The organism is Mycolicibacter icosiumassiliensis (genome assembly GCF_900078685.2).
Classification (GTDB): domain Bacteria; phylum Actinomycetota; class Actinomycetes; order Mycobacteriales; family Mycobacteriaceae; genus Mycobacterium; species Mycobacterium icosiumassiliensis.
Genome location: NZ_LT546166.1, coordinates 549,399 through 605,519 on the forward strand (window position 1 = coordinate 549,399; position 56,121 = coordinate 605,519).

The following is a 56,121-nucleotide window of genomic DNA, read 5'->3' on the forward strand; positions in this document are numbered from 1 at the left end:
CCTGCCAGATCAGTACCGACAGCCCGAAGGCCGCGGAGATCGACGTGGCGGCGGTGGCCGTGATCACGGCGGCGGCGACCAGGCTTCGGGTCAGAATCAGCATGATCGTGAAGATCAGCGCCATCGCGGACAGCACCGCGATCATGAGATCGTATTTGGCGCCGTCGGCCATATCCTTGTAGGTCGCCGCCGTCCCGCCCAGGTAGACCTTGGCGTCGGCCAACGACGACGACTTCAAGGCTTCATGTGCGGCGGTTTGTTCCGGCGCGACACGGGTGATTCCTTGCGCGGTTGCGGGATCGCCCTGCGGGGTGATGAAAAAGCGGGCGGCGGTGCCGTCCGGCGACAAGAACATCTTCAAACCGCGCTGAAACTCTGGGTTGTCGAACGCCTCCGGCGGAAGGTAGAACTGCTCATCGTTCTGGGAGGCATCGAAACTTTGCCCCATGACGATGGCGTTGTTGCTCATGGCTTCCATTTGGGTGATCAGCCCCGAGAACGTGCTCTGGGTGGTCAGCGTCAAGGCCCGGGTGACCGACATGCTCATGATCATCGGCCGGATCTGCGCCACCATGAGGGGCAGAATTGAGTCCAGAGTTTTCATATCCGTCAACGATGCCTGCAACTGTTCGGCCATCTTGTCGACGCTGTCGGTGGCATCCAGAAGTGACCTCAACGACCAACAGATCGGGATATCGAAGCAGTGCGGTTCCCAGTAGACGTAGTTGCGCATGGGCCGCCAGAAGTCATCGAAATCTGCTATCTTGTCCCGCAATTCGTCGGTTGTATCGTTGAGTTCTTGCATATCGCCGACCATCGCATGCGTGGTGTCTGATGCCTGTTGCATCAGAGATTCCATGCGCTCCATGATCCCGATCATGCTGGTCATCTCGTCAGCCATCTTGAGCATGTCCGACATACGATCTTTGAGATACGTCATGTTTTGCAGTGGCACTTGACTTTGCATGCTGGACATAAACGGTACCGAGCTGTGCTGGATCGGGCGACCCAACGGTCGGGTGATGTCCTGGATCATCGCAATACCCACGACCCGGATAATGTTTTTGGCGACTTTATCCAGCACTAGCATGTCAGCCGGATTACGCATATCGTGGTCCGCTTCGACCATGAGGATGTCGGGGTTCATTCTGCCTGCGGTGAAATGCCGGTCCGATGCTTCGTAGCCTTGGACCGAGCCGGCGCGCCCAGGCAGGTAGTAACGGTCGTTGTATAACGGCGTGAAGCCCGGCAGGGCCAGTATGCCGATCATGGCGACAGCGAAGCTCGCCACCAGAACCGCTGCGGGCCACCGCACGACCGCGGTGCCGATGCGGTGGTACAGCAGATGCCGGCTCTTTTTCTTGGCCTCGAATAGGCCGAACCGGCTGCCCACGGCCAGCACGGCCGGGCCCAGGGTGAGTGCCGAGGCGACGACGACCAGCATGCCGATGGCGACCGGTTCGCCCATCGTTTGGAAATAGGGCAGCCGGGTGAATTTCAGGCAGTAGGTCGCGCCGGCTATGGTCAGTCCCGAGCCCAGGATAACGTGGGCAATTCCCCCAAATGCTGTGTAGTAAGCGGCTTCCCGGTCTTCGCCGGCTTGCCGTGCCTCACGGTAGCGGCCGAAGAGAAAGATGCCGTAATCCGTTCCGGCTGCGATCGCCAGCATCGTCAAGATCGTGCCGGCGAAAGTGGTAAGCCCGAACGCGCCGTGTGACGCGACCACCGCGACCACCCCGCGGGCGGTGAGCAACTCGCCCATGGTGATGAATAGCTGCACCACGGTCGTCACCACGGAGCGGTAGACCAGGTAAAGCATGACCGCGATCGCCACGATCGTGTACAGCGTGATCTTCCCGATGCTCGCGTTTCCGATGACGTGAGTGTCATCGGTCAGCGCGGCGGGACCGGTGACATAGGCCTTCACCCCTTCCGGTGCCGGGGTACGGTCCACGACGTCGCGGACCGCTTCGACCGATTCGTTGGCCAGTGTCGTGCCCTGATTTCCGGCGAGGTTCAACAAGACGTAGGAAGCCTTGGCGTCGCTGCTCTGCACTCCCGCTGCCGTCAGTGGGTCTCCCCAGAAATTCTGGATGTGCTGAACATGCTCGGTATCGTGGGCCAGTTGGTTGACCATGTCGTCGTAGTACTTGTGCGCGGCAGCGCCCAGCGGTTTCTCACCCTCGAGCAGGATCATGACCGTGCTATTGGCGTCGTATTCCCGGAACACCCCGCCGAGTCGCATCATCGCCTTCACCGACTGGGCATCCTCGGGAGTCATCGGTGCCGCATGCTCTTCACCGACCACTTCCAACGATGGCGCAACGGTGTTCACCACGACCGCGAGGGCGACCCAGAAGATGATGATCGGTAGCGCTAGCCAGCGCAATAAGTGCGGAATGAACGGGCGATCCCCGCGGGTGTGACGAATGCTCATGCGGATTTCACCAAGCAGTAGACCTGGGTGTTCAGACCATCCGTACTCTGTTCTTCTCGAATCTCACCATCTACGGTGATCCGGCAGTTCAGGTGATCCGCGTCGCCCTGGGCGACAATGCTGGCCCCTACCGACGGCAGCGTTGTCGTCAACGTCAACGACCACGGCAGCACCGCTCTGCTGACCTCATGCGTGTTCGCCTCGTCGTCCCAATAGTTGATATCCACCACCGCACCGGGTGGGCCGGTGATGTCGTAGACCACGATCTTTGGGTTGAACTCCACAATCTTGATCGCCCCGCCGTAATCCGCGTTCGGGTCGTGGGAGCCGAAAATTCCGTGCAGATGATTCACACCCATTCCCGCGGCCACGCCCACGACTGCCAGAACCAGGGGTATCCAAGCTTGTTTAAGAATTCCGGTTACTGGCATCGCTGAATTTCCTTACCCAAGATTGCGTCGTCAAGTGCGCACACTTCGCTGAAATGCGCTTGAAATCGCCGTCGTTTCACAGAAGCTCACGGCGGAAGCTTTGTCGGTCCGGTTGGGTTGGCAGCTATGGAGGTGCCGGGTGAGGTGAATGCTGTTCTAGCTCAGGGTGTGGGCTCGGACGCTGGGTAATGTTTTCGCTGGACCAGGAGGCAAGGAAACGCAGCGCTTGGTGCGCGGGCGTCCCGGGTTCCGCGGTCAGCACCAGCAGGGACAGGTCCGGGTCGTCGGGAAACGTGAGAAACTGCCAATCCAGGCTTAGTTCGCCGACAATGGGATGACGAAATCGTTTCGTGCCGAACGTTTTATGGGCCACGCGGTGGGAAGCCCACCAGCGTCGAAAATCTTCATCGCAGACCGACAGCTCTCCCACCAGGCTTCGCAGACGCTGATTGTGGGGAGCCTGAGCCGCATCCATGCGCAGGAAGGACACGCAGTTGCTGGCATCATCTTCCCAGTCCACGTTCATGGTGCGGACCTTGGGCTCGAGAAAGGTCAGCCGCAGCAGGTTGCGTTCGGCTGGCGGGATCGCATCGAAGTCGGTGTAGACCGCCGCGGCCAGGGGGTTCCACTCCAGCACGTCCATAACGCGGTCCACGACGAGCGCGGCCGTGTCGGTCAGATTGTCCAGCAGGCGATGGATCTGGGGGCGGACCCGCTGCGGCGCGTGTTTGCCTGTCCGGACGGTCGTCTTGTGCGCCAGTTGATACAGGTAGCTGATTTGGTCGGAGCTCAGTCGTAGAGCTCGGGCGATGGCATCCAGGGCTGATGTAGACGCACCGGCGATGCGGCCCTGTTCGAGGCGGGTGTAGTAGTCGGTGCTGATCGAGGCCAGCTGGGCGACCTCCTCACGGCGCAGTCCCGGCACTCGACGGTGATGTCCAGTCGTGGCGAAGGAAACATCCTGGGGTGAAAGTTCAGCCCGGCGAGCCCGTAGGAACTCGCCCAGCTGGTTGCCTTTTCCCCTGGATGTGTTCATCGATTCAATTGTGTCGTGTTCGAAGGCACTTGTGACAGGGAAAAATCTTTCCTAGGAATACCCGCTCCCCGATACTGCCCAGGGTTGTGCCGCCGACGTGACCTATTGTCAGCTGCGACGTTTGCGGTTCTTGCGGCGAATGCCGACCCCGCCCCATAGCGAGAAACCGCGCACCTTGATCGTCGGTGCACCCGGGGTGCCGGCGCCCTCGACCTGTTGGTCGAAGCCGCCCATCACGCCATAACCGTGGATGTCGACGTTGACCTCGGGCGGCAGCAGAATGGTCTGCCCGCCCATGATCGAGTAAGCGTTGATCTCGACGTCCGGTGAGGTGAAGTCGGCGTAGCGCAGGTCGATGACGCCGCCGCCCCACAGTGAGAAGGTGGTCAGTCGCTTGGGCACGTTCCACCGACCGCGCCGCTCGAAGGAACTCATGATCGCCAGCAGCAACGTGGAGGGCGCGGGTTTGCAGTCACCACCGCGGTGCGGGCACACCGAGGAGCCCGGCAGGTCGGCACGCAGGCCGTCGAGCTCGTCGTAGGTCTGCGCCGCGTAGGCCTTCGCCAGCCGGTCCTCGTACTCGTTCATCGGCAGTTGGCCCTGCGCGACGGCATCGCCGAGCAGCTGCGCCAACTGGATCCGGTCGGTGTCAGCGGCACGCGACTGGGTGCCGCTGGTGTCTTGGCTACGCCGGGTTGAGTTTCTCATCGGATATGTAGCCTACGACTAACCGCGTTTGCCGCAAGCTGGGTTGCCCAAACTGGGGCCGTGGTCAGGCCTGCGTGGCCCAGCTAGGCGGGCGCTTCTGCAGGAAGGCCAGCATCCCTTCCCGTGCCTCGTCGGAGACAAACATCCGCGCTGAGGCGACGCTGAGCGGTTCGGCGTCCCGGTCGAAACCGGCCAGCACCGCCGCGGTGGTCAGAGCTTTGGAGGCCGCCAACCCCTGCGGGGACCCGAGTCGCAGGTTGGCAACCAGGTCCGCGACGGAGGTTTGGACATCCGCTGTGTTTTCCACCGCCAGCGTGATCAGCCCGATCGCCGCGGCTTCGGCTGCGCCGAATTTCTCCCCGGTCAGGTAGTAGCGGGCCGCGGCCCTCGGCGACAGCTTGGGCAGCAGGGTCAGCGAGATGATCGACGGCGCCACCCCGATCCGGGCCTCGGTGAGGGCGAAGGTGCTGGCCGGGCCGGCGACCGCGAGGTCGCAGGCACCGACCAGCCCCATGCCGCCGGCCCGCACGTGCCCGTCCACCGCCGCGATCACCGGTCGCGGACACTCGACGATCGCGCGCATCAGCGCCGCCATTTCGCGGGCCCGGTCGGCGGCCAAGTCGGTCGGGTCGCCGCCGGTGGCCTCACTCAGATCCGCTCCGGCACAGAACGTGTTGCCGGTGTGGCCCAGCACCACCACCCGTACGTTCGGGTCGGCCGCCGCGTCGCGCAGCCCGGCGTGCAGCTGGGCCACCAGCTTCGACGACAGCGCGTTGCGGTTGTGCGGTGAGTCCAGGGTCAGCCGGGCCGAACCGTCGCCGGTGTCTTCCGGCCCGGCGTAGCAGACCAGCGTGTCCATCAGCACGACCTCAGTAGCTTCGGGGCAGGCCCAGTGAGGTCTGCGCGACGAAGTTGAGGATCATCTCCCGGCTCACCGGTGCGATCCGCGCCAGTCGGGACGAGGTGACCGCCGCGGCGATGCCGTACTCCTTGGTCAGGCCGTTGCCGCCGAGGGACTGCACGGCCTGGTCGACCGCCCGGGTCGATGCCTCGCCGGCGGCGTACTTGGCCATATTGGCCGCCTCGGCAGCGCCGAAGTCATCGCCGGCGTCATAGAGCGTCGCCGCCTTCTGCATCATCAGCTTGGCCAGCTGGATCTCGATGTGGTTCTGAGCCAGCGGGTGCGACAGGCCCTGGTGCGCGCCGATCGGGGTCTTCCACACCTGGCGGGTGGTGACGTAGTCGACGGCCTTGCCGATCGCGAAGCGGCCCATGCCGACCGCGCTGGCCGCGCCCATGATGCGCTCCGGGTTCAGACCCGCGAACAGCTGCGCGATGGCGGCGTCCTCGGAGCCCACCAGCGCGTCGGCGGGCAGCCGGACGTCGTCGAGGAACACCTGGAACTGGCGCTCGGGGCTGACCAGCTCCATCTCGATCGGCGTCCAGCTCAAACCAGGGGTGTCGGTGGGCACCACGAACAGCGCGGGCCGCAGGTTGCCGGTCTTGGCGTCCTCGCTGCGGCCGACCACCAACACGGCCTGTGCCTGGTCGACGCCGGAGATGAAGGTCTTCTGGCCCTTGAGGATCCAGTCCGACCCGTCGCGGCGTGCGGTGGTGGTGATCTTGTGTGAGTTCGACCCGGCGTCGGGCTCGGTGATGGCGAACGCCATGGTCAGTGATCCGTCGGCGATGCCGGGGATCCACCGCTTCTTCTGCTCGTCGGTGCCGAACTTGGAGATGATGGTGCCGTTGATGGCCGGCGAGACGACCATCATCAACAGCGCGCAGCCGTTCGCCGACATCTCTTCCATGACCAGCGACAGCTCGTACATGCCGGCGCCGCCACCGCCGTACTCCTCGGGCAGGTTGACCCCGATGAAGCCGAGTTTGCCTGCCTCGTTCCACAGTTCGTCGGTGTGCTCGCCGGCGCGGGCCTTCTCTAGGTAGTAGTCCTGGCCGTAGTTCTTGGCCATCGCGGCGACCGACTCGCGCAGGGCGCGCCGTTCGTCGCTCTCGATGAAGCTGGTGTCGCTCGTGGAATCGGTCACAGTGGTTCTCCTTCTGCTTGCGTTGCTTCTGGTTCTTCGACGCGGGCCAGCACGGCGCCGACCTCCACTTGGTCGCCCGGCTTGACGTCGAGTTCAGTGAGCACACCGTCGGACGGTGCGCTGACGGTGTGTTCCATCTTCATGGCTTCCAGCCAGATCAGTGGCTGGCCGGCGCTCACCGGGTCGCCTACGGCGGCACCCAGCCGGATCACGTTGCCGGGCATCGGCGCCAGCAGCGATCCCCGCGCGACCGCCGACTCCGGATCGGGGAAGCGGGGCAACGCCACCAGGTGGACTCCGCCGGCGGGGGAGTCGACGTAGACGTCTTGGAAAGCGGGGCCGTAGCGCGCGACGGTGAACGTGCGGGCGACGCCAGCCGGGTCGGCCAGCACCACTTCATCCGGAGTCGACGAAATCAGCGTGACCTCGCCGCCGTTGACAATCAATGCCGTTCGGGTGAAACGGTATTCGATCCGATGCTCGGTACCCGCGTCGTCGAGGTAGCCCTTGGACTGGAACCCCGAGGCCAGGTTGCGCCAACCGCCGGGAATGGAGCCGAACGCCTGCGCGGTGGCCCGATTGTGTGCGGCGTCGGCCAGGGCGGCCGCGATCGCACTGGCCTGCACGGTGGCGGCGTCGGCCAGTGGCGCCGACAGTTCCGCCAGGCCGTGGGTGTCGAAGAACGCCGTGTCCGTCGCGCCGTCCAGGAAGGCCGGGTGACGCAGCACATTGACCAGCAGGTCGCGGTTGGTGCGCAGGCCGTGCAGCCGGGTTCGGGCCAGCGCGCCGGCGAGCACGGTCGCGGCCTGCCGGCGGGTCGGTGCGTAGCTGATCACCTTGGCCAGCATCGGGTCGTAGTGGATGGACACCGTCGACCCGCTGACGATGCCGGAGTCCAACCGGACGCCGGTGCGCCGGGACAGGGTCTCGAACGCAGTCGCCACTGCGGGAACGTCGAGGGTGTGCACCGGCCCAGCCTGCGGCTGCCAGCCGTGGGCCGGGTCTTCGGCGTAAAGGCGCACCTCGATCGAATGGCCGCGGGCAGCCGGCGGTTCGGGGTCCAGCCGGGCCCCGTCGGCCACCGCGATCTGCAATTCGACCAGATCGACACCGGTGGTCTCCTCGGTGACCGGGTGCTCGACCTGCAGTCGGGTGTTCATCTCCAGGAAGTAGAACTCGCCGCGGGAGTCGGCCAGGAACTCCACGGTGCCCGCGCCGGTGTAGCCGATCGCGCTCGCGGCCAGCCGGGCGGCCTCGAACAGCTTGGCGCGCATCCCCGGGGTGCGTTCCACCAACGGCGACGGCGCCTCTTCGATGACCTTCTGGTGGCGGCGCTGAATCGAGCATTCCCGCTCGCCGACCGCCCACACCGTGCCGTGCTGATCGGCCATCACCTGCACCTCGATGTGATGCCCGGTCGGCAGGTAGCGCTCGCAGAACACCGTCGGGTCACCGAACGCCGAAGCGGCCTCGCGCTGGGCGGCCTCCACTTCGCCGGCCAGGGCAGACAATTCGTTAACCACTCGCATGCCGCGGCCGCCGCCGCCCGCGGAGGCCTTCACCAGCACCGGCAGTTGAGCGGCGGTGACGGTTGCCGGGTCGAGTTCTTCGAGAACTGGCACACCCGCGGCGGCCATCATCTTCTTCGACTCGATCTTGGAGCCCATCGAGGTCACCGCGGCCACCGGCGGCCCGATCCAGGTCAGACCGGCGGCCTGCACGGCAGCAGCGAAGTCGGCGTTCTCGGAAAGGAATCCGTAGCCGGGGTGGATGGCGTCGGCGCCGGCGGCGCGAGCCGCGGCGATGATCGCTTCGGCGGACAGGTAGCTGGTGGTCTCCGGCAGACGCACCTTGGCGTCGGCTTCGGCGACATGCGGCATGCCGGCATCGGGGTCGGTGTAGACCGCGACCGTGCCCAGGCCCAGTCGACGGCAGGTGGCGAAGACCCGTCGGGCGATCTCGCCGCGATTGGCCACCAGAACAGTGCTGATCATGGCAGTCCTCACATCCGGAAGACGCCGAAGTTCGACGTCCCCTCGACCGGGCCACTGGCAATGGCGGACAAACACATTCCCAATACGGTGCGGGTGTCGCGCGGGTCGATCACCCCGTCGTCATAGAGCATCCCCGACAGCACGAGCGGCAGCGACTCGGCTTCGATCTGCCCTTCGACCATGGCGCGCATGGCGGCATCGGCCTGCTCGTCGACCTGCTGCCCGCGGGCCTCGGTGGCTGCCCGGTTCACGATCGACAGCACGCCCGCGAGCTGCGCCCCGCCCATCACCGAGGACTTGGCCGATGGCCAGGCGAACAGAAAGCGGGGATCGTAGGCGCGTCCACACATGCCGTAGTGCCCGGCGCCATAGGAGGCGCCCAGCAGCAGCGAGATGTGCGGCACCGTCGAATTGGACACGGCGTTGATCATCATCGAGCCGTGCTTGATCATCCCGCCCTCTTCGTAGTCCTTGCCCACCATGTAGCCGGTGGTGTTGTGCAGGAACAACAGTGGGGTGTTGGAGCGGTTGGCCAGTTGGATGAACTGGGTGGCCTTCTGAGATTCCTCGCTGAACAGCACACCCCGCGCATTGGCCAAGATGCCGATCGGATATCCGTGTAGTCGTGCCCAACCCGTCACCAACGATGACCCGTAGAGCGGCTTGAACTCATCGAAGTCGGAGCCGTCGACGATCCGGGCGATCACCTCGCGCGGGTCGAACGGGATGCGCAGGTCCGCGGGCACGATGCCGATCAGTTCTTCGGAGTCGAAGAGCGGCTCGGTCACCGGTTTTGGCTTCGGGCCCTGCTTGACCCAGTTCAGCCGGGCCACGATCCGCCGACCGATCCGCACCGCGTCAAGCTCGTCGTTGGCGAGGTAATCGCCCAGCCCTGACGTGCGCGAGTGCATCTCGGCGCCACCGAGCGACTCGTCGTCGGACTCCTCGCCGGTGGCCATCTTCACCAGCGGCGGCCCGGCCAGGAATACCTTGGACCGTTCCTTGATCATCACCACGTGATCGGACATGCCGGGCACATAAGCCCCGCCGGCGGTGGAGTTGCCGAATACCAGCGCGATGGTCGGAATGCCGGCGGCCGACAGCCGAGTCAGGTCGCGGAACATCTGGCCGCCGGGGATGAAGACTTCCTTCTGGGTGGGCAGGTCCGCTCCGCCGGACTCCACCAGGGAGATCACCGGAAGCCGGTTCTCCAACGCGATCTTGTTGGCCCGCAGGATCTTGCGCAGCGTCCACGGGTTGGACGTGCCGCCCTTCACCGTCGGGTCATTGGCGACGATCATGCACTCCACGCCTTCGACCGCGCCAATCCCGGTCACCAGGCTGGCCCCGACCTGGAAGGCGCTGCCCCAGGCAGCCAGCGGGCACAGCTCCAGGAATGGTGAGTCGGCGTCGATCAGCGCTTCGATGCGCTCCCGGGCGGTGAGCTTGCCGCGGGAATGGTGGCGGTCCACGTACTTGGGTCCGCCGCCGGCGAGTGCCTTGGCGTGCTCGGCATCGATCTCGGCGAGCTTGTCGTTCAGCGCCTCCGCCGCGTCGGTGTAGGCGGGAGACGACGGGTCGAGCGTGGACTTAAGGGTGGTCATAGCCACCCCTGACGATGCAGAACGGAGCTTGCGGAGTGATGAGGAGGCAGGGGAGAAATCATGATTGGTATCCCAGGGTCTTGGCGGCCAATGAGGTCAGGATCTCGGTGGTTCCACCGCCGATGCCGATGATGCGCATGTCCCGATACTGACGCTCCACCTCGGACTCGGCCATATAGCCCATGCCGCCGAACAGTTGCACCGCCTGGTTGGCCACCCACTCACCGGCCTCCACCGCGGTGTTCTTGGCGAAACACACCTCCGGAATGAGGAAGGCCTCACCGGCCAGCTGCCGCTCGACGACGTGGCGGGTGTAGACCCGGGCCACATCGATGCGGCGGGCCATCTCGGCCAGCGTGTTTTGCACCGCCTGCCGCGAGATCAGCGGACGGCCGAAGGTCTCCCGGTCCCGGCACCAGGCCAGGGTCAGCTCCAGGCAGCGTTGCGCGCTGGCGTAGGCCTGCGCGGCCAGCCCGACCCGCTCGGAGACGAAGGCCGCGGCGATCTGGGCGAAGCCGGTGTTCTCGGCGCCGACCAGGTTCGCGGCCGGCACTCGGGCATTGACGTAGGACAGTTCGGCGGTGTCCGAGGAGCGCCAGCCCATCTTGTCCAGCTTGCGGCTCACCTCAAACCCGGGCGTGCCCTTCTCCACCACCAGCAGCGAGACTCCGGCCGCCCCCGGCCCGCCGGTGCGCACCGCGCTCACCACATAGTCGGCGCGCACCGCCGAGGTGATGAAGGTCTTGGAGCCGTTGACCACGTAGTGGTCGCCATCCAGTCGCGCCGTGGTGCGCAGGTGCCCGACATCCGAGCCGCCGCCGGGCTCGGTGATGGCTAGCGAACCGATCTTCTCGCCGGCCAGCGTCGGGCGGACGAACTCGTCGATCAACCGCGCATCGCCCGAGGCGATCATGTGCGGCACCGCGATACCGCAGGTGAACAGGGAGGCGAACACCCCGCCCGGCGCCCCGGCCTGGTGCATCTCCTCGCAAACGATCACCGCGTCGGCGCCGTCGCCGCCACTGCCGCCGACCTCCTCGGGGAAGCCCGCACCCAACAAGCCGACCTCGGCGGCCTTGCGGTGCAGCTCGCGGGGCAGCTCGCCGGAGCGTTCCCACTCGTCGACGTGCGGCGCAATCTCGCGCTCGACGAAACCCCGCACGGTTTTGCGCAGCGCTTGGCGCTCGGTGGTAGTCCAGATACTCACAGTTCCCCTTCTGACAGCAGCTGCTCGGGTATCTCGAGATGACGACTGCGCAGCCATTCGCCCAGCCCCTTGGCCTGCGGGTCGAATCGGGCCTGGTAGGCCACGCCTTGGCCGAGGATGCCCTCGATGACGAAGTTCACCGCCCGCAATTTCGGCAGCAGGTGGCGGGTGACCGGCAGCTCGGCGGTCTCGGGCAGCAGCTCGCGTAGCTTCGCAGGAGTCAACGTGTGGGCCAGCCAGCGCCACTGCTCATCGGTGCGCACCCACACCCCGACGTTGGCCGAGCCGCCCTTGTCGCCGCTGCGGGCGCCGGCGATCGCCCCCAGTGGCGCCCGACGGCTGGGGCCGGCCGGTAGCGGCTCGGGCAGCCGCGGCTCGGGGGCCGGAGCGAGTTCCAGAGTCTGCGCGGCAGACGGAATGTCCACCCGGGTGCCGTCGGCGTGGACGGCGACATGCGGCACCTGCGTGGCATCGACATAGCCGGCGGTGAAGACCCCGTAGACCTGGCCGTCACTGGGCGGGGCGGTGACGCAGAAGCCGGGATAGCTGGCCAGTGCGAGCTCGATGCCGGCTGCGGAGAACTTGCGGCCCACGTTGGCCGGGTCCGGGTCGCGGACCACACAGTGCAGCAGGGCGCTGGCGGTTTCCTCGGTGTCGGCGTCGGGGTGGTCGGTGCGCGACAGCGTCCAGTCCAGCTCGGCCGGCCGGACGGTCATGGCCGCCTCGAGCTGCGTGCGCAGCAGTGCGGCCTTGGCCTCGATGTCCAGACCGGTCAACACGAAGGTGGTGGAGTTGCGGACCCCGCCGATGCTGTTCAGCGACACCTTGTAGGTGGGAGGCGGCGCCTCGCCGGTCACTCCGGAGATCCGCACCCGGTCCGGGCCGCCGGCCTGGTCCAGGGCCAGTTCGATGCTGTCCATGCGCGCGGTGACGTCGGGGTTGGCGTAGCGCGCGCCGGTCACCTCATAGAGCAGCTGCGCGGTCACGGTGTCGACACTGACCAGCCCGCCGGTGCCGGGGTGCTTGGTGATCACCGACGACCCGTCGGCGTGGATCTCGGCGAGCGGGAAGCCGGGGTGCAGCAATTTCTCGGTGGGAATCTCGGTAAAGAAGGAGTAATTGCCGCCGCTGGCCTGGATGCCGCACTCGATGACGTGGCCGGCGACCACAGCCCCGGCGAGCTGGTCGTAGTCGGTGCGGCTCCAACCGAAGTGCGCGGCGGCCGGCCCCACGATCACCGACGCGTCGGTGACCCGGCCGGTGATCACCACGTCGGCGCCACCGGCCAGACACTCGACGATGCCCCAGGCGCCCAGGTAGGCGTTCGCCGTCAGCGGGCTGCCCAGTCCCAGTTCGGCGGCGCGGGGGAGCAGGTCATCACCTTCGACGTGGGCCACCTTGGCCGGCACACCCAGGCGTTGCGCCAGCTCGCGTACCGCGTCGGCCAGACCGGCCGGATTGAGCCCACCGGCGTTGGCCACGATGCGAACTCCCTGGTCGAGAGCCAGGCCGAGGCACTGTTCGAGCTGGGTCAGGAAGGTCTTGGCGTACCCGCGCTCTGGGTTCTTCATCCGGTCGCGGCCCAGGATCAGCATGGTGAGTTCGGCCAGGTAGTCGCCGGTCAGGTAGTCCAGTTCGCCACCGGTGAGCATCTCGTGCATGGCGGCATGGCGGTCGCCGTAGAACCCCGAGCAGTTACCGATCCGAACGGCTGCCGTCATCCCCACATCCCATCACTCAACCAACCGGTAGGTTAGCCGGTACCGCCGGTGCCGCGTCAAGGCGCATCGAGTCTCTCCTTCGTCGAGCCTCGCTGAACCGCCGTGCCGATGCGGCGGTCCCAGCTTCGCCTCTCCTTCGTCGAGCCTCGCTGAACCGCCGTATCCGTTATTTTGGAGCCGACGCTGGTCACCGGCTATCCTTTCGGATAGTCCCGCCGCTGGATATCGAGCGGCACTATGCCAACAACAGGAGAGGCTCGACCATGGCCGTGCCGAAACGCAGGATGTCGCGTGCGAACACTCGTAGTCGCCGCGCGCAGTGGAAGGCTGAGGCAACCGGCCTGGTCAACGTGGTGGTCGCTGGTCGCGCCCACAAGGTGCCGCGTCGCCTGCTCAAAGCCGCACGCTTGGGCCTGATCGACCTCGATCGCCGCTAAATAGGTTCCGACACGACCGGCTCCTGACCCTCCAGATCGCCTTTCGGATGATTGGATAGCACCCATGGCTACCCGGGTACTGGTTGTTGATGACGATCGCGCTGTGCGCGAGTCGTTGCGCAGGTCTTTATCGTTCAATGGTTACTCGGTCTCGCTGGCCACCGACGGCGTCGAGGCGCTCGAGGCGATCACCAGCGACCGTCCGGACGCGATGATCCTGGACGTCATGATGCCGCGGCTGGATGGACTGGAAGTCTGTCGTCAGCTGCGTAGCACCGGTGACGACCTGCCGATCTTGGTCCTGACGGCCCGGGATTCGGTGTCCGAGCGGGTCGCCGGCCTCGATGCCGGCGCCGACGACTACCTGCCCAAGCCGTTCGCGCTGGAGGAACTGCTGGCGCGGATGCGGGCACTGCTGCGCCGCACCACCGCCGAGGACCTGTCCGAATCGGTGGCGATGTCGTTCGAGGACCTGACGCTGGACCCGGTCACTCGCGAGGTCACCCGCGGCGACCGGCAGATCAGCCTGACCCGCACCGAGTTCGCCCTGTTGGAGATGCTGATCGCCAACCCGCGCCGGGTGCTGACCCGCAGCCGGATTCTCGAGGAGGTGTGGGGCTTCGACTTCCCCACCTCGGGCAACGCGCTGGAGGTCTACATCGGGTACCTGCGTCGCAAGACTGAAGCCGAAGGCGAGCCGCGGCTGATCTACACCGTGCGCGGAGTGGGTTACGTGCTCCGCGAGACTCCTCCCTGATGCAGTCCTTCCGCCGTCGACAGGATGAAGAGGCCAAGAGGACATCCCTGTCGCTGCGCTGGCGGGTGATGCTGCTGGCGATGTCGATGGTGGCGCTGGTAGTGGTGTTGATGGCGGTGGCGGTCTATGCCGTCATTTCGGCTGCGCTCTACAACGACATCGACAATCAGTTGCAGAGCCGCGCGGAGATGCTGATCGCCAGTGGTTCACTGGCCGCCGATCCCCGCAAGGCGATCGAGGGCACCGCCTATTCCGACGTCAACGCCATGCTGGTCAACCCGGGACGGTCGATCTACACGGCCAATCAGCCCGGTCAGCGGCTTCCGGTGGGCCAGCAGGAGAAGGCCGTCATCCGCGGCGAGCTGTTCCTGTCGCGCCGCACCGCGTCCGGCCAGCGGGTGCTGGCGGTGCACCTGCCCAATGGCAGCACGCTGTTGATCTCCAAGAGCTTGGCACCCACCCGGGCGGTGACCATGAAGCTGCGGTGGGTGCTGCTGGTCGTCGGCGGGGTGGGTGTCGTCGTGGCCGCGGTGGCCGGTGGCATGGTCACCAGAACCGGGCTGAGACCGGTGGGCCGCCTGACCGAGGCAGCCGAGCGCGTGGCGCGTACCGATGACCTGAGACCGATCCCGGTCTACGGCAGCGACGAACTTGCGCGCCTCACCGAGGCGTTCAACGCCATGTTGCGGGCCCTGGCCGAGTCGCGCGAGCGGCAGGCGCGACTCGTCGCCGACGCCGGGCATGAGCTGAAGACCCCGTTGACATCGCTGCGCACCAACGTCGAGCTGTTGATGGCGTCCGCGGCGCCGGGCGCCCCGCAGTTGCCGGAGGAGGAGATGGCCGAACTGCGTGCCGACGCAATCGGTCAGATCGAGGAATTGTCCACGCTGGTGGGCGATTTGGTGGACCTCACCCGCGACGATCAGCGTGAGGTGGCCTACGAGCAGGTCGATATCACCGAGGTCGTCGACCGCAGCATGGAGCGGGTCCGGCGGCGCCGCAACGACATCGAGTTCGACATCCAGGTCGTTCCCTGGCACGTGTACGGCGACGCCGCGGGGCTGTCCCGTGCGGTGCTCAACCTGCTCGACAACGCGGCCAAGTGGAGCCCGTCGGGCGGCGTCGTGGGCTTGCGGATGCGCCAGCTCGACCCGACGCACATGGAGATGATCGTGTCGGATGAGGGACCGGGAATCCCGGAGAACCAACGGGAATTGGTCTTCGAGCGTTTCTACCGGTCGGACTCGGCGCGCGCCATGCCTGGATCCGGGCTGGGGCTGGCGATCGTCAAACAGGTGGTGCTCAAACACGGTGGGGCGATCACCATCGGCGAGACCATCCCCGGCGGGCATCCGCCCGGGACCTCATTCCGGATGGTGCTGCCCGGCGGGCCCACGTCGGCGGAAGAAATACTGGTCGGAGCAGTCACAGGCGCTTCTCAGTCCACATAGGCATGGTGGTGAGGCAACGTCGCCGCAGTCGTGTCCCTAGGAGTAGGCAACAAACATGACGAATTACCCCGGGTACCTCCCGCCGCCTCAGCAACCGGAACGGTCCAACCCGACCGGTGCACCGGTGGCGGACCAACGCGGACAAGCCGGTTATCCGGGCCGGGCCGCGCAGGGGTCGTACCCGCCGCCCTACGACTGGCGTTACGCCCCGCACCAGGGGCAGCAGCAACCCGCCTATCGCTCCGCCTATGACGCCTCCTACGGCCGCCCCGGTGTACCGAGCGGGCCGGGCGGGCCCAAGCGTTCCCGCACCGGGGGTCTGGTGCTGGGGGCGGTAGCGATCGCGGCGATGTCCGGTGTGATGGGCGGTGTGGTGGGTTCGACACTGCACTCCGACCACAAGCCGGCCGCCACCGGAAGTCACACGCCGAGCATTCAAGCCCCGGGTGTGCCGGCCGCGGTGAATCTGCCGGACGGTTCGGTGGAGAAGGTCGCGGCCAAGGTGGTGCCCAGCGTCGTCATGCTGGAGACCGACCTGGGCCGTCAGTCCGAGGAGGGCTCGGGCATCATCTTGTCGGCCGATGGGCTGATCCTGACTAACAACCACGTGGTGGCCGCCGCGGCCGCCAAGCTCGACCCGGGCACCAAACTGGACCCGGGCGCCAAGCTGGACCCGGGCGGCAAGCCCGACGGAGCTCCCAAAGGAGCGCCGAGGACCACGGTGACCTTCGCCGATGGCAGTACCGCGCCGTTCACCGTGGTGGGGACCGACCCGGCCAGCGACATTGCCGTGGTGCGCGCCCAGGGCGTCTCGGACCTGACCCCGATCACGATCGGGTCTTCAGCGGACCTGCGGGTGGGCCAGAACGTGGTGGCGGTCGGGTCGCCGCTCGGCCTGGAGGGCACGGTGACGACCGGGATCGTCAGTGCCCTCAACCGGCCCGTCTCCACCAGCGGCGAGGCGGGTAATCAGAACACAGTGCTCGACGCGATCCAGACCGATGCCGCCATCAACCCCGGCAATTCGGGTGGTGCGCTGGTCAACATGAACGGCGACCTGGTCGGGATCAACTCTGCGATCGCCACCATGGGCGGCGACTCCGCCGAAGCGCAGAGCGGTTCGATCGGCCTCGGGTTCGCGATACCGGTGGATCAGGCCAAGCGGATCGCCGACGAACTCATCAACTCGCCGGACCACACGGCATCGCACGCCTCGCTGGGGGTACGCGTCACCAGCGAGCGCAGCCTGCACGGTGCCAAAGTCGTCGAGGTGGTGCCCGGGGAGGCGGCCGCGAAGGCCGGTCTGCCCGAGGGTGCGACGGTGACGGCGTTCGACAAGCGCCCCATCGGCAGTGCTGACGCGTTGGTGGCCGCGGTGCGCTCCAAGGCACCCGGCGACCAGGTGACGCTGACCTACCTGGATGCCGGCGGCGCGTCCAAAACTGCGCAGGTCACGCTGGGTAAAGCGCAGCAGTGACGGGTCGGTGAGTCCGCTCGGTTCGTGCGGCGGTTCCAGCTTCGGCTCTCCTTCGTCGAGCCTCGCTGAACGGCTCGGTTCGTGCGGCGGTTCCAGCTTCGGCTCTCCTTCGTCGAGCCTCGCTGAACGGCCGGCGGCGACCGGATATACGGTTGCACCCATGGAGCAGTCCCGAGAACTCGCCGGCCGCGCCCTCGTCGTCGTTGTTGACGACCGCACCGCTCACGGCGATGAGGACCATAGTGGCCCGTTGGTCACCGAATTGTTGGCTGAAGGCGGATTCATGGTCGACGGTGTTGTCGCCGTCGCCGCCGACGAGGTGGAGATCCGCAACGCGCTGAACACCGCGGTGATCGGCGGGGTCGACCTGGTCGTTTCGGTGGGCGGTACCGGGGTCACCCCGCGCGACGTCACCCCAGAGGCCACCCGCGAGCTACTGGACCGCGAGATCCTCGGTATCGCCGAGGCGCTGCGGGCCTCCGGGTTGTCCGCCGGGATCGCCGACGCCGGGCTCTCGCGTGGTCTGGCCGGAGTCTCGGGCAGCACGCTGGTGGTCAACCTGGCAGGGTCCCGGGCGGCGGTGCGCGACGGGATGGCGACACTGAACCCGCTGGCCGCGGCGATTATCGGCCAACTGTCCAGCCTGGAGATCTAGGCAGCCATGCCCGGACTCGAAGAGCATCAGTCGTCGTCGGACGAACGCGACCCCGACGACGCCCGAGAGGCCGAGGAACGCGAGCGCTGGTTGCGGGACAACATCCCGCCGCATCACGGTTGAGGTTCGACTTCTCGAAATCCCCCGTACGGACTCCGCAGCGGCTACTACGGTTCGCCGTAGGCGGCGTGGCGCCGCTTCGCAGTGCATCCGTACGGAAGGGGAGTTGCGGTGCTCAAGGGGTTCAAAAATTTCCTGATGCGCGATGACGTCATCACCGTGGCCATTGGTCTGGTGGTGGCGCTGGCGTTTTCCAACCTGGTCAAGGCCTTCACCGACAGCGTGATCAACCCACTGGTGTCGGCCGCGCAGCCCGACACTGCCGGGCTGGGGCTGGGTTACCAACTGGGGGCGGAGGGCAACGAGGCGACGTTCATCGACCTCGGCGCGTTCATCTCGGCGATCATCTACTTCGTCGTGTTCATGGCCACGATCTACTTCCTGATCGTGTTGCCCTACAAGCACATCCAGAAGCGTCGCGGCAACACCGTGTTCGGCGACCCGGCACCGACCAAGACTTGCCCGGAGTGCAAGTCCGAAATCGCCGCCGACGCCAACAAGTGCAAGTTCTGCGCCAGCGTCCAGCCCGCCGCCGCATAGCGGCGTTCAGCGCAGGGTGAGCGTCACAGCTTGACCGAGCGTGGCGCCGGCCACCGCCACCGCAGCGGTGGCCGGCAACGCCACCAGCACCACTCGGTCATCGTGGTTGTGCTTGTCGGACACCAGCACCACGATCCCGCCGCTGGCCAGCACCCGGGCGGCGCCCGGCGGGCCGGCGGCATCGTCGGGGGCGGCAGTCACCACGTCGACCACGTCGCCCGGGCGCACCAGATCGATTAACGCGGCGTCGGCCGGGTGTACGCCCACGATACGGGCGTCGGGTCCGGCGGCGGCCTCGGTGAGCCGGCTGCCCAGCACACGGACATCGGTGAGTATCTCGCCGCGACGGGCCGGACCCGCCAGCGTGGCCTGCACCACCGCGGCCATATCAGTAGCGGCGCCGTCGGGGACCGTTTGAGCTGACCGGCTTTCGAGGGAGACGTCGGCGAGGGTCAGGGGTGCGCCGGGCGCGATGTCGCGGCTTGCCACCACCACGTCGAGCTGGTCGCCGGCGGGGTTGGAGCGCAGCGCCGCGATGCCGGCCAACACCACCAGGGCCCCTGCGGTCACTCGCCGGGCACGCACGGTGCGAGTCCAGTCCGGGCGCAGTGCCAGCGATATCCGGCTGATCAGTGTGGGGTTGAGCGAGTCGCCCATGGCGGCACGCTAACCGGTCGGTGCACCGGGCGTCGTCGGCTCGGGCGCCGGACTGTGGATAACGGCCTAGCTGGCGGTGGTCGCCGGCTTGGGCGCCGACGTGGTGGTGCTGGCCTTGGCGCTGTCGCTGGACTTGGCGGCGCTGTCGGACGATTTGGTGCCGCTGTCGCCCGAGCTGCTGCCCGAGTCACTGGAGGTCGTCGAGCTGGCGGAGCTGCTGCCGTTGCTGGAACCGTTGGACGACTTGCCCGCTTCCCGGCTGTCGGTGCGGTAGAAGCCGCTGCCCTTGAAGACCACGCCGACCTTGCCGAAGATCTTGCGCAGCCGGCCGTTGCAGTCCTCGCAGGTGGTCAGCGCATCGTCGGTGAAGGCCTGGACCACGTCGAAGCGGTTGCTGCACTCGGTGCAGGCATAGCTGTAGGTGGGCACGTGAACCTCCGTGGATCGAACAATTGCGTTAGCACTCTACCGTGCTAAGTGCTAGAACCACTATGTGGCCTTCCTCATTCCAGGGCCGGCCCGTCCGACCCGGCCCCGAACCAGGCCAGGCGTTATGTCTGGGGCGGGTCGGCGGCCGTTACACGGACCCGGAAGGCTTCGAGCATCTCGATGATCGGCGCAGATAGGCCGATCGACGGTTCGAGGACGTCAGCCGCCTGGAGCGTGGACACCAACGTTGCGCAGGCCAGCTCGACCAGTGCCTCGCGGTCGACCTCGCCGTGATTGATGCGGTCAATCATCATTTCGTCGAGGTAGCCGACCCATCCGCGCATCGCAGTGCGAAGCAGCGGGTGCACCGGTTCGGTGATGCCCAGGGCGAGCAGGATGCGTTGGGCTCCCAGCCATCGCAACGCGTCGACGGTGTCTTGCTGGTCGGGGTCAGAGCCCAGTTGACCGCGTACCAGCGCCACAAAGCTGGAGGCATAGCTGTCTATGTAGGCGATGTGACCGCGCAACGCGTGGCGCAGCTGATCGATCAGTGAGGCGTCCTCCGGGGCAGGGGAGAGCTGCACGGCGGCCATCTCCACGGCGATTTCGTTCATGACCGCCAGATAGAGGCCGCGCTTATTGTGGAAATGGTGAGCGATCAGGCCATAGGCGACGCCGGCGCTGCTGGCGATCTCTGTCGTGGTGACCTGGTCGTAAGGCCGCTGGGCGAATAACTTACGCGCCGAATCGATCAGTAGTTGCCGCCGATCGGTGGTCTTGGACCGAGCTTGGGCGCACATTCGGTCACATTATCCGACGCGCCTCTGGGGATCGGCGGTCTGGCCTTGCTGTGCCGTCACAAGAACCGGTAATTGCTCAGCGGGCGCGGCCGTCCAACTCGACCAGGCCGAGCCCGGGCGTCAGGGCATGGGTCATCGGCACGTCGTGGGGTTCGGCGGGCAGCACCACGTCGTCGAGCAGCAACTCGACGTCGCGCACCACCGCCACCAGCGGGACCCCCGGGCGGCGAAACCGCAGCGAGCGATCGTAGAAACCGGCGCCGCGCCCCAGTCGCGTCCCTCGGCGGTCGACCGCCACCGCCGGCACCACGATCAGGTCCGCCTGCGCCAGCGCGTCGGCGGCCAGCCACGGCTGAGGTGGTTCGAGCAGGCCGAACCGCGCGGTGGTGAGGGTGTCGGGCCGGTACTCGCCCCACAGCAGCGCCATCGGGGTGCCGTCGACGGAGGTGCGCACCACCGGTAGCAGCACCCGGGCGCCGCCATACGCCAGGCGGGCGAGCATCGCGGTCGAGCCCGGCTCGCTGCCCACCGGCACATAGGCGCAGACCGTGGTGACGTCGCGAGCGAGCCGTTCCAGGTGCTCGGCCAACGCCGCGGCCTCGGCATCGTGCACATCGGGGGGTACCGCGCGTCGGTCGGCGAGCAGCCGCGCCCGCAACGCGGACTTGGCGGCCACCACCGCGTCGTCGGTCACGGCCCCCAGACTGTCAGCAACGGCTCGCCCACCGCCAGCCGAAGAGGTGAAGTGGATTGCGGTTATCGTGTGAGCAATGCCCACGCCAAAGGTTCCGATTCCGCGCACCGCCATTGTGCCTGCGGCAGGTTTGGGCACACGCTTCCTGCCCGCGACCAAGACAGTGCCCAAAGAGCTGCTGCCGGTCGTCGACACCCCCGGCATCGAGCTGGTTGCGGCCGAGGCGGCCGAGGCCGGTGCCGAACGGCTGGTGATCATCACCTCCGAGGGCAAGGACGGCGTGGTCGCGCACTTCGTCGAAGACCTGGTGCTGGAAGGCACGCTGGAGGCTCGCGGTAAGAAGGCGATGCTGGCCAAGGTGCGCCGGGCCCCGCAATTGATCAAGGTCGAATCGGTGGTGCAGGCCGAGCCGCTGGGCCTGGGGCATGCCATCAGCTGCGTCGAGCCCACCTTGTCCGACGACGAAGATGCCGTCGCGGTGCTGCTGCCCGACGATCTGGTGCTGCCCACCGGCGTGCTGGAGACCATGTCGAAGGTGCGTGCCCGCCGCGGCGGCACCGTGCTGTGCGCGATCGAGGTCAGCCCGGAGGAGGTCAGCGCCTACGGAGTCTTCGACGTCGAGCCGCTGCCCGACGGTGACAACCCGGACGTGCTGCGGGTCAGGGGGATGGTCGAGAAACCCAAGGCACAAGAGGCACCGTCGATGTTTGCCGCGGCGGGACGCTACGTGCTGGACCGGGCCGTGTTCGACGCGCTGCGCCGCATCGACCGCGGTGCCGGCGGCGAGGTGCAGCTCACCGACGCCATCGCGCTGATGATCGCCGAGGGGCATCCCGTGCACGTCGTGGTGCACCGCGGCTCGCGACACGATCTGGGAAATCCGGGCGGCTACCTCAAAGCTGCGGTTGACTTTGCCTTGGACCGCGACGACTACGGTCCGGATCTGCGTCGGTGGTTGGTGGCGCGGCTGGGCTTGGCGGAGAACTGAGCCGACGTCTGCGGAGAATCGGACCGAGGCCGCCAAGGAGAAAGGCACACCGTGCGTTCGGTTGAGGAGCAGCAGGCCCGGGTATCGGCTGCCGCGGTGGCGCCCCGCCCGGTCCGGGTAGCGATCGCCGAGGCGCAAGGATTGATGTGCGCTGAAGAAGTGGTCGCCGAGCGGCCAATGCCCGCCTTCGACCAGGCCGCCATCGACGGTTATGCGGTGCGCAGCGTCGATGTCCTGGGCGCCGACGCGATCGGCGACAGCTCCGATGGGGCCGGACGCGATGATGCGGTGGTCACCTTGCCGGTGTTGGGTGTCATCGAAGCCGGCGCCCGCACCCCCACCCGGCTGCAACCCAAGCTGGCCACCCGGATCCAGACCGGGGCGCCGATGCCCACCCTGGCCGACGCGGTGCTTCCGCTGCGCTGGACCGACGGCGGGAACTCTCGGGTGCGGGTGCTGCGGGGCGTCCGCCCGGGGGACTATGTGCGCCGGGTCGGCGACGACGTGCAGCCCGGTGATGTCGCGGTGCGCGCCGGCACGGTGGTCGGGGCGGCCCAGGTGGGGCTGTTGGCCGCCGTCGGCCGCGATCGTGTGCTGGTGCACCCGCGCCCCCGACTGTCGGTCATGGCGGTCGGCGGCGAACTGGTGGACGTCAATCGCACTCCCGGCAATGGGCAGGTCTACGACGTCGACTCCTACGCGCTGGCCGCCGCCGGCCGGGACGCGGGCGCGGAGGTCAACCGGGTCGGCATCGTCAGCCATGACCCCAAGAAACTGCGCGAGGTGGTCGAGGGACAGCTCAACCGCGCCGAGGTGGTGGTGATCGCCGGTGGGGTCGGGGGTGCCGCGGCCGATGAGGTGCGCGCGGTACTGGCCGATCTCGGTGACATGGAGGTCGCCCGGATCGCGATGCACCCCGGTTCGGTCCAGGGCTTCGGCCAGCTCGGCCCCGAAGGCGTGCCGACGTTCCTGTTGCCCACCAACCCGGTGAGCGCGCTGGTGGTGTTCGAGGTGATGATCCGCCCCTTGATCCGGCTGTCGCTGGGCAAGCGCGAGCCGATGCGCCGGATGGTGCAGGCCCGCACCCTCGGGCCGATCGCTTCGATGCCCGGCCGCAAGGGGTTCTTGCGTGGCCAGCTGATGCGCGACGAGGACACCGGCGAGTACTTGGTGCAGGTGCTCGGAGTTTCCGGCGGCACATCGTCGCACTTGCTGGCCACATTGGCCGAGGCGAACTGTCTGGTGGTGGTTCCCGAGGAGGTCGAGCAGATCGCCGCCGGCGAGTTGGTGGACGTCGCCTTCCTGGCTCAGCGGGGTTGAACCCGAGTCCATGTTGGTCAATTTGTGGCCGTTCAAAGCCGTTGAGCACCCCGGCTGGCCGAGTGTGCTCGGGCCTCTGCGGGTGCCGGCAGGGGTGATCCGGCTGCGGCCGGTGCGGATGCGTGACGGCGTGACGTGGAGCCGGATCCGGCTGGCCGACCGCGCCTACCTGGAGCAGTGGGAACCCAGCGTGGAGCTGGACTGGGTGACCCGGCACGGCAGCGCCTCGTGGCCGCCGCTGTGTTCGAGTCTGCGCACCGAGGCCCGCTATGGGCGGATGCTGCCGTACGTGATCGAGCTCGACGGCCGATTCTGCGGCCAGCTGACGGTCGGCAACATCGCCCACGGGGCACTGCGCTCGGCCTGGATCGGCTATTGGGTGTCCAGTGCGGTGGCCGGCGGGGGAGTGGCGACCGGGGCGGTGGCACTCGGGCTGGACCACTGCTTCGGGCCGGTGCGGCTGCACCGGGTGGAGGCCACCGTCCGGCCGGAGAACGTCGCCAGCCGGGCGGTGTTGGCCAAGGTCGGCTTTCGTCAGGAAGGGCTGCTGCAGCGCTACCTGGACGTTGACGGGGCGTGGCGCGACCACCTGCTGGTCGCGATGACGATGGAGGAGGTCGCCGGGTCGGTGACCTCGACGCTGATCCAATCCGGCCGGGCCTCCCGGGCCTGACGCATTTCGGGCCCGCTGTTACGCGTGTGATAGTTGTGACTAACGAGGTCAGCGAGTAAATTACAACTGTGTAATTGGTTCGGCGCGTCGTGTTAGGTCGTGTGGCTCACACACCTAGCCTTGGCTCGGAAAGGAGCAGGCCAACCATGCCCAGCATCCCGCAATCTTTGCTCTGGATCTCACTGGTCGTCCTCTGGCTGTTCGTACTGGTGCCGATGCTGGTCAGCAAGCGTGACGCAGTGCGTCGTACCAGTGACGTGGCCTTGGCGACCCGGGTACTGACCAGTGGGTCCAGTGCCCGGCTGCTCAAGCGCGGCGGCCCGGCCACCGGCCACCGCAGCGACCCCGACTGGCAGCACAGCGCTGAGAACATCGACGACGTCGACGACATCGATGATGTCGACGAGGTCGAAGGCGAGCCCGCCGGTTCGCGGGTGTTCGTCGCCGCGGCGGCGGTTTTCGTCGCCTCGGAGCCGCAGGTCGGCGAGCAGACCCAACTGGACTACCTGGACGTCGATGTCGTCGCCGATGACTCCGACGAGCTGCCGCTGTCGGACGCGGGGCTAGCCGCCGAAGTTGAGGCCGAGGCGCGCGCCCAGGCCGAAGCGCAGGCCGCCGCCGAGGCGGAAGCTCGCGCTGCGGAGGAGGCCGCCCTGGCGGCTGAGGCGTTGGCGGCCAAGGCGGAAACGCAGGTCGACGAGGGCGCCTACGAGGAGCCGGCTGCCGAGGGCGAGGGCTACGAATACGAATACGTCGAGGACAGCTCCGGGCTGGAGCCCGAGGCGGAGACCACGAGGGCGGGCATGGCCGGTCTGTCGGCCCGCGGTCGTCGGCCCCGTGCCGACACCGCTGCGGTCGTCAGCGCGCGCAAGTACGAGTTTCGCAAGCGGGTGCTGATGTCGCTGGCCGTCATCCTGGTGCTCTCGGCGCTCACCGCCTTCACCGTGGCGCCCACTGCGTGGTGGATCTGTGCTGGCGCGGCCGGCGCAACGGTGCTCTATCTGGCCTACCTGCGGCGCCAGACCCGCATCGAGCAGCAGGTGCGGTCCCGCCGCGCACGGCGTGCCGAGCGACCGCGTATGCAGCGCGAGAGTGTGCATACCGACGCGTTCGAGGTGGTGCCGTCACGGCTGCGCCGACCGGGCGTGGCGGTGCTGGAGATCGACGACGAGGACCCGGTGTTCGAGCACCTGGAGTACACGTCGAGCGCCGACCGGTACGGCTGGCGTGGCGACCTGGCGCGCGCGTCCGGTCAGTAGGTCTCGGTTTCAGGGCACCGGCTAGGGGCTGGTAATCTCCTAGCGGTCAGGGGCTATAGCGCAGTTGGTAGCGCGTCTCGTTCGCATCGAGAAGGTCAGGGGTTCGATTCCCCTTAGCTCCACAGTGTGATCTCTCGGGAGATCCCGGACAGACCGAACCCTTATGGGTCGGTCTGTTTTTGGTTTTGGCACCAGTGTGCGTGGCGGTCTCTGCCTGTTGGTTGGTAGTCGCGGGTGGGGTCGATGGTGAGTTCTCGCAGTGGTTCGCCGGTGGCGTCGACGATGTGGACGTCGACGTTGAGCGACACGTCCACCGATTAGCGTCGATCTGCCGAACACGAATCTCTTCCAGTGCCACCCAAGCGTTGGCGCGGTTGGCATCCTCGGGGGCTGCCCGCCGACGGCGCGACTCGCATCCGAATACCCACGAGAACCCGCCCCGCTAAACTACCTACTATAGGTACAAGCGAGGGAGGTTTGATGGGCCTCACGATTACCAGTCGCGAGTTCAACCGTGATGTCTCGGCTGCCAAACGGGCGGCTGAAAAGGGGCCGGTGACGATCACTGATCACGGGCGGCGCTCGCATGTGCTGTTGACCGCGGCAGAGTTCGATCGACTTTCCGGCGAGCGGCAGGTCGTGGGTGACCGCCTGTGGGCGAGGGGCACCGAAGAAATCGAGCTTGAGCTGCCGGAGCGGCGGGTGGAAGAACTTCGCGAGCTTGACCTGTGAAGTATCTGCTCGACACCAATGTCATCAGCGATGCGCGTTTGAAGCGATCGTCGGCGTTGATGGGCTGGCTGAGGGGGCAAGAGGTCGGGAGTCTGGCTCTCAGCGTCGTCTCGCTACTGGAGCTTGAGCGGGGGGTTCGGCGAAAGGAACGTGTCGATCCCGCTGGCGCAGGCCGGCTCCGTCTTTGGCTTGACGAGGATGTCCGACCGATGTTCGGCGGTCGACTCCTGCCCGTCGATGAGCGGACCGCGGTCACGGCTGCGGCTCTGCACATCCCGGACCCGATGCCCGAGATGGATGCGCTTATCGCGGCGACCGCGACCGTACGCGATTGCGACTTTCAGCGGACGGGCGTGCCTTTACTCAATCCCTGGGAGCCGCTATGACGGATTCGGCTGGTCCGCGGCGTCGGAAACAGCGATTCAAGGCTGTCGAAAACAGCGAGTCAAAGTTGTCGGAAACAGCGAGTTCATTCGTTCGAAAACGTTGACTTCCCCCAAGCTGACCGGCGATCGGGGCGCTATCGATACGGCGGCCAAGGGCCTCCTCGATTTCGCAGCCGCCGTGGACTCCTCAAAGCACGGCGCCCCCGCCGCCCTTGTCGTTGTGACAGCTACCGGCGGCGGTGGAAAACGAGCCGATGGCGTTCACGTAGTGCCGATCTCGGCCCTCGGACCGTAGCTCACGCTACGGAAACTCGAGAATCAGATCAGCTTGGCGTCGCGCAGAAGCGGGCCGGCCTCGGTCTCGTCGAGCTTGCCCACGATCCAGCTCTTGAGCATTTTGGGTCCGTGCAGTTCCACCTTCTCGCCGTCGCGCAGGTAGGCAGTAGCCCGGAGCAGTTCCCGGATGTCATAGGTCGAGTTGTAGACCTCGGGCACACCGCGCTCGATGTCGAGCAGGGTGTAGACGGCCTCCATCGGGGTACGAACCGAGTACTCCGTGGTGAAGATGCAGTCCCGCTGTGCCGACTCCGCGAACTGGCCGATGAAGGCGAAGTTCACCGAACCCTCGGGCACCACGTCGGGCCGGTCACCGTGCTTGCGCGGCATGAAGAATGCCGTGACGTAGGGCATCATGCAGGGCACGGCCTTCGCCGCATTCGCCGCTAGTTCGTCGATGTCCTCGACCGGAACGCCCATGTGGTAGAGCCACTCTTGGGTGATCTCCTCTCCGGTGCACTCCTGGATGGACTTCTTGACGTAGTCGCCTGCGACATCGGTGAACAGCGCATACACCCAGACCACGATCTGGTCTGCGGGTTGCTGTTTGAAGTGTGGCTGCCGATTCACCGTCCACGACATCAGCCAGGACGAGTCATGGGCCGTGACGATGCCGCCGGTAACCACCTTGCCGCTGAACGGATCACGTTTGCAGATCCGTTGGATGTACTCGGGAATCCGCTTGTCCAGGGTGGTGACCGTGCACGATTCCCACTTGGTGGCCGCGATGTCGCCGGCGAAGACGTCGGGACGGCCGAAGGCCGGGTCTTTGGTGGCGATCCGTCGCCACAGATCCCATGCCGGGGCCGGTCCGGTGTTCAGCTTCGCCGGTGTGTGGTGGTCGCCCTCGTCGGAGTTCTCGGTGAGCGAGCCGATCGTGATGAACAGCAGATCGTCTTCGGTTAGTGGTGTTCCGCCCTGGGTTCCCTCGGAGGTCCAGTGCACGTAGGTGGCCTGTTTGCGGCCGTCGCGCAGGTCGAAATCCACGTCGGTGACGACGGTGTCGAACTTGAACACCACGCCCTGCTCGGTCAGCCACTTGTACAGCGGCAGCACCAGCGACTCGTACTGGTTGTACTTGGTGAACTTCAGGGCCGACAAGTCCGGCAGGCCCTTGAGGTGGTGAATGAACCGGTGCAGGTAGAGCTTGAACTCCAGGGCCGAATGCCAGTTCTCGAAGGCGAACATCGTGCGCCAGTAGGTCCAGAACTGGGATTCCAGGAACTCCTTGGAGACCACCTCGTCGATCTTCTTGTTCTCCATCTCCTGGCGGGTGGCGGCGAAGATCTTCGTGATGTCGGCTTGGGCGGTGTTGGAGAGTCGGAAGAGACCGTCGAAATGGGCGTCTTGGCCCCGTTTCTCGGTGACACGTTGCAGCGAAGAGTTCGGGTCGTCGAGGTTGAGCCAGTAGAACTCGTCCAGGACGCTGGCGTCCTCGATCTCCAGCGAGGGAATCGATCGGAACAGGTCCCAGAGGCACTCGAAGTGGTTCTCCATTTCGCGCCCGCCGCGGATGACGAAACCCTTCTTCGGTTCCTTGATGCCGTCCAGGGCGCCGCCGGGCAGCGGGAGTTCCTCGAAAATGGTGATGTCCGAACCGGCCATCCGGCCGTCTCGGATCAAGAAGGCGGCACCGGACAGTGATGCCAGCCCGGCTCCGACGAACCAGGCTCGCTTCCCGTCTACCTTGGCCGGCTTGCGGGGTCGGGCGAAAGCTTCGTAGTTTCCTGCCGTGTAGCGCATTTGCTCCCTACCCCTGTTTCTGGTTGTAGTCGTAGAACCCTGCGCCTGCCGCCGCGCCGGTGCGGCCTTTGTCGATGTAGTTCTCCTTGAGCCACGCGGCCAGCTGCTGATCGTGCTCGTCGCCGTGCGACAGCATGTTGTATGGGGTGTTCAGGCCAATGACGTCGTATATCTGAAACGGTCCCATCGGTGCACCGGTGTCGATGCGCCACACGTCGTCGACGACCTTCGGCTCCGCAAAGCCGCCCGCGACCAGCGATAGTGCTGCGTTCAAAAACGGGATCAGCAGCGAGTTGAGCAGATAACCCGGCACTTCTTTTTTGATCGGGATCGGGACCATCCCCATCGCTCCGGCGAACGCCACCACCCGGTCGAAGACTTCCGGCGACGTCTCTTTGGTGCCCATGATCTCCGCAGTGTTGAACTGCCACACCATGTTTGCGAAATGCATCGCGAGAAACCGGTCCGGCCGTCCGGTCGCATCGGAGATAGCGCTGGGCAATAGCGATGACGAGTTGGTGGCGAAGATGGTGCGCTCCGGGGCGGCCTGGTTGAGCTTGGCGAAGGTATCGCGTTTGAGCTGCAGGATCTCCGGGATCGCCTCGATCACGATGTCCGCTTCCGCTACTGCGTCGGCCAGATCGCAGGAGTAGCCGATACGAGTCAGGGCTGCTTCGGCAGCGCCGTCCTCGCCGAATGCCGCCCGGTAGGTGTCCACAAGCCCGGCGAACTTGGACTTCGCTGCAGTTAGAGCCTCCTCGTTGATGTCGTACGCGGTGACCGAGAAGCCCTTGTAGGCCGCCTGGAAGGCGATCTGCGCGCCGAGAACGCCAGTGCCCAGGACCAGAACCTTGCTGATGTCGCTCACGCTTACCGAACCCCGCTTCTTTCAGTGTCTGACAGATTCAGGCCTCGGGATTGATTCTGCCTGTTCTGTGGGTGCCCCGTCGGTTGTTGGCCGCTCCGGCGCGCGAAACTCTTGGCCAGCCGATTCGCAAAGCAGATCTGTACGACCTGCAACAGCAAACCCGGGATGTCTGCTGCCGACGATCTCGCGGGCGCCAGTCGATGGCGATCGTCAGCGAACCAATTCGGGGCGTCGGCGGCGGATGCGTCATCCTTGGACTGGGCGATGTCGACCGAGAAGGCGGTGGCGCAGTGTTCTCCATCCAGGAAGTGGCTCGCGACGCGCAAACTGGCGGCCCCTGTGTCTAGCGCTCGGGATGCCTGGCGGCTGCTGGAGCCACTGCATGCGGTGGTCTACTTCTCGCCCGAACCCTTAGCCGCGCTCGATGCCGCCGGCTATCGCGGCTTCTGGATGGGCTACTTCGCGGGCCGTGCCGCGCCGCTGGGTGCGGTCGGCGCCGACGTGGTGCATGCGGCGTTCTACAACTTCTCCTACGAACGAGTCGCCAAGGCGCTGGCCGCCGCATGGGGTTTCGCGCCGCCCGAAGCCGCACTGCAAGCACGGGAAGAGGGCGCCGTCGCCGCATTGCGGCGCCACCTCGCGGACTTGGCGGACGGACCGGAGGTAGCCCGCGCGGCCGAACTCGCCGCCCGTGCGGCGGACGCGGTGCCGCGGTGCTGGGTGCCGCGAATCATGCGCTGCCGCTGCCCGAACAGCCGTTGGCGAGGCTGTGGCACGCGGCCACGGTGCTGCGTGAGCATCGCGGTGACGGCCATATCGCGGCCCTTCTGGCAGCCGGCATCGAAGGCCGTGAATCGCATGTGTTCCACGCCCTGGCCTCGGGAACCCCGCGCCACACCTACACCGTCGCCCGCGAATTCACCGATGACGAGTGGAACCGGCTGACGAACGCACTGCGCGACAAGGGGCTTGCCGGATCCGAGGGGCTCACCCCCGAAGGCGTCCGGCTCAAGGCGCAGATCGAAGAACAAACCGACCGGCTCGCCGCTCCGGCATACGAGGCGCTGACCGATGCCGAGCGGCATGACCTGATCCGGGTGCTGCACCCGCTGACCCGCGCCGTCGTGGCGGCCGGTGAAATCCCGCTCGATTCGCCGATGGGCCTTGATCTTCGCCAGTTCCTCGACCGGCAGTGAGCGGTAGGATTTCCACGTGGCTCAGTCTGATCGGCCGGGCATGTCCTGCTACGAGCGCAAGGAATGGGACACGCTGCTGGACGCGGCCACCGCCCCCGAATCGCCCGGCTGGTTCGAAGGCCTCAGCCAAGGCATCACCGATCGCGCCAAAGATGTCGTTTCCCAAGTCCGCTCCGGGGTCGAACAAGTTCCCGGCGCTGCGGCGGCCATCGGCAAGGTAGACGAGCTCACCACCAAGGCCCTGGAAACCCTGCACTCGGTCCTGGTCGAGCGAGGGCTCAATTCGGTCAAGCCGGCCAACGTTTTTGCGATGTTCGCCGATGAAGGCGTCGCGGTGCAGTCCTACGGCGAGGTCAAATGCCTCGACCTGAAGCTCTGCGATCGCTCGGTGCCGCGCCGCAAGGATCGCTATGTCGCCTTGGCCCTGGCCGAAGGGGCGGCGTCGTCGTTGGCGGTGACGGGTTCGGCGGTGTCCAGCGCGGTCACCGGCGGCACGACATTGCCGGTCGCCGCCTCGGCCGTCGTGGCCGATGTGACCGCGGTGCTGGTCGGGATGGGCCGCATCGTGGCTTTGGTTGCGGCGCATTACGGTTACGACGTTCGCGAGCCGGACGAGCAGGCGTTCGCCTCGGGGGTGATCGCCTATTCCGCCGCCGGCAACTCCGCGGAGAAGGCTGCCGCCTTGGCGGCGCTGTCGCGACTGACCCAGCAGATGATGCGTCAGGCATCGTGGCACCAACTGCAGCCGCAGCAAGCGGATAACGTGCTTCAGCAGGTGTCCATGGCGCTGGGATTCCGGCTGGCCAAACGCAAGCTGGCGCAGGCGGTCCCGATCTTAGGTGCGGTGGTGAACGGCGGACTCAACGCCCGCATCGCGCAGCGAACGTTCGAACGCTCCCGACAGGCCTATCGGCTGCGCTTCCTCACCGAAAAGTACGACCTGGATGCCGGCCAGTGGGCGCCGGTGGTGGCTTCCGGCGGTGACGTCGACATCCCGCTGGTTGACGAGATCGTTGACTCGTCAGCTCGTGGACAGCAGCCCGGCGATGAAGACCTCCAGCAGTCGTAGAACGGTCGACTCGAAGTCGGTGACCAACGGCTGGATCGAGCCCGGGTTCGTCCAGGCCCACGCGGTGCCGGTGAACGCATGCACCGCCGCGGTCAGCGTGCTGAGCTGATCGGCGGTGAGCGGCAGCGAGGGCCGCAGGGCCGCGCCGAGGCGCCGTTGCGCATCGTTCGCCTGGGCTGTCAGGGCGCGCATCTCCTCACCGCTGAGCTTGGCGATCAGCGCGGGTGATGCCGCGATGAGGTCGCACAGGACGGGGCGCGCGGCGAGGGTGTGAGCCAGCGCTGGTGCCGGGGCGGTGCTGGGCAGTTCGCCGGCCAGCGCGTCGATCCAGGCCAGATGCTCGGCATGCATCACCCGCAGCAGCAGCGCCTCACGCGACCCGGCGTAGCGCAGGATGCCTGACTTCGCCAGACCGGCCGCCGCCGCGACGTCGCCCAGGGTCAGTGCGGTGGCCCGGGTGTGGGTCAGCAGCTCGCGGGTGGCGGTGGTGAGTTGCGCCAACCGGTCCTGGCGCTGCGTCTCGTTGCGGGCGCGCGTGAACGGCAGGGGAGGGGTTACGGACACGATCGCTATAATAGAACGACGTTCTGTTAACGTGTCGCCATGGTTCACCGCTACGAATGCGTCATCTCGAGTCGCACCACGGCCTCGCCGCAGACCCTGTTCGCGCTCGTCGCCGACGGTGCGCGGTGGTCGAAGTGGGCCGCGCCGTTGATCCCGTACTCGACATGGGAGTCGTTGAGTCCGGCCGGCGATGTCGGAGTGGGCGCGATCCGCGCCGTCGGGCGGCGCAAACGGCCGACCCGCGAGATGGTCACTATCCACGAGCCGCCGGGCCGGCACGGCTACACCATGCTCACCGACGGTCCGATCCGCGACTATCAAGCTGAGGTGACGTTTGTCGAGGACGTCGACGGGACTCAGGTGACGTGGCGCGGCCGGTACGAGACACGTTGGCGCGCAGTGGGTATGGCCTACTGGCTAGTCCTGCGCGTGGTGCTCGGGACGCTGACTGGCAAGCTCCTCGCCGCCGCCGAACGCCAGGCCGTCTAGGCCGACGAATCAGTGCAGGGTGTCAGGGCACAGTTCGTGCTGCGCGATGTCGATCACCGGGCGCAGGTTGACGGTCAGATCGTCGACCATGGACGGCCCACCGAATGACGGTCGACGCACGTAATCGTCGACGACCTGGTCGACCGAGGAGCCGCTGCGCAATTGGCTGCAGAACCGGTGCCCGGCCGACAGGCGCGCGTTGGGCGGACCGGACTTAAAGACGCCGTTGGCGTCCAGGGCGGCGAGGTAGCTGGCGTCGTCGGCGTAGGCCGGTGCGCTGCCGAGCAGGGCGATGGCGGCGCTCCCGACGAACACGGCTGCACCCAGAATCCGATTCATACCGGCGATGCTAAGCGATAACACGTTCACTCTGCGGCTACCGGGCAAAAGTGCGAGAGCACCGCCTGGTAGCCGCAGAGTGAACAGGTGTTAGATCAGGCCCAGCGCGGTCATCGCGTCGGCGACCTGGATGAAGCCGGCGATGTTGGCGCCCAGCACGTAGTTGCCGGGCGCGCCGTACTCGTCGGCGGTGACCAGGCAGCGGTGGTGGATGCTCTGCATGATCGCGGCCAGACGCTGCTCGGTGTACTCGAAGCTCCACGAGTCCCGCGAAGCGTTCTGCTGCATCTCCAGGGCGCTGGTGGCCACACCACCGGCGTTGGCCGCCTTGCCCGGGGCAACGGTCACCCCGGCCTCACCGAACAGCTTGACGGCCTCCGGGGTGCACGGCATGTTGGCACCTTCGGCGACGATCTTGCAGCCGTTGCGGGCCAGCGTGGCGGCGTGGTTGCCGTCCAGCTCGTTCTGGGTGGCCGAGGGCACCGCGATCTGGCAGGCCACGTCCCAGATGGAGCCGTCGCTGACGAACTGCGTCGCCCCGCCGCGGGCCTTGGCGTAGGCCTCGATCCGGTCGCGCTTGACCTCTTTGATCTCCTTGAGCAGCTCCAGGTCGATGCCCTTCTCGTCGACGATGTAGCCACTGGAGTCTGAAGCCGCCACCACGGTGCCGCCGAGCTGGTGGATCTTCTCGATGGCGTAGATCGCCACGTTGCCCGAACCGGACACCACGGCCCGCTTGCCCTCGAAGGAGTCCTTGGAGGTCTTGAGGATCTCGTCGGCGAAGAACACCGCGCCGTAACCGGTCGCCTCGGTGCGGACCTGCGACCCGCCCCAGCTCAGGCCCTTGCCGGTCAGCACGCCCGACTCGTAGCGGTTGGTGATGCGCTTGTACTGGCCGAACAGGTAGCCGATCTCGCGACCGCCCACGCCGATGTCACCGGCCGGGACGTCGGTGTACTCGCCCAGGTGGCGGTAGAGCTCGGTCATGAAGGACTGGCAGAACCGCATGATCTCGTTGTCGGAGCGGCCCTTGGGGTCGAAGTCCGATCCGCCCTTGCCGCCGCCGATAGGCAGGCCGGTCAGGGAGTTCTTGAAGATCTGCTCGAAGCCGAGGAACTTGATGATGCCCAGGTACACCGACGGGTGGAACCGCAGGCCGCCCTTGTAGGGGCCCAGGGCCGAGTTGAATTCCACCCGGAAACCACGGTTGATCTGCACGTCGCCGTTGTCGTCCAGCCACGGCACCCGGAAAATGATCTGGCGCTCGGGCTCGCACATCCGCCGGATGACGGCGCTGTCTACGTACTCGGGGTGCTTGGTCACCACCGGGCCGAGGCTGCTGAGCACCTCGAAGACTGCCTGATGGAACTCGGCCTCACCGGGGTTACGCCGCAGCACCTCGTCGTAGATGTCGTGCAGCTTCGGATTCAGTTCTGTCATAGTGTGTGATCTCTTCCTCGCGTGTCGCTGTCGCGGGCACAGGCTAGCGGCCTTAATCGCTAACGCCGAATCCTGGCCGTTACGTCATTGTTAAATCATTAACATTCGCGGGGCACCGGTTAACCTTGATTGGCGGACAAGGGGCGGAGCACTTCGATGGCGATGTCGCGGCGGGACCCGATTACCGCAGCATCCGAGGGAGCGCAACTCGCCGCTGACCTCGCGGAAATGGAGATCTTCGCCGGATGCTCCGCGGCCGATTTGGCGCCGCTGGCCACCGGGTTGCGGCCGCTGCAAGCTCCAGCGGGTGCCGAACTGATGCGGCAAGGCGAGCAGGCACTGTCTTTCCTGCTGATTTCGTCGGGATCAGCCCAGGTGAAGCATGTCGGCGACGACGGCGCCGTGGCTGTCAACGAGGTGACAGCCGGCATGGTGGTCGGGGAGATCGCGCTGCTGCGTAAGGGTCGGCGAACCGCCACGGTCACCACCGCGACGCCGTTGACCGGCTGGATCGGTGACGAGCAGGCCTTCCACGAGATGGTGCGCATCCCCGAGGTCATGGGGCGGCTGGTGCGCATCGCCCGCCAGCGCCTGGCCGCCTACCTCACCGCCGTGCCGATCCAGGCCCGCGACGGCACCGAACTGTTGCTGCGGCCGGTGCTGCCCGGCGACAGCGCGCGAACCGTCACGGGCCACGTCGAATTCTCCGGCGAGACGCTCTACCGGCGGTTCCAGACCACCCGGACCCCGAGCCCGGCGCTGATGCACTACCTGTTCGAGGTCGACTACGTCGACCACTTCGTGTGGGTGATCACCGAGCTCGACGGCTCCTTCGTCGCCGACGGGCGATTCGTCCGCGACCCCGAAAATCCGACCTTCGCCGAGATCGCCTTCATCGTCGGCGACAGCTACCAGGGCCGCGGCATCGGCACCTACCTGATGGGGGCGGTGGCCGTGATCGCCCGGCTCGAGGGCATCGAGAAGTTCACCGCGCGGGTGCTCTCGGAGAACGCGCCCATGCGCGCCATCCTCGATCATCTGGGCGCCTACTGGGAGCGCGACGACCCGGGCGTGGTCACCACCGTCCTCGACGTGCCCGGCGACGACCAGCTGCCGTTCGACCGGGCGACCGCCGATCAGATCAAAGAGGTTGGCCGCCAAGCGATCCAAGCCGTGGGGTAACCGCCGCCAACGGCGCAGGTCGCGTTGGGTAAATTGGCTGCGATGTTGACCCTTCGCGCGGTACTGGCCATCGGCTGCGTCTGCCTGCTCGCCGCTTGCAGCTCCAGCCCCGCCGAGGTGTCCGCCGACATCAACAAGGTGGTCGAGCTCAAGTCGTCCTTCGGCCCGGAATACGAGGTCAAAGACATCACGCGCACCGGGATCGACCCGAAACTCCTGGCGGGCACCGCGCTGCCCCCGGGTCTGACCTTCGATCCGCCCGACTGCTCGAAGTTCGCCATCAGCCAGCAGCTGCCTCAGGGTGTGCAGGGCAACATGGCCGCCGTCGCCGCCGAAGGCCAGGGCAACCGGTTCATCACCATCGCCCTGGAGACCTCCGAGCCGGTTCCGGTCAATGAGCCGGGCCGCACCTGCCGGCGGATCGGCTTCTCCGGGGGCGCGATGCGCGGCTTGATCGAAACCGTCGACGTGCCGCACATCGACGGGGTGAAGACGATGGGCGTGCACCGGGTGATCGAGGCCGTCGCCGGCGGCAAGTCCCGCGTGGGTGAGCTGTACAACTACTCGGCCTACTTCGGGCCCTACCAGGTGCTGGTCACCGCCAACCCCCTGGTGCGGCCGGGCGAGCCCATCGCCCCGGTCGACACCGCCCGGGCCCGCGAGCTGTTGGTGGCCGCGGTCGAAGCGATCCGGAACTAGCGAATCTGTCCGTTTCGGCTATCGCACGCCGCGCGGGCGGAACTGAATGCTGATCCGCGGGCCGGTGGGCGTGGCCGTCTTGGGAATCGAGTGCTCCCACGTCCGCTGACACGAGCCCCCCATCACCACCAGATCGCCGTGGTGCTGTGCCAATCGCAGGGCCTGCCCGCCGCCGCGCGGCCGCAGGGCCAGCGTGCGGGTGGCGCCGACGCTGACGATCGCGACCATGGTGTCCTGGCTGGCGCCGCGGCCGATGGTGTCGCCGTGCCAGGCCACGCTGTCGCCCCCGTGGCGGTACAGGCACAGCCCGGCCGTGGTGAACGGCTCGCCGAGTTCCCCGGCGTAGATGTCATTGAGCCGGCGGCGCAGCTTGGCGATCACCGGGTGCGGCGCATCTCCGGTCGCCAGGTCGTGGAAGCTGACCAGTCGCGGGACATCAAGCACCCGGTCATACATCCGGCGGCGCTCAGCACGCCAGGGAATGACCGACTGCAGCTCGCTCACCAGTTCGCTGCTTTCCTCGGCCAGCCAGCCCGGACGAACGTCGAGCCAGGCGCCGTCACCGAGCTGTCGGCGTTCGCTGAGGTCGAACAGCGACTCCTGTACCGGTATCGCCACGCACCCAGCTTATCGCACATCCGTTCGATTGGTTGAGATTGCTGCTGTGGCGCCGGCTAGGACCAGCTGGGCAGCCAGATCTCCATGTTCCAGGTGGCCGGCGAGATCGGCACCCCGGTCAGAATCGGATACAGCCAGGCGAAATTGGTCAGCACTAAAGCCACGTAGCAAGACACCGCGAGCAGCCCGAGCGCCCAGCGCTCCTCGGTACGGGTTCTCCCGTCGTTGACGATGTCGACGCAGATCAGGGCCAGCAGCATCGCCAGGAACGGCGCCATCGGCACCGCGTAGAAGAAGTACATCTGCCGCCCGATGTCGGCGAACCACGGCAGCCAGCCCGCGCAGTAGCCCACCAGGGCCGCGGCGTAGCGCCAATCGTGGCGCACCAGGGAGCGCCACACCGCGTAGCCCAGCACCGGGACGGCCAGCCACCACATCGCCGGCGTGCCCACCAGCATCACCGCCTTGACGCAGGACTGCGCGCCGCAGCCGGGAACGTCGTGCTGGTCGATCGCATAGAGCACCGGGCGCAGCGACATCGGCCACGTCCACGGCTTGGACTCCCAGGGGTGGTGGTTGCCGGCGGCATTCGTCAGTCCGGCATGGAAGTGATACGCCTGGTAGGTGTAGTGCCACAGCGAGCGCAGTGCATCGGGCATCGGGAACCGACTCTGAAACCCGATCGACTGGCCGGCCTCATGCCGGTCCACGCCGGTCTCGGAGGCGAACCACGGCGCATACGACGCCAGGTACACCCCGAACGGGATGAGGACCATCGCGTAGACGGTGGGGCCGACGTCGCGGCGCAGCGTCCCCAGCCACGGCCGCCGCACTCGGTACTGCCGGCGGGCGGCCACGTCGAACGCCAGCGACATCGCGCCGAAGGACACCACGAAGTACAGGCCGGACCATTTGGTGGCGCAGGCCAATCCGAGCAGCACCCCGGCGCCGAAGCGCCACCAGCGCACCCCCAGTCGCGGGCCCCAGGGCGTCGCGCCGCAGCGGCCGTCGGTCAGTACGGTGTGCATTCGCATTCGCACCTGGTCGCGGTCGACGATCAGCGCGCCGAACGCGGCCACCACGAAGAACGTCAGGAAGCCGTCCAACAACGCCGTGCGCGCCGCGACGAAGCTGACCCCGTCGCCCACCAGCAGCAGCCCGGCGATCCCGCCGGCCAGCGTCGAGCGGGTCATCCGACGCACGATCCGCACCAGCAGCGCTATCGCCAGCACCCCGAGAAGGGCGCTGGTGAACCGCCAGCCCAGCCCGTTGTAGCCGAACAGCGCCTCACCGATCGCGATCAGCTGCTTGCCCACCGGCGGGTGCACCACCAGGCCGTAGCCGGGATTGTCTTCGACGCCGTGGTTGTGCAGCATCTGCCAGGCCTGCGGCGCGTAGTGCTTCTCGTCGAAGATCGGGGTGCCGGCGTCGGTCGGCGTGTAGAGGTTCGAGAACCGGGTCACCGCGGCCAACAGCGTCACCGCCGCGGTGACCGCCCAGCCTCGGGCCCGGTCGGTCGGCCCGAAATCGGCGACCGGCACCAGCAGCCCAGGGCTGATCACCGGAGCAGTGCACTCCGGCGCGGCCGCGGGCCTGGTAGCGGTCGGAGCGCTCATTCCGACGATCGTAGGCTGTGCGCCATGCCCGATGGTCGATTGCTGCTGGGTGCCACCCCGCTGGGTCAGCCCGCCGACGCGTCGTCGCGCCTGGTCGAAGCGCTGAGCACCGCCGACGTCGTGGCCGCCGAGGACACCCGGCGGGTCCGGACGCTGGCCAAGTCCCTCGACGTGCAGATCGCCGGCCGAGTGGTCAGTCTGTTCGACGCCAACGAGGCAACGCGAGTGCCGACACTGCTTGCCGACATCGAGGCCGGGGCCACCGTGCTGGTGGTCAGCGACGCCGGGATGCCGCTGATCAGCGACCCGGGCTACCGCCTGGTGTCCGCCTGCGCCGAGGCCGGGCTGCCGGTGACCTGCCTGCCCGGCCCGTCGGCGGTGACGACCGCACTGGCGCTGTCCGGGCTGGCCTCGGAGCGGTTCTGCTTCGAGGGCTTTGCGCCCCGCAAGCAGGCGGCGCGACGGGCGTGGCTGGCCGCCCTGGCCGACGAACGGCGTACCTGTGTGTTCTTCGAGTCGCCGCGGCGGTTGGCCGACTGCCTACGCGACGCGGTCGACGAACTCGGCGGCCAGCGCCGCGCAGTGGTCTGTCGGGAGCTGACCAAGACTCACGAAGAGGTGCTGCGCGGGACGCTGGCCGAGCTGGCCGACTGGGCCGTCGACGGTGTGCTGGGGGAGATCACCGTGGTGCTGGCCGGGGCGACCCCGCGCGCCGACTTGGCGACGTTGGTGGACGAGGTGAACCGGCTGGCGGGCGAGGGCATGCGAGTCAAGGACGCCTGTGCGCAGGTGATTGCCGACGTGCCGGCCGCGGTGTCGCGACGCGAGCTTTATGACGCGGTGCTGCGCTCGCGGCAGTAGGGGATATCGGATTCGGTCCGGCGACGTGCCGGCGTTGGTGATCGTGGCGCTGGTGCTGGCACTGTTGATGCCGCGCCGCGGCGTCACCGCGTAACGGACCTACGACGCGGTGCTGCGAACCTGGGACTGGCCGTCGGCGACGATCGGGGCAGCCTTGTGCAGGCACTCCTGCCACTCGGCGTCGACGTCGGAGTCCGCGGTGATACCGCCGCCGACCCCCAACACCGCGCCACCGGTGGCGTCGAACTCCACGGTGCGGATCGCGACGTTGAGTTCACAGCCGGCCACCGGCGAGGCCAACCCCACCGTGCCGCAGTAAGCGCCGCGGCGCGACAGCTCCCACTCCGAAAGCAACTGGCGAGCACGGTGTTTGGGGGTTCCGGTCACCGACGCGGGCGGGAACGTCGCATCCAGCAACTCCGCCATGGCCAGCTGCTCGGGCACCCGGGCCGACACCGTCGACACCAGATGCCACACCCCCGGGGCGGGCCGCACCGCCAACAGTTCGGGCACGGTGACCGTGCCGGTGATCGCCACTCGGCCCAGGTCGTTGCGGACCAGGTCCACGATCATGATGTTCTCCGCGACGTCCTTGGTCGAAGCACGCAGCGCCGACGGGCGGGCGTACAGCGGCAGGGTGCCCTTGATCGGGCTGGAGGCCACGACCTGGCCGCGGCGGCGCAGGAACAGCTCCGGCGACAGCGAGGCCACCGCGCCCCAGTCGCCCGCGACATAGGCCGCACGCGCGGGCCCGGTGCGCGCCGCCGCGTCGGCGAAGAAGTCCAGCGGGGCGCCGGTGACGGTCCCGGTGAAGCGGGTGCACACGCAGGCCTGATACACCTCACCGGACCGGATGGCCTCCAGGCAGGCCAGCACCCCGGCGCGGTGCGCCTGCCGGTCCGGGGTCTGCCAGTAGATGCGCCAGCCCCGAGCCGGGGCGGGAGTCGTCAGCGCCTCGGCCAGCCAGCCCGGCATTGCCGCGCCGGACAAGCTTTCGAACCACCACTGCCCGTCGGTGTTGTCCTGACGCAGCACGCAGTCGGTCCAGCCGCCGGCAGCCTCCGGAATGCGGGGACCCAGGCCGTCGGCGCCGGCGTCGGGATAGGACAGATACCCGATCCAGCCGCCACCCACCGCGCCGGATTGCGCACCATCGGCGGGGACATACGGCGGTCCCAGCTTCGCCTCTCCTCCGTCGAGCCTCGCTGAACCGCCGGGGACATCAAACACCTCGCTGGGGCTCACCGGCTCAACGGCCACGCTGGGCGCGATCACCGCTCGGGATCCGAACCACTCGCCGGTCAGTGCGGCCGGCGACGGCAGCCCATGCCGGTCGGTGGCATCGCCGACCGCGCGCAGCACCTGTGGGGCTGCCCCCAAGTCGCCGAGCCGCTCGATCCGCACGGCACTAGCTTGTCAGACGTCTGCGCCTCGGGTGATCTCGCGGGCGGCGGCCACCGCCGCCAGCTTGTCCGGGTTGCGCATCGCGTAGAAGTTCGTGATCAGCCCGTCGACGATCTCGACGGTGAACACGCCCTCCAGGCGGTCGGCGCTGTAGATCAGCACCGCGGGCGCCCAGTTGCAGATCCCCATGTCTACCCGGACGTCGGGCAGCTGTGCACCCTGCCGCAGCAGTCCGATGACCGTGCGGGCGACCTTGTCGGCGCCGACGACCGGCCGCCGGGCCGCGCTGGCCTTGCCGCCGCTGTCGGCGGTCCACACCACGTCGGGTGCCAGCATCGACAACACGGTGGTGAGGTCGCCGCCCGCCGCCGCGGTCATGAACTCGGCGGTGACCCGCGCGCTCTCCTGCGGATCGATCGGGGTGTACCGCGGCCGCCGAGCCTGGACGTGGTTGCGAGCCCGGTGCGCGACCTGACGGGCCGCGGCCGCCGATTTGCCGACCGCGGCCGCGATCTCGTCGTAGTCGAAGCCGAACACTTCTCGCAGCACGAACACGGCCCGCTCCTCGGGGCGCAGGGTCTCGAGCACCACCAGCATCGCCATCGAGACCGATTCGGCCAGTACGACATCGGCCGAGGGATCGTGCTCGGTGAGCAGCAGCGGCTCGGGCAGCCATGGCCCGACGTACTCCTCGCGGCGCCGCGCGCCGGCCCGCAGCGCGTTGAGTGCCTGACGGGTGACCAGGCTGGCCAAGTACGCCTTGACGTCCCGGACTTCAGCCAGATCCACTTCGGCCCAACGCAGGTAGCTGTCCTGCAGGACGTCATCGGATTCGGTTGCCGAGCCCAGGATCTCGTAGGCGATGGTGAACAGCAGCGGCCGGAGTTCGGTGAACCGTTCGGCGTGTCCCCCGCAAGCGGGAGGTGTCCCCACACTTCTCACACCGCCGCCTCCTGCTCGGTTGCCGCGGCTCGCGCGCCGCCCTTGAGCCAACGGTACGAGCCGGGCTTGGTCCCCTCGCGGCGAATGCCCCAGACAGTGGCCCGGCAGATCGCCTCCTTGACCTTCGCGGCCAGCCGTCCGCCGACGAACGCCTTGACCGGGGTGTCGTCGCGGCGGGCCAGCTGGATGGTGGCCGCTTTTCGGCCCACGCTGATGCACTGGCCGGTGAACGCCTGGTCCAGCGCCACCGGTGAGGTGCCGGCGATGCGGGCCAACACGGTGTCGGCGGCCTGCGCGCCCAGCGGGATCGCGGCCTGGCAGCTCATCCGCAGCGGCCGGCCCGACGGCGCCACCGCGTCGCCGGCCGCCATGATCCACGGATTGTCGATGCTGGTCAGGGTCTCGTCGGTGAGCAGCCGGCCCAACGGGTCGGTGGCCAGTCCACTGGCGGCGGCCAGGTCCGGGACGCCGAAGCCCGCCGTCCAGACCGTCACCGCGCTGGGCAGCACGGTGCCGTCGCGCAACACCAGAGTGTCGGCGCGCACCTCGGCGACGACCGCGGCCTCGCGCACGTCGACACCCAGCTTGCCCAGCGCCTTGGCCACCGAGCGCCGGCCCGCCGCATGCAGTGACGGTCCCAGCATCTCGCCGCAGACCAGGGTCACCGGCCGACCCTGCCCGGCCAGTTCAGCGGCCGCTTCGATCCCGGTCAGGCCACCGCCTACCACCGTCACCGGGGCGTCCGCTGCCACCTCGCCGAGCCGAGCCAGCAGCCGGGACGCGGACTCGAATTCACAGATGGAATAGGCGAATTCGGCGGCACCGGGAACCGCTGGACTGATCGCGCCGGTACTGCCCACCGCGTAGATGAGGTAGTCGTAGCGCAGCGTGGTGCCGGAGGACAGCTGGATGCGACGGTCGGCGGCGTCGATCCGGTCGGCGGTGTCGACGATCAGCCGGACGCCATCGCCGAGCAGATCGCCGTAGTCCCGGTCGGCCCGGTAGGTGCCGGCCACATGCTGGTGCAACCGGATCCGTTCGACGAACGCCGGTCGGGGATTGACCAGCGTGACGTCGATGTCTGGGCGTACCAGCAGCCGGTTGGCTGCCATGGTGCCGGCGTAGCCGCCGCCGATGATGACGACCTGGATGCGGGCCATGAGGTGCTCCTGTCTCTTGGGGTTATGCCCTCAAGACACCGCGCGCCTACGAGATGTGACAGCTTGTGACCCGCGTCACCCGGCGTCAGGGCTGGTAGCGCGGAAACACCCCGGACGGCGCCGGCAGCGTCAGACCCGGCGCCAGGCGCTTGGGCACGGCGGTGAACATCCGCTGCTCGCTGGTCTGACCCAGCAGGTCCAGCAGCTTGCCCGCCGATTCGGGCATCACCGGTTGCACCAACAGCGCCGCGATCCGCACCACCTCCAGCGTGGTGTACAGAACGGTGCCGAAGCGGGCCTGATCTGCCGCCGACTCGCTCTTGGCCAGCTTCCACGGCTCGTTGGCCGAGAAGTAACGGTTGGCCGCGCCCAGCATCTGCCAGATCGCCTCCAGGCCCAGGTGCATGGACTGCGTGCCGAACGCCGACCGCATCTTCTCCAGCAGCGCGTCGGCCAACGCCAGCAGTTCGTCGCCGTCAGCGGCCGGGGCGGTCGGCTCGGGCACTACCCCGTCGAGGTTCTTGGCCACCATCGACAGCGAGCGCTGCGCCAGGTTGCCCAGCTCGTTGGCCAGGTCGGCGTTGATGCGCCCGATCATCGCCTCATCGGAGATGCTGCCGTCCTGGCCGAACGGGATCTCGCGCAGCAGGAAGTAGCGCACCTGGTCGACCCCGTATTTGTCGACGAACTCGACCGGGTCGATCACGTTGCCTACCGACTTGCTCATCTTCTCGCCGCTGTTGAGCAGGAATCCGTGGGCGAACACCCGGCGCGGCAACTCAATTCCGGCCGACATCAGGAAGGCGGGCCAGTACACGGTGTGGAACCGGATGATGTCCTTGCCGATCATGTGCAGATCGGCGGGCCAGTACCGGCGGAACGATTCCGAGTCGGTGTCGGGGTAGCCGACCCCGGTCAGGTAGTTGGTCAGCGCGTCCACCCAGACGTACATGACGTGGTCGGGATGTCCGGGCACCGGTACGCCCCAGTCGAACGAGGTGCGCGAGATCGACAGATCCCGCAGCCCGCCGGAGACGAAGCTGACCACCTCGTTGCGGCGCACGTCGGGAGCGATGAAGTCCGGGTTCGCCGCATAGTGCGCCAGCAGCCGGTCGGCATAGGCCGAGAGCCGAAAGAAGAAGGTCTGCTCCTCGGTCCAGGTGACCGGCGCTCCGGTTTCGGCCGCCACCCGTGACCCGTCGTCCTTCAGCTGGGTCTCGCCCTCGGTGAAGAATCGCTCGTCGCGCACCGAATACCAGCCGGAGTAGGCGCCGGGGTAGATGTCGCCGGCGTCGACCATGCGCTGCCAGATCGCCTTGGAGGCCTCCAGGTGGTCGGCGTCGGTGGTGCGGATGAACCGGTCGAAGGAGATGTTGAGCTTTTCCTGTAGCCGCTGGAACACATCGGAGTTGCGCCGCGCCAGGTCCGCGGTTCCGATGCCTTCGGCGGCGGCGGTCTCGGCCATCTTCAGCCCGTGCTCGTCGGTGCCGGTCAGGTACCGCACGTCGAACCCGTCGAGTCGGTGGAACCGGGCGATCGCGTCGGTGGCGACGTACTCGTAGGCGTGGCCGATGTGCGGGTCACCGTTGGGGTAGGTGATCGCGGTGGTGACGTAGAAAGGCTGGGACGTTGTCATCACCCGCCACCTTATTGTGTGCGGGTGAGCTCGAAACGATCAGGCAAAACTCCGCCGCCCGCGCCGCAGGAGCTGAGTCCGCTGGTCGACGCCCATACCCACCTGGACGCCTGCGGCGGCTCCGATGCCTCGTCGGTGCGCGCGATCATGGACCGGGCCGCCGCGGTCGGGGTGGACGATCGGGTGCACGCGGCGGTCGCACTGCATCCCACCCGGGCCGGCACCTTGACCGACACCGCCCGCACCGAGATCGAGGCGCTGGCCGCCCATCGCCGGGTGGTGGCGATCGGGGAGACCGGCATGGACCTGTATTGGCCGGGGCGCCTGGAGGGTTGTGCGGACCCACAGACCCAGCGCGAGGCCTTCGCCTGGCATATCGACCTGGCCAAGCGCACGGGCAAACCGCTGATGATCCACAATCGCGACGCCGACGCCGCCGTGCTCGATGTCTTGCGCGCCGAAGGTGCTCCCGAGACGGTGATCTTCCACTGTTTCTCGTCGGGCCCCGAGATGGCTCACACATGCATCGACGCCGGCTGGATATTGAGTCTGTCCGGCACGGTCAGCTTCAAAAATGCCCGTGACCTGCGGGAAGCCGCCGCATTGATTCCGGATGCGCAGCTGCTGGTGGAGACCGACGCGCCATTTTTGACTCCGCATCCGTACCGCGGTTCACCCAACGAGCCCTACTGTCTGCCATACACTGTCAGAGCGCTGGCCGAGCTGTTGGGAACATCGGCAGCCGAACTGGCGCAGGTAACGAACCGCAACGCCCGGCGAGTGTATGGGCTGGACTGAAGGTCGAGCAGGTCACATTCGGTTGCCGACCGCCGGCAGGTTCGTTACCGTTCCGTTACCGAACCTGGGGTACCGCGAGGGCCCCATTGCTTTGCCATCAACGTCGTTAGGTTTTCTGCCTTGAACGCTTTGACCAGACTGCATCAGGCGCCATCGCCGATGCTGCGGCTTCTGGTCGGCGCTTTACTACTGGTGCTGACCTTCGCCGGCGGCTTCGCGGTCGCCAGCGCCAAGACCGTGACGCTGGACGTCGACGGAACCCCGATCACCGTCACCACTATGCGGTCGCGGGTGATCGACGTCGTCTCCGAGAACGGCTTCGACCTCGGTGAGCGCGACGACGTGAGCCCCGCGCGCTCCGCGCCGGTGCGCGACTCCGACACCATCCTGGTCCGCCGCGGCCGGCCGCTGCAGGTGTCCCTGGACGGTCGCGAGCCCCAGCAGGTGTGGACGACGGCGCTCTCGGTGGATGAGGCGCTGGCCCAGCTGTCGATGACCGACACCGCCCCCGCCGCGGCGTCGCGCGGCAGCCGGGTCCCGCTTGCCGGAATGGCGCTGCCGGTCGTCAGCGCCAAGACCGTCACGATCGACGACGGTGGCGTGGTCCGCACCGTGCACCTGGCCGCGCCCAATGTCGCCGAACTGCTGGCCGCCGACGGCGCCCCGCTGGAGCAGGCCGACAAGGTCATCCCGGCGGCGTCGACCCCGGTCACCGAGGGCATGGCGATCCAGGTGACGCGGACCCAGGACGTGACCTACTCGGTGGCCACCGTCAACGGCGCCGAGACCGGCCGCCTGCCGGTCGCCAACGCGGTGGTGGCCCCGGCCCGCGACTCGGTGCTGCGAGTCGGTGCCAAGCCCGGCACCGAGGTGCCGCCGTCGGTGTACGGAGCTGCCTGGGACCGCATCGCCAACTGTGAATCGCACGGAAACTGGGCGATCAACACCGGCAACGGCTTCTACGGCGGCGTCCAGTTCGACTACGGCACGTGGGTGGCCAACGGCGGCCTGAAATACGCCCCGCGCGCGGACATGGCGACCCGCGAAGAGCAGATCGCGATCGCGGAGGTCACCCAGGCCCGCCAGGGCTGGGGCGCCTGGCCGGTGTGCAGCGGGCGGCGCTGACCATCGGGCTACTCGGGGCCGGTGACATCAGGGCCCTGGCAAGCGAACTCGACCTGCGGCCCCGGAAATCGCTGGGGCAGAACTTCGTTCACGACGCGAACACGGTGCGCCGGATTGTGGACGGCGCCGGTATCACCGCCGCCGATCATGTCCTCGAGGTCGGGCCTGGACTGGGCTCGTTGACCCTGGCGCTGCTCGAGCACGGCCCGACGGTGATCGCCGTCGAGAAGGATCCGGTGCTGGCCGCCCGGTTGCCGCAGACCATCACCGAACACGCACCGGCGGACGCAGCCCGGTTGCAGGTGCTCGGCGCCGATGTCTTGACCCTGCGCCGCGACGAGGTGGCGACCGCCCCGACGGCGGTGGTGGCAAATCTGCCCTACAACGTCGCGGTCCCGGCGTTGCTGCACCTGTTGTCGGAGTTCGACTCCATCCGCACGGTGACGGTCATGGTGCAGCTGGAGGTGGCCGAGCGACTGGCCGCCGAGCCGGGCGGCAAGGACTACGGGGTGCCCAGCGTCAAGGCGCGGTTCTTCGGTGCGGTGCGCCGCTGCGGCACGGTACCGCCGAGCGTGTTCTGGCCGGTACCGCGGGTGAATTCCGGGCTGGTGCGCATCGACCGGTACGACGCCGCGCCGTGGCCGGTCGACGACGCGTTTCGCCGGCAGGTCTTCACTCTGATCGACGTCGCGTTTGCCCAGCGCCGCAAGACTATTCGCAATGCATTCGCTGACTGGGCGGGATCGGGCGCGCGGTCTGCCGAGCTGTTGGCGGCGGCCGGCATCGATCCGATGAGCCGCGGCGAGACACTGGCGATCGCCGACTTCGTGCGCCTGCTTCAGGTATCGGCAGGCTTGGGAGGCCCAGCATGCGACAGCAGTGCGCGGGACAACTCCGCGACGAAATCTGTGCAGGACTCGTAGCGGCGCGCCGGAAACTTCGCCAGCGCACGCTGCACCACCACATCGGCCGCCCGCGCTGCCGGACCGAGCGTGCCGGACAGCGGTGGCGGTAGCAGCCGCAGGTGCGCCTCGGCCAGATCGGCTGCGCTCTGGGCGGGGAAGGGCGGCGCTCCGGTGAGCAGTTCGACCGCCGTGCAGGCCAGGGCGTATTCGTCGGTGGCTGCCGACGGGGCCTTGCCCTGCAGGATTTCCGGCGCGGTATAGGGCAACGAGACTTCGGGGTTTCCGGAATGTCGGGGCCGGTGCCACACGTCTTCGACGACGGCGTGGGCCGCCCCGAAATCGGTGAGCACCGCCCCGGCCCGGCCGAAGTCCGCGTGGATCAGGATGTTGGCCGGCTTGACGTCACTGTGCACGATGCCGCGTCGGTGGGTGTAGTCGAGTGCGGCGGCGATCTGGCTCAGCGCGGCCAGGCGATCCTCGAGTGCACGCAGGCCGGTCGCCTTGCCGCCGTCGACGTACTGCATCGCCAGCCAGAACGACCCGTGTCGGTACACCTCGACGATGTTGGGGTGGTTGAGGGCGCGTGCGAACGCGAACTCCCGGTCTAGCCTGTCCTGCTCGGCGGGGGAGCGGTGCGACTGGTCGAGGACCTTCAGTGCCACGGCGACGGCTGGGGTGTTGCGGTGATGTGCCCGATACACGCCCGCGTGCCCGCCGCGCCCGACCTCGCGGTCGATCAGGTAGCCGCCGTAGTCGACGCCGGCTCCAGTCATGGGCCCAGGCTATGGCGCCGGAGCGGTCTTCGGTGTGGTTAGGGGGCGCATCGCAGCAAACTGAGAACAACATGATTGAATAGCTATAAATCGATGACATTTCGCTGGTGCGAGGTGATAATCGACGCCATAACTTCACCCGGGAGGCCGCCATGACAACTCTGTCCCATCGCAACCTGAGTTCCTTCGGAGCGGTGCCGTTGACCCTGGCCGCCATTGCCGCGCTGGGTGTCGCACCCGCGGTAGCGCCCGGGCTGGCCGCGACCGCCAAGACTGTGATCGCTCAGACGACCCTGCTGGACACCGAGTCGTGGATCATGGGCGGCAGCGGGCTCCCGATCCCGCCGCCGCAGTACATGACCGCCCTTAGCGATCGATTCATCTCGCCGGCGACCCCGAAGTTCGAGGGGCAGCCGACCTTCCAGGTGGACGCCACCAATCCGCTGTTCACCCCCGAGGGCCTTTACCCGCTGACCGGCGTGAAGACACTGCCGCTGGACACCTCGCTGCAGCAGGGCTCCACCATCTTGTACCAGACCATCATGAACGAGATTGGCAAGGGCAATGACCTTGTCGTACTGGGCTATTCGCAGAGTAGTGTCATCAATGCGCTGGTGATGGACCAGCTGATGACCCTGCCCGAGGATGAGCGCCCCACCGCCGACCAGCTGTCCTTCGTGTCGCTGGGCAGCCCGTCCAACCCCAACGGTGGCTTGTTGTCCCGCTTCGATGTTCCCGGTGTTCCGCTGAGCCTGCCTGCCCTCGGTGTCACGTTCAGCGGGGGCGCCCCGTCTGACACGCCTTGGGAGACAGCCAACTACATCCGGGAGTACGACGGCTTCGCTGACTTCCCGAAGTACCCGCTGAACTTCCTGGCGGACATCAACGCCTTCCTGGGCATCATGTTCGTTCACGGCGGCTACCCGTCGTTGACCGACGCCCAGCTGGCGACGGCCATCGAGTTGGACACCTCCGGCGACTACACCGGCCACAATCAGTACTTCATGATCCCCACCGAGAACCTGCCACTGTTGGAGCTGTTGCGCGGCAACGCATTCGGCAACGCATTCGCCGACCTGCTGCAGCCGGCCCTGCGGGTACTGGTCAACCTTGGCTATGGCAACATCGAGCACGGCTGGGACCAGGGGCCGGCGAATGTCTCCACGCCGTTCGGGGTGTTCCCCGACGTCAACCCGATGGACGTGCTCACCGCCCTGGGCAACGGTGCCGAGCAGGGTTGGAACGACTTCATCGCCGATCTGCAGAACCTCGGGTCCGGCAGCGCGACAGACTTGTTCGGCCTGGACGGAGGCGGTCCGGCGGACTTCAGCCTGCCGAGCCTGATGGACGTCGTCAACACCTTCACCAGTGCCTCGGCGAGCTTGTACGCCACGCTGCTGCCCACCGCCGACATCATCAATTCGCTGGTCTCCACGCTGCCGGCCTACACCGCGAGCCTGTTCGCCAACGAACTGATGTCGGGTGATCTGCTGAATGCGATCGGGATGCCGATGGCGGCCGCCACCGGGCTGGTCACTATGGCGGCCGGGTTCGAGTTCATGGTGATGAGCAGTGCGCTGAGCTCGATCAGCTCCGACTTCTCCAACCTGTTCTCCTGATCGGTAGGGGTTCGCCAGGCCGGAGCCCGGGTGCTAGGCCGCCGTGGACCGATAGTCTCATCGGCGTGACCGCATCCGACGGCAATACCGCCACCGAGTGGTCCCCGACCGGTTCGGTGACCGTGCGGGTACCGGGCAAGCTCAACCTCTACCTGGCCGTCGGTGACCGTCGCGATGACGGCTACCACGAGTTGACCACCGTCTTCCACGCGGTTTCGTTGGTCGACGAGGTGACCGTCCGCGACGCCGACGTGCTGTCGTTGCGGGTCAGCGGCGAGGGTGCCGATGTGCTGCCCGCCGATGAGCGCAACCTGGCATGGCAGGCCGCCGAGCTGATGGCCGAGTATGTGGGCCGGGCTCCGGATGTGGCGATCAGCATCGACAAGTCCATTCCGGTGGCCGGCGGCATGGCCGGCGGCAGCGCCGATGCCGCGGCGGTGCTGGTCGGCATGAACGTGCTGTGGGAGCTGGGCGTGCCGCGTCGCGACCTGCACGCCCTGGCCGCCCGGCTGGGCAGTGACGTGCCGTTCGCTCTGCACGGCGGCACGGCGTTGGGCACCGGCCGCGGCGAGGAACTGGCGACGGTGCTCACCCGCGAGACGTTCCACTGGGTGCTGGCGTTCGCCGACCGCGGGCTTTCGACGCCGGCAGTCTTCGATGAACTGGACCGGCTGCGCGACACCGGGCGCAAGCTACCGGAATCGGGCGACCCCGAGCCGGTGCTGGCCGCGTTGGCCGCCGGCGACCCGCAACGGCTGGCCGGACTGCTCGGCAACGACCTGCAGGCGGCGGCGGTCAGCCTCAACCCTGGCCTGCGCCGCACCTTGCGGGCCGGCGTGGAGGCGGGCGCCCTGGCCGGTATGGTGTCCGGCTCCGGACCGACGTGCGCGTTCCTGTGCCGGTCGGCGGACTCGGCGGCCGACGTCGCCGTCGAGCTGTCGGCGCTCGGCGCGGGACGGGCAGTGCGGGTCGCCAGCGGCCCGGTCTACGGTGCCCGGGTGGTGCCGTCGTCGGTCAGTGGGGCCTGACCAACACCCCGATCCGCCAGCAGATTTGCCCGTGGATTAAGAGGAGTTTAAGATGGCCCGCGGTGATTAAATGCGGCCAGGACCACCCTGCCACCCAGACGCTCGCCGATCTGGTGGGCTGCGCATTACGGTATCGAGATCTAACCGCCACCGAATTGTGCGCGCGTACCTCTCGCGAAGTGGTCTCCAGCAGGTGGAACATGAATTCTGAGCCCGTATGGAACGTACTGGTGCCGGCTAGGAGGCCGTCGTGAGCAGGTTTACCGACAACATGTTTCGTAGTGCCCGGGAGTCGTCCAAGGGCATGGTCACCGGTGAGCCACACACACCCGTCCGGCACACCTGGGCCGAGGTCCATGAACGCGCCCGGCGGATCGCCGGCGGGCTGGCCGCGGCCGGCGTCGGCCCGGGTGACGCGGTCGGGGTGCTCGCCGGCGCCCCGGTCGAAATCGCCCCCACCGCCCAGGGCGTGTGGATGCGCGCCGCCAGCCTGACCATGCTGCACCAGCCCACCCCGCGCACCGACCTGGCGGTGTGGGCCGAGGACACCATGACCGTCGTCGACATGATCGACGCCAAGGCCGTCATCATCTCCGACCCCTTCATGGCGGCCGAGCCGGTGCTGACCGCGAAGGGCCTCAAGGTCGTCACGGTCGCTGACCTGCTGACCGCCGAACCGATCGACCCGGAAGAAGCCGGAGAGGACGATCTGGCGTTGATGCAGTTGACCTCCGGGTCGACCGGCTCGCCCAAGGCCGTGCAGATCACCCACCGCAACATCTACTCCAACGCCGAGGCGATGTTCATCAGCGCCGAATACGACGTCGAGAAGGACGTCATGGTCAGCTGGCTGCCGTGTTTCCACGACATGGGCATGATCGGCTTCCTGACCGTGCCGATGTACTTCGGCGCCGAGCTGGTCAAGATCACCCCGATGGACTTCCTGCGCGACACCCTGCTGTGGGCCAAGCTGATCGACAAGTACAAGGGCACCATGACCGCGGCCCCGAACTTCGCCTATGCGCTGTTCGCCAAGCGGCTGCGCAAGCAGGCCACACCGGGGCAGTTCGACCTGTCCACGCTGCGGTTCGCGCTCTCCGGTGCCGAGCCGGTGGAACCCGCCGACGTTGAGGACCTGATCGACGCCGGTAAGCCCTTCGGGCTGAACCCGACCGCCATCCTGCCCGCCTACGGGATGGCCGAGACGGTGCTGGCGGTGTCGTTCTCCAAGTGCAACGCGGGCCTGGTGGTCGACGAGGTCGACGCTGACCTGCTGGCCGCGCTGCGCCAGGCGGTGCCCGCCACCAAGGGCAACACCCGGCGCCTGGCGTCGCTGGGGCCGCTGCTGGAGGGTATCGAGATCCGGATCGTCGACGAGCACGGCAACTCGTTGCCGCCACGCGGGGTTGGAGTGATCCAGCTGCGCGGCGAGCCGGTGACGCCGGGCTATCTGACCATGGCGGGCTTCCTGCCGGCGCAGGACGAGCACGGGTGGTATGACACCGGCGACCTGGGCTATCAGATGGAGGACGGCCACGTCGTGGTGTGTGGCCGCGTCAAGGACGTGATCATCATGGCGGGCCGCAACATCTACCCGACCGACATCGAGCGGGCTGCGGGCCGCGTCGAAGGCGTGCGCCCGGGCTGTGCGGTCGCGGTGCGCCTGGACGCCGGGCACTCGCGGGAGACGTTCGCGGTCGCGGTGGAATCCAACGCCTGGCAGGACCCCATCGAGGTACGCCGCATTGAGCACCAGGTCGCCCATGAGGTGGTCACTGAGGTCGACATGCGGCCCCGCAACGTGGTGGTACTCGGGCCGGGCAGCATTCCCAAGACGCCGTCGGGCAAGCTGCGCCGGGCCAACTCCGTCGCCCTGGTCACCTAACCCGCCGAGCAGACACATAGGCCCCCATTTCGTGCGGAAATTGGGGGCCTACGTGTCTGCTCGCGCCGCTAACCCCAGGCGTGGACCACGTTCTGGGCGGGTTCCAGCCCCAGCTCGATCAGCAGTTCGGTGGCGTCGGCGGACTGCTCGCAGATCGTCGGTAGTTCGTCACGCTCTCGGGCAGTGAACGCCTGCAGCACGAACGCCGCGGGATCTTGGCGGCCGGGTGGCCGGCCGATCCCGAGACGGACGCGCTGAAAGTCCTTGCTGCCCAGCACGGTCGCAATCGAGCGCAGGCCGTTGTGGCCGCCCTCGCCGCCGCCCTGCTTGAGCCGGATCCGGCCGAAGTCCAGGTCGAGGTCGTCGTGAATCACCACGACCTCGCCGGTGGGCACCGAGTAGAACTTGGCCAGCGGGCCCACCTGGCGGCCCGATTCATTCATGTAGCAGCGTGGCCGGGCCAGCACCACCGGGCGCCCGCGCAGGCGCCCGGTGGCCACGTCGGCACCCGACTTCTTGTGCAGCTTGAACGCCGACCCGATTCGCTCGGCGAGCAGGTCGATGACCATGAAGCCGACGTTGTGCCGGGTGCGGGCGTAGTTCGGGCCCGGGTTGCCCAGGCCGACCACCAGTATCGGTGGTGACTCGGCCACGCGGTGCTCGGCTTACTCGGACTCGTCGGTCGCGGCCTCGCCGGCCTCCGCACCGGCTTCCTCGCCCGCCGCCTCGGCCTCGGCCGGCTCCTCGGCAGCCTGTGCCTCGACGACGTTCACCAGCAGCATTTCCGGGTCGGACACCAGGGTCACGCCCTTGGGCAGCTCCAGGGCACCGGCGGTGAACTGGGTGCCGGCCTCGGCGCCTTCGATGGAGATGGTCAGCTGCTCGGGGATGGACAGGGCCTCGGCCTCGATCTCGACCGTGCTGCTGTCCTGGGTGACCAGGGTGCCGGAGATGGCGTCGCCCTCGATGACGACGTTGACCTCGACGGTGACCTTCTCGCCGCGGCGCACCACCAGCAGGTCGGCGTGCTGGATGGTGCGACGGATCGGGTGAATGTCCAGGGCCTTGGTCAGCGCCAGCTGCTCTTTGCCGTCGATGTCGAGGGTGAGCACGGCATTGGTGCCGGAGTGCCGCAGCACGGCAGCGAAGTCGTGGGCAGAGAGCTCCAGGTGCTGCGGCTCGGTGCCGTGACCGTAGAGGACCGTGGGGACCTTGCCCGCACGACGGGCCCGCCGGGAGGCGCCCTTGCCGGTTTCGGTGCGCACCGACGCGGTGAGCTGGTTGGTGGTCGGGTTCTTAGCCATGGGGGACTCCTTGGTTGCTGCGGCGTGCTTGAGGCACGGCCAGATCGCGACAACCACATAGGAGAGGTCCTCGTCGATAACGGCGGCCGAATTGGGGGCCGCCCTCGCCGTGACGCCTGGTCAGGCTAGCGCATCGGCAGCTCAGAGCGGAAATTGAACCCCGGTGAGCTGGGCAGACAGCTCCCACACCCCGGCGGCCGTGCAGCCGCGCTTGGCAAACGGGCGGCGCGTCAGGGCACTCAGTTGCAGTTGTTGGCGTGCACCCAACGCCCGTTGTAGCCCACGCAGGTGTTGACCGGGGGCGGCGGAGGTGGCACGTCTTCGGGCAGCGGCGCGTAGTAGGCCGGCGGTGGCGCCGGGTCGGCGCATCCGCTGACGTACACGCGGCGGCCCACCCCGACGCAGCCTGCTGTGGCGGTGCCAGCCGGCGTGAATACGACTACGGCCCCCGGCAGGCTGGTCAGTGCCAGCGCTGCGATGACCCAGACGCGGCGCCTCATCACCGGTCCAGCAGCGGGCGTTCGGGCTGGGGCAATCCGCAGCGGGCGCGGAAGTCGGCCAGCGGCTGGCGCAGCCCCAGCAGGTCGGCGTGGGACTGCGGATGGTCGGCGAAGAAGCTGCGCACGGCCTCGGGAATCTCGTCGTCGGGCCGCTCGTGCAGGGCGGTGTAGAACTCGTTGACGTCGGGATGGGCGTAGAGGTAGCCCGACGTGGAGGCGGCGACTCCGGTGGCCACATTGGCCATATCGGCGGCGGTGCAGCCGGGCTGCGGGTCTGCGATCGCGATGGCTGGTGCCAGCAGGCCGGTCGCGACGGCGGCTACGCCGAGGCTCGTAAGGCCCAGCGAGGAGAGGCGAACGAAAGGCATGACGGAACTCCCTTCAACGGGTGCGCCACTGTAACAAGCGTCGACGCCGGTGCGGGCTTACTTTGCGGCGACGTTGAAGCCTTTCATGATCGCCTCGACGTCGGCGGCGTTCTTGGGCGCCTCGTCGGCCGGGGCAGTGATCGCCAACTGCACCAGGTAGCGCTGTTCGGCCGGGGCCGAACCGGTGGCAATCACCATCCGGAACCAGCTGTGCAGGCGTTGACCATTCATGTCGTAGGTGCCCTGGACCATCGATGACGGGAAGCCTTGGTAGTCCTCGTTCGAGGCGTCCAGCAGCCGGAAATTCGGCGAAAGCTGGGCGTCGACCACACCGTGCCGGATGGCCTCTTTCGGGTCGAATTTCCCGTTGAGCTTGACCACACTCAAAATCGCCCGGGGGAACTTCTCACCCTTGCCGAGGACCAGCGTGGTGGCCGGCAGCATCGGGTTTTCTTTCTTCGTCCAGCCCGGCGGGGTGGGGATCGACACGGTCAGGTCGGTCGGTGCGTTGGGCGCCACCGCCTCAGCGGCCACGCCCTGATCCTCCAGGTAGCGCCCCACGCTGACTGGGGCCTCCGGTTCCGACGAGGTAGTGGTCGTGCTGCCGTTGCCCCAAATCGAGTGATAGTCAGGGGTTTTGGTGCCGCACCCGGACGTCGTGCTGACCAGGGTCGCGCACGCCAGGGCGGCGACGGTCACGCGCAGCGGGGTCACAGGATCTCGCGGACCGCGTCAATCGGACGGGCCAACCGGGTGCCGTTACCGGTCACGACGAACGGCCGCTGGATCAGGATCGGGTTCGCGGCCATCGCGTCGAGCAGCGCGTCATCGTTTGCATCGGCCAGGTTCAGCTCGGCGTACACCGCCTCGCCGGTGCGCACCGCGTCGCGCACGTCGATCCCGGCGGCGCCGATCATCTCCGCCAGCTCCGCGCGTGACGGCGGGGTCTTCAGGTATTCCACGATCGTCGGCTCGATGCCGTTCTCGCGCAGCAGATCCAGTGTCTTGCGTGAGGTTGAGCAGCGCGGGTTGTGATAGACCACCGCGTCAGCCATGTCAGGCGTCTCCATCGAAAAGCCCGGTGACTGAGCCA

Annotated in this window: 56 protein-coding genes, 1 tRNA gene and 1 pseudogene (2 of these 58 running past the window's edge); 25 read left to right on the top strand and 33 right to left on the bottom strand. The window is 67.5% G+C overall.

Annotation, left to right across the window (positions count from 1 at the left end; all coding sequences use genetic code 11):
• The 10 genes from BN4346_RS26265 to BN4346_RS26310 all read right to left on the bottom strand — a co-directional run.
• Positions 1-2,437, bottom strand: the 5' portion of a protein-coding gene (locus BN4346_RS26265) for an MMPL/RND family transporter (protein ID WP_067967940.1). The gene continues 434 nt to the left of window position 1, outside the view; the window shows 2,437 of its 2,871 coding nt (coding positions 1-2,437); its start codon is at positions 2,435-2,437; its stop codon lies beyond the left edge, outside the window.
• Complete coding sequence (locus BN4346_RS26270; protein ID WP_067967943.1) at positions 2,434-2,868, bottom strand: MmpS family transport accessory protein; 435 nt, start codon at positions 2,866-2,868, stop codon at positions 2,434-2,436. Before BN4346_RS26270 ends, BN4346_RS26265 begins: the two co-directional genes overlap by 4 nt.
• A gap of 124 nt (positions 2,869-2,992) precedes the next feature.
• A complete protein-coding gene (locus BN4346_RS26275; RefSeq protein ID WP_067967947.1) occupies positions 2,993-3,904 on the bottom strand; it encodes a helix-turn-helix transcriptional regulator in 912 nt (303 codons plus the stop codon).
• 108 nt (positions 3,905-4,012) lie between these two features.
• The gene (locus BN4346_RS26280) at positions 4,013-4,612 is read right to left on the bottom strand and encodes a DUF1707 SHOCT-like domain-containing protein (protein WP_067967950.1); all 600 of its coding nucleotides are present in this window, start codon (positions 4,610-4,612) and stop codon (positions 4,013-4,015) included.
• 64 nt (positions 4,613-4,676) lie between these two features.
• A complete protein-coding gene (locus BN4346_RS26285; RefSeq protein ID WP_067968155.1) occupies positions 4,677-5,471 on the bottom strand; it encodes an enoyl-CoA hydratase family protein in 795 nt (264 codons plus the stop codon).
• Positions 5,472-5,481: 10 nt separating this feature from the next.
• Complete coding sequence (locus BN4346_RS26290; RefSeq protein WP_078058434.1) at positions 5,482-6,660, bottom strand: acyl-CoA dehydrogenase family protein; 1,179 nt, start codon at positions 6,658-6,660, stop codon at positions 5,482-5,484.
• The gene (locus tag BN4346_RS26295; protein ID WP_067967953.1) at positions 6,657-8,654 is read right to left on the bottom strand and encodes an ATP-binding protein; all 1,998 of its coding nucleotides are present in this window, start codon (positions 8,652-8,654) and stop codon (positions 6,657-6,659) included. The genes BN4346_RS26290 and BN4346_RS26295 overlap by 4 nt, the downstream gene beginning before the upstream one ends.
• Positions 8,655-8,662: 8 nt before the next feature.
• Positions 8,663-10,258 (bottom strand): acyl-CoA carboxylase subunit beta, encoded by a 1,596-nt coding sequence (locus BN4346_RS26300; RefSeq protein WP_067967958.1) that lies wholly within the window; start codon positions 10,256-10,258, stop codon positions 8,663-8,665.
• Positions 10,259-10,316: 58 nt separating this feature from the next.
• On the bottom strand, positions 10,317-11,465 hold the full coding sequence (locus BN4346_RS26305; protein ID WP_067967961.1) for an acyl-CoA dehydrogenase family protein: 1,149 nt from the start codon (positions 11,463-11,465) through the stop codon (positions 10,317-10,319).
• The gene (locus BN4346_RS26310) at positions 11,462-13,186 is read right to left on the bottom strand and encodes an acyclic terpene utilization AtuA family protein (RefSeq protein WP_067967962.1); all 1,725 of its coding nucleotides are present in this window, start codon (positions 13,184-13,186) and stop codon (positions 11,462-11,464) included. Before BN4346_RS26310 ends, BN4346_RS26305 begins: the two co-directional genes overlap by 4 nt.
• Positions 13,187-13,449: 263 nt before the next feature.
• Here BN4346_RS26310 and rpmF point away from each other — a divergent pair, with 263 nt between their 5' ends.
• The 6 genes from rpmF (at position 13,450) to BN4346_RS26345 (ending at position 18,623) form a co-directional block, all read left to right on the top strand.
• On the top strand, positions 13,450-13,623 hold the full coding sequence (gene rpmF, locus BN4346_RS26320; RefSeq protein ID WP_067967965.1) for a 50S ribosomal protein L32: 174 nt from the start codon (positions 13,450-13,452) through the stop codon (positions 13,621-13,623).
• A 64-nt stretch (positions 13,624-13,687) separates the two neighbouring features.
• Positions 13,688-14,380: a response regulator transcription factor gene (locus BN4346_RS26325; protein WP_024442851.1), complete on the top strand. Its 693-nt coding sequence runs from the start codon at positions 13,688-13,690 to the stop codon at positions 14,378-14,380.
• Positions 14,380-15,831, top strand: coding sequence for a HAMP domain-containing sensor histidine kinase (locus tag BN4346_RS26330; protein WP_067967967.1), 1,452 nt, complete (start codon positions 14,380-14,382; stop codon positions 15,829-15,831). The genes BN4346_RS26325 and BN4346_RS26330 overlap by 1 nt, the downstream gene beginning before the upstream one ends.
• A gap of 55 nt (positions 15,832-15,886) precedes the next feature.
• Complete coding sequence (locus BN4346_RS26335; RefSeq protein WP_067967969.1) at positions 15,887-17,308, top strand: S1C family serine protease; 1,422 nt, start codon at positions 15,887-15,889, stop codon at positions 17,306-17,308.
• Between the two features lie 160 nt (positions 17,309-17,468).
• On the top strand, positions 17,469-17,963 hold the full coding sequence (locus tag BN4346_RS26340; protein ID WP_046285144.1) for a MogA/MoaB family molybdenum cofactor biosynthesis protein: 495 nt from the start codon (positions 17,469-17,471) through the stop codon (positions 17,961-17,963).
• A gap of 231 nt (positions 17,964-18,194) precedes the next feature.
• Positions 18,195-18,623: a large conductance mechanosensitive channel protein MscL gene (locus BN4346_RS26345; RefSeq protein ID WP_067967973.1), complete on the top strand. Its 429-nt coding sequence runs from the start codon at positions 18,195-18,197 to the stop codon at positions 18,621-18,623.
• 6 nt (positions 18,624-18,629) lie between these two features.
• On the opposite strand, the gene BN4346_RS26350 is transcribed toward BN4346_RS26345, so the two are convergent.
• The 4 genes from BN4346_RS26350 to BN4346_RS26365 form a co-directional block, all read right to left on the bottom strand.
• Positions 18,630-19,280: an SAF domain-containing protein gene (locus BN4346_RS26350; RefSeq protein WP_067967977.1), complete on the bottom strand. Its 651-nt coding sequence runs from the start codon at positions 19,278-19,280 to the stop codon at positions 18,630-18,632.
• A gap of 66 nt (positions 19,281-19,346) precedes the next feature.
• On the bottom strand, positions 19,347-19,709 hold the full coding sequence (locus BN4346_RS26355) for an FmdB family zinc ribbon protein (RefSeq protein WP_067967983.1): 363 nt from the start codon (positions 19,707-19,709) through the stop codon (positions 19,347-19,349).
• Between the two features lie 122 nt (positions 19,710-19,831).
• Positions 19,832-20,509, bottom strand: coding sequence for a TetR/AcrR family transcriptional regulator (locus BN4346_RS26360; RefSeq protein WP_067967987.1), 678 nt, complete (start codon positions 20,507-20,509; stop codon positions 19,832-19,834).
• A gap of 76 nt (positions 20,510-20,585) precedes the next feature.
• Positions 20,586-21,203 (bottom strand): 5-formyltetrahydrofolate cyclo-ligase, encoded by a 618-nt coding sequence (locus BN4346_RS26365; RefSeq protein ID WP_067967990.1) that lies wholly within the window; start codon positions 21,201-21,203, stop codon positions 20,586-20,588.
• A 76-nt stretch (positions 21,204-21,279) separates the two neighbouring features.
• Here BN4346_RS26365 and BN4346_RS26370 point away from each other — a divergent pair, with 76 nt between their 5' ends.
• The 7 genes from BN4346_RS26370 to BN4346_RS26400 all read left to right on the top strand — a co-directional run bounded on the left by BN4346_RS26370 (position 21,280) and on the right by BN4346_RS26400 (position 26,561).
• Positions 21,280-22,191, top strand: coding sequence for a UTP--glucose-1-phosphate uridylyltransferase (locus BN4346_RS26370; RefSeq protein WP_067967994.1), 912 nt, complete (start codon positions 21,280-21,282; stop codon positions 22,189-22,191).
• Between the two features lie 51 nt (positions 22,192-22,242).
• On the top strand, positions 22,243-23,511 hold the full coding sequence (gene glp, locus BN4346_RS26375; protein ID WP_067967999.1) for a molybdotransferase-like divisome protein Glp: 1,269 nt from the start codon (positions 22,243-22,245) through the stop codon (positions 23,509-23,511).
• Positions 23,512-23,521: 10 nt separating this feature from the next.
• Positions 23,522-24,184, top strand: a complete 663-nt coding sequence (locus BN4346_RS26380; RefSeq protein ID WP_067968003.1) for a GNAT family N-acetyltransferase — start codon at positions 23,522-23,524, stop codon at positions 24,182-24,184.
• A gap of 146 nt (positions 24,185-24,330) precedes the next feature.
• Positions 24,331-25,443: a divisome protein SepX/GlpR gene (gene sepX, locus BN4346_RS26385; protein WP_067968006.1), complete on the top strand. Its 1,113-nt coding sequence runs from the start codon at positions 24,331-24,333 to the stop codon at positions 25,441-25,443.
• A gap of 49 nt (positions 25,444-25,492) precedes the next feature.
• Positions 25,493-25,565, top strand: a tRNA-Ala gene (locus BN4346_RS26390).
• A 358-nt stretch (positions 25,566-25,923) separates the two neighbouring features.
• A complete protein-coding gene (locus tag BN4346_RS26395; protein ID WP_067968009.1) occupies positions 25,924-26,175 on the top strand; it encodes a type II toxin-antitoxin system prevent-host-death family antitoxin in 252 nt (83 codons plus the stop codon).
• The gene (locus BN4346_RS26400; RefSeq protein ID WP_067968011.1) at positions 26,172-26,561 is read left to right on the top strand and encodes a type II toxin-antitoxin system VapC family toxin; all 390 of its coding nucleotides are present in this window, start codon (positions 26,172-26,174) and stop codon (positions 26,559-26,561) included. The genes BN4346_RS26395 and BN4346_RS26400 overlap by 4 nt, the downstream gene beginning before the upstream one ends.
• A 318-nt stretch (positions 26,562-26,879) precedes the next feature.
• Here the strand turns inward: BN4346_RS26400 and BN4346_RS26405 are convergent, their stop codons facing one another.
• Both BN4346_RS26405 and BN4346_RS26410 read right to left on the bottom strand, forming a co-directional pair.
• The gene (locus tag BN4346_RS26405) at positions 26,880-28,640 is read right to left on the bottom strand and encodes an oleate hydratase (protein ID WP_067968015.1); all 1,761 of its coding nucleotides are present in this window, start codon (positions 28,638-28,640) and stop codon (positions 26,880-26,882) included.
• Between the two features lie 7 nt (positions 28,641-28,647).
• On the bottom strand, positions 28,648-29,508 hold the full coding sequence (locus BN4346_RS26410) for a 3-hydroxyacyl-CoA dehydrogenase (RefSeq protein WP_067968018.1): 861 nt from the start codon (positions 29,506-29,508) through the stop codon (positions 28,648-28,650).
• Between the two features lie 327 nt (positions 29,509-29,835).
• On the opposite strand from BN4346_RS26410, the pseudogene BN4346_RS26415 reads away from it, so the two are divergent.
• Positions 29,836-30,704: pseudogene (locus BN4346_RS26415) on the top strand (SCO6745 family protein).
• 16 nt (positions 30,705-30,720) lie between these two features.
• Complete coding sequence (locus BN4346_RS26420; protein ID WP_154677542.1) at positions 30,721-31,773, top strand: EcsC family protein; 1,053 nt, start codon at positions 30,721-30,723, stop codon at positions 31,771-31,773.
• Here BN4346_RS26420 and BN4346_RS26425 read toward each other — a convergent pair.
• Positions 31,726-32,337, bottom strand: coding sequence for a TetR family transcriptional regulator (locus BN4346_RS26425; protein WP_067968024.1), 612 nt, complete (start codon positions 32,335-32,337; stop codon positions 31,726-31,728). The two genes, BN4346_RS26420 and BN4346_RS26425, sit on opposite strands and share 48 nt — an antisense overlap.
• Positions 32,338-32,376: 39 nt before the next feature.
• Here BN4346_RS26425 and BN4346_RS26430 point away from each other — a divergent pair, with 39 nt between their 5' ends.
• Positions 32,377-32,826, top strand: a complete 450-nt coding sequence (locus BN4346_RS26430) for an SRPBCC family protein (RefSeq protein WP_067968027.1) — start codon at positions 32,377-32,379, stop codon at positions 32,824-32,826.
• Between the two features lie 9 nt (positions 32,827-32,835).
• Here BN4346_RS26430 and BN4346_RS26435 read toward each other — a convergent pair whose 3' ends face one another.
• Positions 32,836-33,165 carry a DUF732 domain-containing protein gene (locus BN4346_RS26435; RefSeq protein ID WP_067968030.1) on the bottom strand — a complete coding sequence of 110 codons (330 nt, stop codon included), beginning with the start codon at positions 33,163-33,165 and terminating at the stop codon, positions 32,836-32,838.
• Positions 33,166-33,255: 90 nt separating this feature from the next.
• Complete coding sequence (gene gdhA, locus BN4346_RS26440) at positions 33,256-34,605, bottom strand: NADP-specific glutamate dehydrogenase (RefSeq protein WP_067968031.1); 1,350 nt, start codon at positions 34,603-34,605, stop codon at positions 33,256-33,258.
• 156 nt (positions 34,606-34,761) lie between these two features.
• Here gdhA and BN4346_RS26445 point away from each other — a divergent pair, with 156 nt between their 5' ends.
• Positions 34,762-35,787, top strand: a complete 1,026-nt coding sequence (locus tag BN4346_RS26445; protein WP_067968034.1) for a GNAT family N-acetyltransferase — start codon at positions 34,762-34,764, stop codon at positions 35,785-35,787.
• A gap of 42 nt (positions 35,788-35,829) precedes the next feature.
• Entirely contained in the window at positions 35,830-36,486 is a 657-nt protein-coding gene (locus BN4346_RS26450; protein WP_067968038.1) for a DUF5642 family protein, read from the top strand.
• An 18-nt stretch (positions 36,487-36,504) separates the two neighbouring features.
• Here BN4346_RS26450 and BN4346_RS26455 read toward each other — a convergent pair whose 3' ends face one another.
• Positions 36,505-37,104, bottom strand: coding sequence for an alpha-ketoglutarate-dependent dioxygenase AlkB (locus BN4346_RS26455; protein ID WP_067968040.1), 600 nt, complete (start codon positions 37,102-37,104; stop codon positions 36,505-36,507).
• Between the two features lie 56 nt (positions 37,105-37,160).
• On the bottom strand, positions 37,161-38,720 hold the full coding sequence (locus tag BN4346_RS26460; protein WP_067968043.1) for a dolichyl-phosphate-mannose--protein mannosyltransferase: 1,560 nt from the start codon (positions 38,718-38,720) through the stop codon (positions 37,161-37,163).
• A gap of 24 nt (positions 38,721-38,744) precedes the next feature.
• Here BN4346_RS26460 and rsmI point away from each other — a divergent pair, with 24 nt between their 5' ends.
• Positions 38,745-39,581 (top strand): 16S rRNA (cytidine(1402)-2'-O)-methyltransferase, encoded by an 837-nt coding sequence (gene rsmI, locus BN4346_RS26465; protein ID WP_067968046.1) that lies wholly within the window; start codon positions 38,745-38,747, stop codon positions 39,579-39,581.
• A gap of 99 nt (positions 39,582-39,680) precedes the next feature.
• Here the strand turns inward: rsmI and BN4346_RS26470 are convergent, their stop codons facing one another.
• The 4 genes from BN4346_RS26470 to metG all read right to left on the bottom strand — a co-directional run bounded on the left by BN4346_RS26470 (position 39,681) and on the right by metG (position 44,723).
• Positions 39,681-40,985: an aminodeoxychorismate synthase component I gene (locus tag BN4346_RS26470; protein WP_067968049.1), complete on the bottom strand. Its 1,305-nt coding sequence runs from the start codon at positions 40,983-40,985 to the stop codon at positions 39,681-39,683.
• A gap of 12 nt (positions 40,986-40,997) precedes the next feature.
• Positions 40,998-41,918, bottom strand: coding sequence for an RNA polymerase sigma-70 factor (locus tag BN4346_RS26475; RefSeq protein ID WP_067968052.1), 921 nt, complete (start codon positions 41,916-41,918; stop codon positions 40,998-41,000).
• Between the two features lie 5 nt (positions 41,919-41,923).
• A complete protein-coding gene (locus BN4346_RS26480) occupies positions 41,924-43,087 on the bottom strand; it encodes an NAD(P)/FAD-dependent oxidoreductase (protein WP_067968055.1) in 1,164 nt (387 codons plus the stop codon).
• An 85-nt stretch (positions 43,088-43,172) separates the two neighbouring features.
• Entirely contained in the window at positions 43,173-44,723 is a 1,551-nt protein-coding gene (gene metG / locus BN4346_RS26485; RefSeq protein ID WP_067968061.1) for a methionine--tRNA ligase, read from the bottom strand.
• Positions 44,724-44,741: 18 nt separating this feature from the next.
• Between metG and BN4346_RS26490 the strand changes: the two genes are divergently transcribed.
• From BN4346_RS26490 to rsmA, 3 genes are all read left to right on the top strand, one after another.
• Positions 44,742-45,521, top strand: coding sequence for a TatD family hydrolase (locus BN4346_RS26490; RefSeq protein ID WP_208863212.1), 780 nt, complete (start codon positions 44,742-44,744; stop codon positions 45,519-45,521).
• Positions 45,522-45,641: 120 nt separating this feature from the next.
• A complete protein-coding gene (locus tag BN4346_RS26495) occupies positions 45,642-46,646 on the top strand; it encodes a resuscitation-promoting factor (RefSeq protein ID WP_078058436.1) in 1,005 nt (334 codons plus the stop codon).
• Complete coding sequence (gene rsmA, locus BN4346_RS26500; protein WP_067968162.1) at positions 46,619-47,569, top strand: 16S rRNA (adenine(1518)-N(6)/adenine(1519)-N(6))-dimethyltransferase RsmA; 951 nt, start codon at positions 46,619-46,621, stop codon at positions 47,567-47,569. Before BN4346_RS26495 ends, rsmA begins: the two co-directional genes overlap by 28 nt.
• On the opposite strand, the gene BN4346_RS26505 is transcribed toward rsmA, so the two are convergent.
• A complete protein-coding gene (locus BN4346_RS26505; RefSeq protein WP_067968071.1) occupies positions 47,485-48,324 on the bottom strand; it encodes a serine/threonine-protein kinase in 840 nt (279 codons plus the stop codon). The genes rsmA and BN4346_RS26505 overlap by 85 nt on opposite strands.
• Before the next feature lie 152 nt (positions 48,325-48,476).
• Between BN4346_RS26505 and BN4346_RS26510 the strand changes: the two genes are divergently transcribed.
• The 3 genes from BN4346_RS26510 (at position 48,477) to BN4346_RS26520 (ending at position 52,856) form a co-directional block, all read left to right on the top strand.
• Complete coding sequence (locus BN4346_RS26510) at positions 48,477-49,943, top strand: PE-PPE domain-containing protein (protein WP_067968074.1); 1,467 nt, start codon at positions 48,477-48,479, stop codon at positions 49,941-49,943.
• Between the two features lie 59 nt (positions 49,944-50,002).
• Entirely contained in the window at positions 50,003-50,971 is a 969-nt protein-coding gene (locus tag BN4346_RS26515) for a 4-(cytidine 5'-diphospho)-2-C-methyl-D-erythritol kinase (protein WP_096867449.1), read from the top strand.
• A 250-nt stretch (positions 50,972-51,221) separates the two neighbouring features.
• The gene (locus tag BN4346_RS26520; protein WP_067968080.1) at positions 51,222-52,856 is read left to right on the top strand and encodes a fatty acyl-AMP ligase; all 1,635 of its coding nucleotides are present in this window, start codon (positions 51,222-51,224) and stop codon (positions 52,854-52,856) included.
• 68 nt (positions 52,857-52,924) lie between these two features.
• Here BN4346_RS26520 and pth read toward each other — a convergent pair whose 3' ends face one another.
• The 7 genes from pth to BN4346_RS26555 all read right to left on the bottom strand — a co-directional run.
• Positions 52,925-53,509, bottom strand: coding sequence for an aminoacyl-tRNA hydrolase (gene pth, locus BN4346_RS26525; RefSeq protein WP_067968083.1), 585 nt, complete (start codon positions 53,507-53,509; stop codon positions 52,925-52,927).
• Between the two features lie 12 nt (positions 53,510-53,521).
• The gene (locus BN4346_RS26530) at positions 53,522-54,160 is read right to left on the bottom strand and encodes a 50S ribosomal protein L25/general stress protein Ctc (RefSeq protein WP_067968167.1); all 639 of its coding nucleotides are present in this window, start codon (positions 54,158-54,160) and stop codon (positions 53,522-53,524) included.
• Between the two features lie 239 nt (positions 54,161-54,399).
• Positions 54,400-54,660, bottom strand: a complete 261-nt coding sequence (locus BN4346_RS26535) for a hypothetical protein (protein WP_067968088.1) — start codon at positions 54,658-54,660, stop codon at positions 54,400-54,402.
• Positions 54,660-55,028 carry a heme-binding protein gene (locus tag BN4346_RS26540; protein WP_067968091.1) on the bottom strand — a complete coding sequence of 123 codons (369 nt, stop codon included), beginning with the start codon at positions 55,026-55,028 and terminating at the stop codon, positions 54,660-54,662. The genes BN4346_RS26535 and BN4346_RS26540 overlap by 1 nt, the downstream gene beginning before the upstream one ends.
• A 57-nt stretch (positions 55,029-55,085) precedes the next feature.
• Complete coding sequence (locus tag BN4346_RS26545) at positions 55,086-55,742, bottom strand: LpqN/LpqT family lipoprotein (protein WP_067968095.1); 657 nt, start codon at positions 55,740-55,742, stop codon at positions 55,086-55,088.
• A complete protein-coding gene (gene arsC / locus BN4346_RS26550) occupies positions 55,739-56,083 on the bottom strand; it encodes an arsenate reductase (glutaredoxin) (RefSeq protein WP_067968098.1) in 345 nt (114 codons plus the stop codon). The genes BN4346_RS26545 and arsC overlap by 4 nt, the downstream gene beginning before the upstream one ends.
• A gap of 1 nt (position 56,084) precedes the next feature.
• A protein-coding gene (locus tag BN4346_RS26555) for a ribose-phosphate diphosphokinase (RefSeq protein WP_067968101.1) crosses the window boundary here: on the bottom strand, positions 56,085-56,121 show its 3' end. 944 nt of this gene lie beyond the right edge of the window; 37 of the gene's 981 nt are visible here — the last part of the coding sequence; its start codon lies beyond the right edge, outside the window — the gene reads right to left on this strand; it ends in the stop codon at positions 56,085-56,087.

Excerpts from the sequence above, each read along its gene's own strand:
- BN4346_RS26510 (WP_067968074.1), top strand. The coding sequence starts at position 48,477 with ATGACAACTCTGTCCCATCGCAACCTGAGTTCCTTCGGAGCGGTGCCG.
- BN4346_RS26395 (WP_067968009.1), top strand. The coding sequence starts at position 25,924 with ATGGGCCTCACGATTACCAGTCGCGAGTTCAACCGTGATGTCTCGGCT.
- BN4346_RS26450 (WP_067968038.1), top strand. The coding sequence starts at position 35,830 with ATGTTGACCCTTCGCGCGGTACTGGCCATCGGCTGCGTCTGCCTGCTC.
- BN4346_RS26445 (WP_067968034.1), top strand. The coding sequence starts at position 34,762 with ATGGCGATGTCGCGGCGGGACCCGATTACCGCAGCATCCGAGGGAGCG.
- BN4346_RS26530 (WP_067968167.1), bottom strand. The coding sequence starts at position 54,160 with ATGGCTAAGAACCCGACCACCAACCAGCTCACCGCGTCGGTGCGCACC.
- BN4346_RS26300 (WP_067967958.1), bottom strand. The coding sequence starts at position 10,258 with ATGACCACCCTTAAGTCCACGCTCGACCCGTCGTCTCCCGCCTACACC.
- BN4346_RS26350 (WP_067967977.1), bottom strand. The coding sequence starts at position 19,280 with ATGGGCGACTCGCTCAACCCCACACTGATCAGCCGGATATCGCTGGCA.
- BN4346_RS26335 (WP_067967969.1), top strand. The coding sequence starts at position 15,887 with ATGACGAATTACCCCGGGTACCTCCCGCCGCCTCAGCAACCGGAACGG.
- BN4346_RS26380 (WP_067968003.1), top strand. The coding sequence starts at position 23,522 with ATGTTGGTCAATTTGTGGCCGTTCAAAGCCGTTGAGCACCCCGGCTGG.
- arsC (WP_067968098.1), bottom strand. The coding sequence starts at position 56,083 with ATGGCTGACGCGGTGGTCTATCACAACCCGCGCTGCTCAACCTCACGC.
- BN4346_RS26480 (WP_067968055.1), bottom strand. The coding sequence starts at position 43,087 with ATGGCCCGCATCCAGGTCGTCATCATCGGCGGCGGCTACGCCGGCACC.
- rpmF (WP_067967965.1), top strand. The coding sequence starts at position 13,450 with ATGGCCGTGCCGAAACGCAGGATGTCGCGTGCGAACACTCGTAGTCGC.
- BN4346_RS26325 (WP_024442851.1), top strand. The coding sequence starts at position 13,688 with ATGGCTACCCGGGTACTGGTTGTTGATGACGATCGCGCTGTGCGCGAG.
- metG (WP_067968061.1), bottom strand. The coding sequence starts at position 44,723 with ATGACAACGTCCCAGCCTTTCTACGTCACCACCGCGATCACCTACCCC.
- BN4346_RS26370 (WP_067967994.1), top strand. The coding sequence starts at position 21,280 with ATGCCCACGCCAAAGGTTCCGATTCCGCGCACCGCCATTGTGCCTGCG.
- BN4346_RS26295 (WP_067967953.1), bottom strand. The coding sequence starts at position 8,654 with ATGATCAGCACTGTTCTGGTGGCCAATCGCGGCGAGATCGCCCGACGG.
- BN4346_RS26540 (WP_067968091.1), bottom strand. The coding sequence starts at position 55,028 with ATGCCTTTCGTTCGCCTCTCCTCGCTGGGCCTTACGAGCCTCGGCGTA.
- BN4346_RS26430 (WP_067968027.1), top strand. The coding sequence starts at position 32,377 with ATGGTTCACCGCTACGAATGCGTCATCTCGAGTCGCACCACGGCCTCG.
- gdhA (WP_067968031.1), bottom strand. The coding sequence starts at position 34,605 with ATGACAGAACTGAATCCGAAGCTGCACGACATCTACGACGAGGTGCTG.
- sepX (WP_067968006.1), top strand. The coding sequence starts at position 24,331 with ATGCCCAGCATCCCGCAATCTTTGCTCTGGATCTCACTGGTCGTCCTC.
- BN4346_RS26270 (WP_067967943.1), bottom strand. The coding sequence starts at position 2,868 with ATGCCAGTAACCGGAATTCTTAAACAAGCTTGGATACCCCTGGTTCTG.
- BN4346_RS26285 (WP_067968155.1), bottom strand. The coding sequence starts at position 5,471 with ATGGACACGCTGGTCTGCTACGCCGGGCCGGAAGACACCGGCGACGGT.
- BN4346_RS26460 (WP_067968043.1), bottom strand. The coding sequence starts at position 38,720 with ATGAGCGCTCCGACCGCTACCAGGCCCGCGGCCGCGCCGGAGTGCACT.
- BN4346_RS26405 (WP_067968015.1), bottom strand. The coding sequence starts at position 28,640 with ATGCGCTACACGGCAGGAAACTACGAAGCTTTCGCCCGACCCCGCAAG.
- BN4346_RS26340 (WP_046285144.1), top strand. The coding sequence starts at position 17,469 with ATGGAGCAGTCCCGAGAACTCGCCGGCCGCGCCCTCGTCGTCGTTGTT.
- BN4346_RS26275 (WP_067967947.1), bottom strand. The coding sequence starts at position 3,904 with ATGAACACATCCAGGGGAAAAGGCAACCAGCTGGGCGAGTTCCTACGG.
- BN4346_RS26360 (WP_067967987.1), bottom strand. The coding sequence starts at position 20,509 with ATGTGCGCCCAAGCTCGGTCCAAGACCACCGATCGGCGGCAACTACTG.
- BN4346_RS26280 (WP_067967950.1), bottom strand. The coding sequence starts at position 4,612 with ATGAGAAACTCAACCCGGCGTAGCCAAGACACCAGCGGCACCCAGTCG.
- rsmI (WP_067968046.1), top strand. The coding sequence starts at position 38,745 with ATGCCCGATGGTCGATTGCTGCTGGGTGCCACCCCGCTGGGTCAGCCC.
- BN4346_RS26310 (WP_067967962.1), bottom strand. The coding sequence starts at position 13,186 with ATGACGGCAGCCGTTCGGATCGGTAACTGCTCGGGGTTCTACGGCGAC.
- BN4346_RS26535 (WP_067968088.1), bottom strand. The coding sequence starts at position 54,660 with ATGAGGCGCCGCGTCTGGGTCATCGCAGCGCTGGCACTGACCAGCCTG.
- BN4346_RS26505 (WP_067968071.1), bottom strand. The coding sequence starts at position 48,324 with ATGACTGGAGCCGGCGTCGACTACGGCGGCTACCTGATCGACCGCGAG.
- BN4346_RS26435 (WP_067968030.1), bottom strand. The coding sequence starts at position 33,165 with ATGAATCGGATTCTGGGTGCAGCCGTGTTCGTCGGGAGCGCCGCCATC.
- BN4346_RS26330 (WP_067967967.1), top strand. The coding sequence starts at position 14,380 with ATGCAGTCCTTCCGCCGTCGACAGGATGAAGAGGCCAAGAGGACATCC.